The 55,485-nt window shown below is 42.2% G+C and carries 61 protein-coding genes, 1 pseudogene, 1 riboswitch and 1 other annotated feature (1 of these 64 cut by a window edge); of the genes and pseudogenes, 36 read left to right on the top strand and 26 right to left on the bottom strand.

What is annotated here, in order from left to right; genetic code table 11:
- Positions 1–47: 47 nt before the first annotated feature.
- Both PSI22_RS21465 and PSI22_RS06490 read right to left on the bottom strand, forming a co-directional pair.
- A complete protein-coding gene (locus PSI22_RS21465; RefSeq protein WP_370689007.1) occupies positions 48–281 on the bottom strand; it encodes a darcynin family protein in 234 nt (77 codons plus the stop codon).
- 16 nt (positions 282–297) lie between these two features.
- Positions 298–414 carry a darcynin family protein gene (locus tag PSI22_RS06490; protein WP_273579054.1) on the bottom strand — a complete coding sequence of 39 codons (117 nt, stop codon included), beginning with the start codon at positions 412–414 and terminating at the stop codon, positions 298–300.
- Positions 415–492: 78 nt separating this feature from the next.
- On the opposite strand from PSI22_RS06490, the gene PSI22_RS06485 reads away from it, so the two are divergent.
- Positions 493–1,110, top strand: coding sequence for a TetR/AcrR family transcriptional regulator (locus tag PSI22_RS06485; RefSeq protein WP_273579053.1), 618 nt, complete (start codon positions 493–495; stop codon positions 1,108–1,110).
- Positions 1,111–1,230: 120 nt separating this feature from the next.
- Here the strand turns inward: PSI22_RS06485 and PSI22_RS06480 are convergent.
- A pseudogene (locus PSI22_RS06480) lies at positions 1,231–1,428 on the bottom strand (ISKra4 family transposase); the annotation flags it as partial.
- Between the two features lie 101 nt (positions 1,429–1,529).
- On the opposite strand from PSI22_RS06480, the gene rlmA reads away from it, so the two are divergent.
- Positions 1,530–2,345: a 23S rRNA (guanine(745)-N(1))-methyltransferase gene (rlmA, locus tag PSI22_RS06475; RefSeq protein ID WP_273579052.1), complete on the top strand. Its 816-nt coding sequence runs from the start codon at positions 1,530–1,532 to the stop codon at positions 2,343–2,345.
- 56 nt (positions 2,346–2,401) lie between these two features.
- Here the strand turns inward: rlmA and mntP are convergent, their stop codons facing one another.
- From mntP to pabB, 8 genes are all read right to left on the bottom strand, one after another.
- Complete coding sequence (gene mntP / locus PSI22_RS06470) at positions 2,402–2,986, bottom strand: manganese efflux pump MntP (RefSeq protein WP_273579051.1); 585 nt, start codon at positions 2,984–2,986, stop codon at positions 2,402–2,404.
- A gap of 6 nt (positions 2,987–2,992) precedes the next feature.
- Positions 2,993–3,194: riboswitch (yybP-ykoY riboswitch) on the bottom strand.
- A 156-nt stretch (positions 3,195–3,350) separates the two neighbouring features.
- Complete coding sequence (locus tag PSI22_RS06465) at positions 3,351–3,809, bottom strand: DUF986 family protein (RefSeq protein WP_273579050.1); 459 nt, start codon at positions 3,807–3,809, stop codon at positions 3,351–3,353.
- A gap of 118 nt (positions 3,810–3,927) precedes the next feature.
- The gene (locus PSI22_RS06460) at positions 3,928–4,776 is read right to left on the bottom strand and encodes a PTS mannose transporter subunit IID (RefSeq protein ID WP_273579049.1); all 849 of its coding nucleotides are present in this window, start codon (positions 4,774–4,776) and stop codon (positions 3,928–3,930) included.
- Positions 4,777–4,789: 13 nt separating this feature from the next.
- Positions 4,790–5,590: a PTS mannose/fructose/sorbose transporter subunit IIC gene (locus tag PSI22_RS06455; RefSeq protein WP_038206631.1), complete on the bottom strand. Its 801-nt coding sequence runs from the start codon at positions 5,588–5,590 to the stop codon at positions 4,790–4,792.
- A gap of 85 nt (positions 5,591–5,675) precedes the next feature.
- Positions 5,676–6,647, bottom strand: coding sequence for a PTS mannose transporter subunit IIAB (gene manX, locus PSI22_RS06450; protein ID WP_273579048.1), 972 nt, complete (start codon positions 6,645–6,647; stop codon positions 5,676–5,678).
- A 541-nt stretch (positions 6,648–7,188) separates the two neighbouring features.
- Positions 7,189–8,553, bottom strand: a complete 1,365-nt coding sequence (locus PSI22_RS06445; protein WP_038196443.1) for an L-serine ammonia-lyase — start codon at positions 8,551–8,553, stop codon at positions 7,189–7,191.
- Positions 8,554–8,723: 170 nt separating this feature from the next.
- Positions 8,724–9,293 carry a CoA pyrophosphatase gene (locus PSI22_RS06440; protein WP_273579047.1) on the bottom strand — a complete coding sequence of 190 codons (570 nt, stop codon included), beginning with the start codon at positions 9,291–9,293 and terminating at the stop codon, positions 8,724–8,726.
- On the bottom strand, positions 9,290–10,660 hold the full coding sequence (pabB, locus tag PSI22_RS06435) for an aminodeoxychorismate synthase component 1 (protein ID WP_273579046.1): 1,371 nt from the start codon (positions 10,658–10,660) through the stop codon (positions 9,290–9,292). Before pabB ends, PSI22_RS06440 begins: the two co-directional genes overlap by 4 nt.
- 166 nt (positions 10,661–10,826) lie before the next feature.
- Between pabB and PSI22_RS06430 the strand changes: the two genes are divergently transcribed.
- The 3 genes from PSI22_RS06430 (at position 10,827) to pip (ending at position 12,518) form a co-directional block, all read left to right on the top strand.
- Positions 10,827–11,009, top strand: a complete 183-nt coding sequence (locus PSI22_RS06430) for a YoaH family protein (protein ID WP_273579045.1) — start codon at positions 10,827–10,829, stop codon at positions 11,007–11,009.
- A 101-nt stretch (positions 11,010–11,110) separates the two neighbouring features.
- On the top strand, positions 11,111–11,485 hold the full coding sequence (yebF, locus tag PSI22_RS06425; RefSeq protein WP_273579044.1) for a protein YebF: 375 nt from the start codon (positions 11,111–11,113) through the stop codon (positions 11,483–11,485).
- A 79-nt stretch (positions 11,486–11,564) separates the two neighbouring features.
- Positions 11,565–12,518: a prolyl aminopeptidase gene (gene pip / locus PSI22_RS06420; RefSeq protein WP_273579043.1), complete on the top strand. Its 954-nt coding sequence runs from the start codon at positions 11,565–11,567 to the stop codon at positions 12,516–12,518.
- Between the two features lie 48 nt (positions 12,519–12,566).
- Here pip and PSI22_RS06415 read toward each other — a convergent pair whose 3' ends face one another.
- Entirely contained in the window at positions 12,567–12,797 is a 231-nt protein-coding gene (locus tag PSI22_RS06415) for a DNA polymerase III subunit theta (protein WP_038188777.1), read from the bottom strand.
- A 334-nt stretch (positions 12,798–13,131) separates the two neighbouring features.
- Here PSI22_RS06415 and ftnA point away from each other — a divergent pair, with 334 nt between their 5' ends.
- From ftnA to htpX, 8 genes are all read left to right on the top strand, one after another.
- Positions 13,132–13,635 carry a non-heme ferritin gene (gene ftnA, locus PSI22_RS06410; protein WP_273579042.1) on the top strand — a complete coding sequence of 168 codons (504 nt, stop codon included), beginning with the start codon at positions 13,132–13,134 and terminating at the stop codon, positions 13,633–13,635.
- Between the two features lie 224 nt (positions 13,636–13,859).
- Positions 13,860–14,246 (top strand): CopC domain-containing protein YobA, encoded by a 387-nt coding sequence (gene yobA, locus PSI22_RS06405; protein WP_273579041.1) that lies wholly within the window; start codon positions 13,860–13,862, stop codon positions 14,244–14,246.
- A complete protein-coding gene (gene copD / locus PSI22_RS06400) occupies positions 14,246–15,190 on the top strand; it encodes a copper homeostasis membrane protein CopD (protein WP_273579040.1) in 945 nt (314 codons plus the stop codon). The genes yobA and copD overlap by 1 nt, the downstream gene beginning before the upstream one ends.
- Positions 15,191–15,276: 86 nt before the next feature.
- The gene (locus tag PSI22_RS06395; RefSeq protein ID WP_273579039.1) at positions 15,277–15,630 is read left to right on the top strand and encodes a YebY family protein; all 354 of its coding nucleotides are present in this window, start codon (positions 15,277–15,279) and stop codon (positions 15,628–15,630) included.
- A gap of 590 nt (positions 15,631–16,220) precedes the next feature.
- Positions 16,221–16,718, top strand: a complete 498-nt coding sequence (gene msrC / locus PSI22_RS06390; RefSeq protein WP_273579038.1) for a free L-methionine (R)-S-oxide reductase MsrC — start codon at positions 16,221–16,223, stop codon at positions 16,716–16,718.
- Between the two features lie 95 nt (positions 16,719–16,813).
- Positions 16,814–17,536, top strand: coding sequence for an RNA chaperone ProQ (proQ, locus tag PSI22_RS06385; RefSeq protein WP_273579037.1), 723 nt, complete (start codon positions 16,814–16,816; stop codon positions 17,534–17,536).
- Between the two features lie 19 nt (positions 17,537–17,555).
- Complete coding sequence (gene prc, locus PSI22_RS06380; protein ID WP_273579036.1) at positions 17,556–19,628, top strand: carboxy terminal-processing peptidase; 2,073 nt, start codon at positions 17,556–17,558, stop codon at positions 19,626–19,628.
- Between the two features lie 180 nt (positions 19,629–19,808).
- Positions 19,809–20,693 carry a protease HtpX gene (gene htpX / locus PSI22_RS06375; RefSeq protein ID WP_273579035.1) on the top strand — a complete coding sequence of 295 codons (885 nt, stop codon included), beginning with the start codon at positions 19,809–19,811 and terminating at the stop codon, positions 20,691–20,693.
- Positions 20,694–20,855: 162 nt separating this feature from the next.
- On the opposite strand, the gene PSI22_RS06370 is transcribed toward htpX, so the two are convergent.
- From PSI22_RS06370 to hxpB, 3 genes are all read right to left on the bottom strand, one after another.
- Positions 20,856–22,247 carry an L-cystine transporter gene (locus PSI22_RS06370; protein WP_273579034.1) on the bottom strand — a complete coding sequence of 464 codons (1,392 nt, stop codon included), beginning with the start codon at positions 22,245–22,247 and terminating at the stop codon, positions 20,856–20,858.
- 354 nt (positions 22,248–22,601) lie between these two features.
- A complete protein-coding gene (locus PSI22_RS06365; RefSeq protein ID WP_273579033.1) occupies positions 22,602–23,183 on the bottom strand; it encodes a metal-dependent hydrolase in 582 nt (193 codons plus the stop codon).
- A 238-nt stretch (positions 23,184–23,421) separates the two neighbouring features.
- Positions 23,422–24,087: a hexitol phosphatase HxpB gene (hxpB, locus tag PSI22_RS06360; protein WP_273579032.1), complete on the bottom strand. Its 666-nt coding sequence runs from the start codon at positions 24,085–24,087 to the stop codon at positions 23,422–23,424.
- Positions 24,088–24,295: 208 nt separating this feature from the next.
- Here hxpB and PSI22_RS06355 point away from each other — a divergent pair, with 208 nt between their 5' ends.
- Complete coding sequence (locus tag PSI22_RS06355; protein WP_273579031.1) at positions 24,296–24,835, top strand: YniB family protein; 540 nt, start codon at positions 24,296–24,298, stop codon at positions 24,833–24,835.
- A gap of 340 nt (positions 24,836–25,175) precedes the next feature.
- Here the strand turns inward: PSI22_RS06355 and PSI22_RS06350 are convergent, their stop codons facing one another.
- From PSI22_RS06350 to PSI22_RS06330, 5 genes are all read right to left on the bottom strand, one after another.
- A complete protein-coding gene (locus PSI22_RS06350) occupies positions 25,176–26,039 on the bottom strand; it encodes a fructosamine kinase family protein (RefSeq protein ID WP_273579030.1) in 864 nt (287 codons plus the stop codon).
- A 154-nt stretch (positions 26,040–26,193) separates the two neighbouring features.
- Positions 26,194–27,069 carry a metal ABC transporter permease gene (locus PSI22_RS06345; protein WP_273579029.1) on the bottom strand — a complete coding sequence of 292 codons (876 nt, stop codon included), beginning with the start codon at positions 27,067–27,069 and terminating at the stop codon, positions 26,194–26,196.
- The gene (locus PSI22_RS06340; protein ID WP_273579028.1) at positions 27,066–27,941 is read right to left on the bottom strand and encodes a metal ABC transporter permease; all 876 of its coding nucleotides are present in this window, start codon (positions 27,939–27,941) and stop codon (positions 27,066–27,068) included. Before PSI22_RS06340 ends, PSI22_RS06345 begins: the two co-directional genes overlap by 4 nt.
- Positions 27,938–28,849, bottom strand: coding sequence for a manganese/iron ABC transporter ATP-binding protein (locus PSI22_RS06335; protein ID WP_273579027.1), 912 nt, complete (start codon positions 28,847–28,849; stop codon positions 27,938–27,940). Before PSI22_RS06335 ends, PSI22_RS06340 begins: the two co-directional genes overlap by 4 nt.
- Entirely contained in the window at positions 28,846–29,760 is a 915-nt protein-coding gene (locus tag PSI22_RS06330; protein WP_273579026.1) for a metal ABC transporter substrate-binding protein, read from the bottom strand. The genes PSI22_RS06335 and PSI22_RS06330 overlap by 4 nt, the downstream gene beginning before the upstream one ends.
- A 295-nt stretch (positions 29,761–30,055) precedes the next feature.
- Here PSI22_RS06330 and PSI22_RS06325 point away from each other — a divergent pair, with 295 nt between their 5' ends.
- The 20 genes from PSI22_RS06325 (at position 30,056) to lplA (ending at position 49,559) form a co-directional block, all read left to right on the top strand.
- Complete coding sequence (locus PSI22_RS06325; RefSeq protein WP_273579025.1) at positions 30,056–30,739, top strand: transglycosylase SLT domain-containing protein; 684 nt, start codon at positions 30,056–30,058, stop codon at positions 30,737–30,739.
- A gap of 516 nt (positions 30,740–31,255) precedes the next feature.
- A complete protein-coding gene (gene thrS, locus PSI22_RS06320) occupies positions 31,256–33,184 on the top strand; it encodes a threonine--tRNA ligase (RefSeq protein ID WP_273579024.1) in 1,929 nt (642 codons plus the stop codon).
- A 3-nt stretch (positions 33,185–33,187) separates the two neighbouring features.
- Positions 33,188–33,727, top strand: a complete 540-nt coding sequence (gene infC / locus PSI22_RS06315) for a translation initiation factor IF-3 (protein WP_273579060.1) — start codon at positions 33,188–33,190, stop codon at positions 33,725–33,727.
- A 95-nt stretch (positions 33,728–33,822) separates the two neighbouring features.
- Entirely contained in the window at positions 33,823–34,020 is a 198-nt protein-coding gene (rpmI, locus tag PSI22_RS06310) for a 50S ribosomal protein L35 (protein ID WP_006118955.1), read from the top strand.
- A 43-nt stretch (positions 34,021–34,063) separates the two neighbouring features.
- Positions 34,064–34,420 carry a 50S ribosomal protein L20 gene (gene rplT, locus PSI22_RS06305; RefSeq protein WP_010847342.1) on the top strand — a complete coding sequence of 119 codons (357 nt, stop codon included), beginning with the start codon at positions 34,064–34,066 and terminating at the stop codon, positions 34,418–34,420.
- 83 nt (positions 34,421–34,503) lie between these two features.
- Complete coding sequence (pheM, locus tag PSI22_RS21460) at positions 34,504–34,566, top strand: pheST operon leader peptide PheM (protein ID WP_143827731.1); 63 nt, start codon at positions 34,504–34,506, stop codon at positions 34,564–34,566.
- Positions 34,518–34,640, top strand: a sequence feature (Phe leader region). Its footprint overlaps the gene before it by 49 nt.
- A gap of 79 nt (positions 34,641–34,719) precedes the next feature.
- Positions 34,720–35,703, top strand: a complete 984-nt coding sequence (gene pheS, locus PSI22_RS06300; protein WP_038206268.1) for a phenylalanine--tRNA ligase subunit alpha — start codon at positions 34,720–34,722, stop codon at positions 35,701–35,703.
- Positions 35,704–35,717: 14 nt separating this feature from the next.
- Positions 35,718–38,105 (top strand): phenylalanine--tRNA ligase subunit beta, encoded by a 2,388-nt coding sequence (gene pheT / locus PSI22_RS06295; RefSeq protein WP_273579023.1) that lies wholly within the window; start codon positions 35,718–35,720, stop codon positions 38,103–38,105.
- 4 nt (positions 38,106–38,109) lie between these two features.
- A complete protein-coding gene (gene ihfA, locus PSI22_RS06290; protein ID WP_012988967.1) occupies positions 38,110–38,406 on the top strand; it encodes an integration host factor subunit alpha in 297 nt (98 codons plus the stop codon).
- Positions 38,407–38,501: 95 nt separating this feature from the next.
- Complete coding sequence (btuC, locus tag PSI22_RS06285) at positions 38,502–39,497, top strand: vitamin B12 ABC transporter permease BtuC (RefSeq protein ID WP_273579022.1); 996 nt, start codon at positions 38,502–38,504, stop codon at positions 39,495–39,497.
- A gap of 33 nt (positions 39,498–39,530) precedes the next feature.
- Positions 39,531–40,298: a vitamin B12 ABC transporter ATP-binding protein BtuD gene (gene btuD, locus PSI22_RS06280; RefSeq protein ID WP_273579021.1), complete on the top strand. Its 768-nt coding sequence runs from the start codon at positions 39,531–39,533 to the stop codon at positions 40,296–40,298.
- Positions 40,299–40,453: 155 nt separating this feature from the next.
- Positions 40,454–41,611 carry a UDP-4-amino-4-deoxy-L-arabinose aminotransferase gene (gene arnB, locus PSI22_RS06275; protein WP_273579020.1) on the top strand — a complete coding sequence of 386 codons (1,158 nt, stop codon included), beginning with the start codon at positions 40,454–40,456 and terminating at the stop codon, positions 41,609–41,611.
- Positions 41,598–42,578 (top strand): undecaprenyl-phosphate 4-deoxy-4-formamido-L-arabinose transferase, encoded by a 981-nt coding sequence (gene arnC / locus PSI22_RS06270; RefSeq protein ID WP_273579059.1) that lies wholly within the window; start codon positions 41,598–41,600, stop codon positions 42,576–42,578. The genes arnB and arnC overlap by 14 nt, the downstream gene beginning before the upstream one ends.
- Positions 42,578–44,563: a bifunctional UDP-4-amino-4-deoxy-L-arabinose formyltransferase/UDP-glucuronic acid oxidase ArnA gene (arnA, locus tag PSI22_RS06265; RefSeq protein WP_273579019.1), complete on the top strand. Its 1,986-nt coding sequence runs from the start codon at positions 42,578–42,580 to the stop codon at positions 44,561–44,563. The genes arnC and arnA overlap by 1 nt, the downstream gene beginning before the upstream one ends.
- A 20-nt stretch (positions 44,564–44,583) precedes the next feature.
- A complete protein-coding gene (gene arnD / locus PSI22_RS06260) occupies positions 44,584–45,477 on the top strand; it encodes a 4-deoxy-4-formamido-L-arabinose-phosphoundecaprenol deformylase (RefSeq protein WP_273579018.1) in 894 nt (297 codons plus the stop codon).
- A gap of 7 nt (positions 45,478–45,484) precedes the next feature.
- On the top strand, positions 45,485–47,146 hold the full coding sequence (gene arnT, locus PSI22_RS06255) for a lipid IV(A) 4-amino-4-deoxy-L-arabinosyltransferase (RefSeq protein ID WP_273579017.1): 1,662 nt from the start codon (positions 45,485–45,487) through the stop codon (positions 47,144–47,146).
- A complete protein-coding gene (gene arnE, locus PSI22_RS06250) occupies positions 47,143–47,493 on the top strand; it encodes a 4-amino-4-deoxy-L-arabinose-phosphoundecaprenol flippase subunit ArnE (RefSeq protein ID WP_273579016.1) in 351 nt (116 codons plus the stop codon). The genes arnT and arnE overlap by 4 nt, the downstream gene beginning before the upstream one ends.
- A complete protein-coding gene (gene arnF, locus PSI22_RS06245) occupies positions 47,490–47,885 on the top strand; it encodes a 4-amino-4-deoxy-L-arabinose-phosphoundecaprenol flippase subunit ArnF (RefSeq protein ID WP_273579015.1) in 396 nt (131 codons plus the stop codon). The genes arnE and arnF overlap by 4 nt, the downstream gene beginning before the upstream one ends.
- A 110-nt stretch (positions 47,886–47,995) precedes the next feature.
- On the top strand, positions 47,996–48,481 hold the full coding sequence (locus PSI22_RS06240; protein ID WP_273579014.1) for a C40 family peptidase: 486 nt from the start codon (positions 47,996–47,998) through the stop codon (positions 48,479–48,481).
- A gap of 61 nt (positions 48,482–48,542) precedes the next feature.
- Positions 48,543–49,559 (top strand): lipoate--protein ligase, encoded by a 1,017-nt coding sequence (lplA, locus tag PSI22_RS06235; protein WP_273579013.1) that lies wholly within the window; start codon positions 48,543–48,545, stop codon positions 49,557–49,559.
- Between the two features lie 147 nt (positions 49,560–49,706).
- Here the strand turns inward: lplA and PSI22_RS06230 are convergent, their stop codons facing one another.
- Positions 49,707–50,069 carry a helix-turn-helix domain-containing protein gene (locus tag PSI22_RS06230; RefSeq protein ID WP_012988949.1) on the bottom strand — a complete coding sequence of 121 codons (363 nt, stop codon included), beginning with the start codon at positions 50,067–50,069 and terminating at the stop codon, positions 49,707–49,709.
- 248 nt (positions 50,070–50,317) lie between these two features.
- Here PSI22_RS06230 and PSI22_RS06225 point away from each other — a divergent pair, with 248 nt between their 5' ends.
- Both PSI22_RS06225 and PSI22_RS06220 read left to right on the top strand, forming a co-directional pair.
- Entirely contained in the window at positions 50,318–50,485 is a 168-nt protein-coding gene (locus PSI22_RS06225) for a hypothetical protein (protein ID WP_273579012.1), read from the top strand.
- A 456-nt stretch (positions 50,486–50,941) separates the two neighbouring features.
- Positions 50,942–51,439 carry a hypothetical protein gene (locus PSI22_RS06220; protein ID WP_273579011.1) on the top strand — a complete coding sequence of 166 codons (498 nt, stop codon included), beginning with the start codon at positions 50,942–50,944 and terminating at the stop codon, positions 51,437–51,439.
- A gap of 186 nt (positions 51,440–51,625) precedes the next feature.
- Here the strand turns inward: PSI22_RS06220 and PSI22_RS06215 are convergent, their stop codons facing one another.
- The 5 genes from PSI22_RS06215 to PSI22_RS06195 all read right to left on the bottom strand — a co-directional run.
- Complete coding sequence (locus PSI22_RS06215) at positions 51,626–52,420, bottom strand: heme ABC transporter ATP-binding protein (protein ID WP_273579010.1); 795 nt, start codon at positions 52,418–52,420, stop codon at positions 51,626–51,628.
- Positions 52,420–53,421 carry a FecCD family ABC transporter permease gene (locus tag PSI22_RS06210; protein WP_273579009.1) on the bottom strand — a complete coding sequence of 334 codons (1,002 nt, stop codon included), beginning with the start codon at positions 53,419–53,421 and terminating at the stop codon, positions 52,420–52,422. The genes PSI22_RS06215 and PSI22_RS06210 overlap by 1 nt, the downstream gene beginning before the upstream one ends.
- Positions 53,418–54,236: a heme/hemin ABC transporter substrate-binding protein gene (locus PSI22_RS06205; RefSeq protein WP_273579008.1), complete on the bottom strand. Its 819-nt coding sequence runs from the start codon at positions 54,234–54,236 to the stop codon at positions 53,418–53,420. Before PSI22_RS06205 ends, PSI22_RS06210 begins: the two co-directional genes overlap by 4 nt.
- A complete protein-coding gene (locus tag PSI22_RS06200) occupies positions 54,233–55,306 on the bottom strand; it encodes a hemin-degrading factor (RefSeq protein ID WP_273579007.1) in 1,074 nt (357 codons plus the stop codon). The genes PSI22_RS06205 and PSI22_RS06200 overlap by 4 nt, the downstream gene beginning before the upstream one ends.
- 75 nt (positions 55,307–55,381) lie before the next feature.
- Positions 55,382–55,485, bottom strand: partial view of a TonB-dependent hemoglobin/transferrin/lactoferrin family receptor gene (locus PSI22_RS06195; protein ID WP_273579006.1) — the final stretch only. Its footprint extends 1,957 nt past the window's final position; only the last 104 of its 2,061 coding nucleotides appear in the window; its start codon lies beyond the right edge, outside the window — the gene reads right to left on this strand; the stop codon is at positions 55,382–55,384.

Genomic DNA, 55,485 nt, shown 5'->3' with positions numbered 1-55,485 from the left:
TACAGGCTACTTGTAGCCTGTATTGGTACTTACACGGATTTTTACTGTTAAGCTGAGACGACATCGCGCCCATAGTTTTTAGCGTAAGCATTTTCGACCCCCGTAAGGATTTCAACGATATCAAAGTACCGATCCCATAACGGTGTTTCACGCAACTCTTCAACGAGCAGTTGATAGCTTTCATGATCTTTGGCATCCCATACCCAGATGTCTGTGACTCGTGTTGAATAAAACTCGACGTCATAAAAACGCAGCGAAACACCGGCGGCATGTTTTTTGATGATGGGGGTAAAGATTTCAGCAAAGTGTTTGAAGCGTTAAGCGTTGGTCGATAGAGAAACTCAGCCACTCAGGGGTTGTTTTGACCAGCATGAATACGGTTAAAGCGGGGGTAAAATGTTGTGATTGAGACATGATTGTCGTTCCTTGCATTCGTTGTTGAGGCCTCTATAATGTGAGCTATTACTTATTTTCACAACTCGCATTCCCCCCATGACAACGTTATCAAACCAAGAGCGACCAAGACTACGAAAACAGCCGAAACAAGCGCGCTCTCTCGCGATGGTTGAAGCGATTATTGAGGCCACTGCTCGCATTTTGGAGCGGCATAGTCACGAAGGTTTCTCAACAAATGCCGTTGCAGAACTGGCTGGCGTGAGTATCGGTTCCCTGTATCAGTACTTTCCATGCAAAGATGCGCTGATGGGGGCGCTAATCGTGCGTGAGTCAGCACGACTTATCACCGAAGCACAAAAGGCGGTAACAAAGACGAGTGGGCGTGCCGGGATTTCTGCCTTTATTAAGTCCTGTGTCGATCACCAACTGCGCCGCCCTGATTTGGCGCGGTTGCTTGATTTTGAAGAGGCACGTTTGCCTTTTGATAGTGGTGTGCAGTGGGCGAATACACAGTTGCGCAGCATCATCACTGAACTGCTGATAACCCCCGATATTCCTCCCCAAGCTGATATCCAGGTTGCTATGCGAGACGTGATGGCAATAATCAAAGGTATGGTTGATACCGCAGGTGAATACGGTGAATCTGCCAAATCAGGGCTTACGGAAAGGGTTGAACGTGCTGTATTTGGTTATTTGTCTTCCAGCCCACATTAACTGCAAATGAAATTTTCCCCCTAAAATGGCTTATTGGATTGTATGGGTGTACCTAAAGAAGACACTGCAATGAGACACTTCCTGCGTCTTACAAGGAGAGCGTAAAAAAGTTTGGGGCACTTATGCAGCAACAGCTTCTGTCAAATAGCGATCCGTTTCTTCACATAATTTTATTCCCGGATACTCATGCTCAAATCGGGCTTTTAAATCATCATTGAGTACCGCTGTCCGCGTCTGGAGTAAGTCATGTGCGCCTTGTTGACTCCATTGCATTTGCTGCTTTTTCACCCTGCGTTTAGCGATGACTTCATTGAAAGACAATAAATTTAGAACTTGGAATAGTCAATCCAGTATCACCCGCAGTCCTATAAAAAACATGTTATAGTAAGCCTCTAAATTTCCCTATTCATCGGAATATTATGTCTTATCAATGCCCTCTATGTCATTCACCATTATTGTTCATACATCATCAATGGCGCTGTGAAAACAATCATCAGTTTGATTGTGCGAAAGAAGGCTATGTTAATTTGCTGCCAGTTCAACATAAGCGCTCAAAAGAGCCGGGCGACAGTGTTGAAATGATGCAGGCGAGAAGGGCGTTTTTACATTCTGGCCACTATCAGGAATTACAACAGAAAACTATTCAGTTGTTTGACAAGTATTTGCCAGAAAGTGCCGGAACGTTATTGGATATTGGTTGTGGTGAAGGCTATTATACGGCAGCGGTACAGGCACAGTTGAATCTCCATCGGGATATGACGGTATATGGTCTGGATGTAGCGAAAATAGCGGTTCGTTATGGGGCTAAACGCTATCCAAACGTCAATTTCTGTGTAGCATCCAGCCACCGCCTGCCATTTGCTGACGGTTCACTTGACGGAATTCTGCGGATTTATGCGCCTTGCAAAGCGACTGAATTAGCTCGTGTTGTAAAACCGCATGGCATTGTTTTGACGGTTACACCTGGCCCACGTCATTTGTATCAGCTAAAGGAATTGATTTATCAGGAAGTAAATTTACATCCTGAAAACAAGGAACAGTGGGAGGGATTTGAATTAATTTCGACAGAAATGCTGGCCTATGCAATGCCATTGGATGGAGAGCAAGCCCATAATTTATTGCAAATGACCCCTTTTGCCTGGCGGGCATCAGAACAGGTTAAAACTAATTTGATGACTGAAAAACTGTTTAATTGTGAAGCTGATTTTATGCTAAAAGTTTATCGGCGTACTTGATAATGATAGTTTAATTCGGAATGGATATGGAAAAAATATCTATTCCGGAAAGATAATTATGCTGCATACATAAATAATTTAAGATGCTCGAATAATATATTGAACCCAATGATGATTAATATCAGGCCGCCAATCAGTTCTGCTCGTTTGCCTAATAACGGTCCAATATAACGTCCGATTAACATTCCTAATGTAGCCATAATCATGGTTATTATTCCAATTGTCATGGCGGTATGCAAAATATCGACCTGTAAGAAGGCAAGACCGACACCAATCACCATAGCATCGAGACTCGTTGCAATTGCAGTGATAACTAATGTCATTGAACTATGGCGGCGAGGAGTAGATTCAATGGTAGTTTGAACATTATTTTTCAAACTTTCAATAATCATCCGACAACCAAGCATGAACAGCAGTGAAAATGCAATCCAGTGATCCCATTCCATAATATATTGGCTGGCATAAAGTCCCAAAAACCAACCGATTAAAGGCGTGCAGGCTTCAACCAAACCAAAGATAATACCTGTACGGATCGCCTCACGGAAACGTGGGCGGTGAAGAACGGCACCTTTTCCTACTGCGGCAGCGAAAGCATCCATGGATAGCGCGAATGCGAGAATGAGTGTTGCGTAGAGATTCATCGACATAGCCTCGGCTGGGTGATTCCATATACACACAACCCACACCCAACCAATGGTGGTGTCATGTGTCTATGGTCTTGCCAACCGATTTAGAGCTTATTTTTATTAGGCCCTTCAGGCATTCGTACCACGTTTTGTTGCAAACGAGTATGTTGATACGAATTTTCCAAAAATGTTTTGGAACAGGCTACTCCCCAATGACTGGAAGTGACAATACCAGATTTAAAATAAAAGGCAAAAAATATTTGGTTATATATTAAAAAATTTTATTGATAATGGTTATCATTATCTGTCGTAATTGAAAAATGAAGCTAATATTAATTATTCGCCTCATTTAAAATATGGATATTGATGAGGTATGATATTATCTATTGTTGACAAGGAATTGATAGATTTTTTCTAAATCATCCAGTTTGCTTACAGTAATATATATATTAGCTTTTTCAAAGTTTATCATTAAAATACCGTCTTCAGATAGATTCATTGTGCTTATTTTTTTATATTGAAAAAAACGATTAGCGTAATAAAATCCTTGTTTTTTGAAAATAAGTTTAGGTGAACGAATATAACCTAAATATATTGTAACCAAGATGATAAATAACAGTAAATAGGTGGTGAATTGATTGCCATGTACGATAACATTATTATAAATGACGATGGAAATCAGAACGATAAATATTAAGGCATCGATCCGATGTTTTCTTTTTAATTTTATATTTAATAACGTTTTGCCTTTGAGCTGATTAATAATAAATTCATCATAAATCGCAAAAGCGAACATTAATAAAACCAGAATTATCAATATGATATCATTCAAACTCATTTTAAATCCCTAATTTTTTATATAGCTAATGGGTTTTTTATAATATGTTTGTTCTTGCAATAAAGAAGTGGGGGAGGAAAACCTCCCCAAATACGAAAGTAACGTAGAGAAATCAAACTTAACCGAGGAAACCAAAACGGAAGCCCACGATTCCCAGAACGAAAAAGCCCATGATGATCCACAGTGGATTGACTTTTTTCCGCAGCAGCCACATACAGCCGAAGGTCAGCAATAGCGGCATCAAGCCAGGCATTAACTGGTCAAGGATAGTTTGAACTGTGGTGACTTTTATTACGCCAGTGGTAGGATCGGGTACTTCAGAAACTACCAGCGGAATATTCACTTTAGTCCATTTATTGACTAGCGCTCCCATGACAAACAGGCCAAGAATTGACGCTCCTTCTGTCATTTTTTGCAAGAAGCCGCCGCCCATATCCTTAACGATATCCAAGCCTTTTTTATAGCCGTAAGCCACACCAAGGTAGCGGGTGAGCAATCGCACTAAGTTAAACAGGAAGAAAAATAGAATTGGCCCCAGCGGGCTACCGCTCATGGCAATTCCGGCACCAAGGGCGGCGAAGACTGGACGCACGGTTCCCCAGAAAATCGGATCGCCCACGCCAGCCAGTGGCCCCATCAAGCCGACTTTGATCCCGTTAATGGCACCGTCATCAATATCAGCACCATTGGCACGCTGTTCTTCCATTGCCATGGTGACACCAAGGATAGGTGCTGCCACATAAGGATGGGTGTTGAAGAATTCCAGATGGCGTTTTATGGCTTGTTTTCGTTCCTCAGTATTTTCAGGATAGAGGCGACGAATAACTGGCACCATTGAGAAGCAAAAACCCAATGCCTGCATACGTTCAAAGTTCCATGAACCCTGACATAGATTAGAGCGGAGAAAAACACCACGGATATCACTTTTCGTCAGCTTTTTCTGACCTGTGTTTGTTGTATCTGACATGTTGTTCATCCTCTTAATCTAATTCGTTATCAAGGTCATTTGAAGTATTGCCTGCAGAAGCGGCTGTCTGTGATTGGTTATATTTAGGGCTAAGTTGGATATACAGGATAGCCATAACAACGCCAATCACACCCAATGCAACAAGGTTGAAATCAGTAAAGGCCGCTGTGACGAAACCGAGGTAGAAGAAGGGCATCAAGTAGCCAGCGCGCATCATATTAATCACCATTGCGTAACCGACAACGACGATCATGCCCCCTGCGATATTCAAGCCGCTGGTCACAACTTGTGGAATCGCGTTCAGCATGCTCTGAACTTCAGACGTACCGACTGACAATGCCACGACCAGTGCAGGCAGGGCGATACGCATTGCCTGAAGCATTAACGCAGAAATGTGAAGGGCGCTGATTGCACGGAGATTACCGTTTTCTGCGGCTTTGTCCGCCGCGTGCTGGAAGCCAACGGTCAGAGTACGGACGATAATGGTCAATACTTGTCCTGCCGCAGCCAGAGGAATAGCCAGTGCGATACCTGCACCAACGTCTTGCCCGCCAGCGATAACCAGAATGGTTGAAATGATGGAGGCTAATGCTGCATCGGGGGCGACTGCCGCACCGATATTCATCCAGCCAAGAGCAATCATCTCGAGTGTACCGCCGATGATGATGCCGGTTTTCATATCACCCAGTACTAAGCCGACTAATGTACAGGCAACCAGCGGACGGTGGAATTGAAATTCATCAAGAATAGAATCCATGCCTGCAATACAGGCAACGATGAATATCAACAAAAGTTGAACAACGGTAATTTCCATTGTTTTTCTCCTGTAACCAAATGGAATTTGGTTAGAATTTCGTTATTGAGTAATGGTTAGTAAAATAGCATCTGTCTTTTGTTTTTTAAGCTTTTTTAAGCAGATCAATCATATTCAAGCGGGTATCACTGGAAACTTTGCGAGCTTCAAGTTCTATACCGCGGGAATTTAATTTCTCGAAAGCTTCAATGTCAGCGCTATCAACCGAAATAGCGTTATTGATCTGAGTTTTGCCCTGACGAAAAGCCATACCACCGATATTGATGGATTCAAGCGAAACACCGCCTTCGACAATCCGCAGTACATCTGTAGGATTTGTGAACAGCAGCATGACACGCTCACCCGCATATTTGGGGTTGTTGTAAACACGAACGCATTTAGCAACGTCTATCACATGAGCGCTGACGCCAGGAGGCGCGACTTGCTTCAACAAAGTGGAGCGGATGGTATCTTGTGCCACATCATCGCTGACCACAATGATGCGTTTAACATTGGTTTCTTTTGTCCAGCGAGTTGCAACTTGACCATGAATAAGGCGGTCATCGATGCGCGCAAGGGCAATTTTCATGTGTCCGCCACCAGAAACGGTAGGTGATGAAGCGGGAGCAATGGTTGGTGCTGCGGGTTTGATTGGTTCAGGTTTTTGGGTTTCTTCAGCTTGTTCTGTTTTAAGGGCGCGGATACCTTCTCTTCCTGTTTCCAGTGCCACAGAAACCAGCTCTTCCATTGATGGATCATCGTCGCGGCACATGAAGGCTTCAACCAGCATGGGGACGTTTACGCCAGTGACAATTTCGTAGTTGCTTTTGTCAACCACGATACGGTTGGCTGCATTGAATGGGCTACCACCCCAGGTATCCACGAAAAATAAGACACCTTGCTCTGTATTAAGTGATTCCAGTTTCTGGTTGTATTTGTCGAACAATGTATCGGCATTTTCACCGGGTACGAAGTCAATATAAGAAACGTTTTCCTGTTCTCCAATCAACATCTCTGCGGTATGAAGCAGTTGCTCTGCCGCAGCCCCATGTGTGCCAATCATAATGGCTATACTCACTTGTTTTTCCCCTTTCTGTAGCAATTGAACTCAGGTCTACTGCAAGCTTACTCTCAATATTTCTAATGTATTGCGCCTCCTATTAATTAATATGATAGTTGCAAACATCATGTCCTATTGAGAATCTATCTCAAATATTTCATTTCTCATGGTTTTATATTTTGTTACATAAGAAAATATATCGTTAGATTATCATTTGAAGCATTTAAGAAAATTGCTATCAGTCAGAAAAATTAAGATGGACTGTTTTGATAGACGAAAACAAGATTTTCGTTTTAATTTTCATTTTATTATGATTTTTTATTCTTTATATTTTCATTTTAGTGGTTTATTGAACTGTTTCCGGTAACATTTTATTAATGTTTGTATAAAAAAAATGTGATGTTTTAGGGGGAAAAGAGAAAATAATGTACTTAAGTGATCCGTTTCAGCCAAAAAATATCCCTGCCATGTGGCAGGGATATTTTTCTAGATAAGGCGTATATACTAATAATGGATAACAAATACCGCTCATCAGGGTGTTGATGAACGGCATCTGTGATTAGTCACACTGAACTTTAATCGCCAAACCACCGCGTGATGTTTCACGGTATTTCGCGTTCATGTCTTTACCTGTTTCGTACATAGTTTCAATGACTTTATCTAGCGAAACACGGGGTTCGCTGGTACGGCGAAGTGCCATGCGAGATGCATTGATGGCTTTGACTGAAGCAATCGCATTACGTTCGATACATGGAACCTGCACCTGCCCAGCAACCGGGTCACAAGTCAGACCGAGGTTATGCTCCATACCAATTTCTGCCGCAATGCAAACTTGCTCAGGGCTCGCACCCAATAATTCAGCAAGACCTGCCGCTGCCATTGAACAGGCAACCCCAACTTCGCCCTGACAGCCTACTTCTGCACCAGAAATAGACGCGTTCATCTTATACAGGATGCCGATTGCACCAGAGGCAAGGAAATAGCGGATATAAAGATCTGGCGTAACTGGCTCAATACAGTGGTTGTAATAAGCCAATACCGCTGGCACGATCCCACATGCACCATTGGTTGGCGCTGTTACAACTCGGCCACCCGCCGCATTTTCTTCATTGACCGCCAATGCAAACATATTGATCAAATCAACCACGTTCATTGGGTCATTGGAGAAATTATTTGATGATGTCAGCATACGGTGCAGAGCTGCGGCACGGCGAGGCACTCGCAGTGGGCCTGGCAATAGGCCTTCCGTGTTCAGACCACGGTCAATACAGGCTTGCATGGTATTCCATACATCGGCAAAGTATTCGCCAATTTCTTCTCTACTATGCAAATCCAGCTCGTTTTTCATCATCAAGCCAGAAACAGACAGACCTGTTTTGCTACAATTCATCAGCAGGTCAGCAGCAGAGCTGAATGGATAAGAAACTGGTTTGGTATCTTGAGAGGGTTTGCCAAAATGTTCTTCATCAACAATAAACCCACCACCGATGGAGTAGTAAGTTTTGCTGTAAATTTTTTCGTCACCTGCGAATGCATGAATCTGCATACCGTTTTCATGTAGTGACAGATTATCGCTGCGGAAGTTCATACCTCCGTCACGAGGAAAATCGACTTCATGTAAACCATTTGCCAGTGGCAAACGTTGAGTTTGCTCAACATCACGAATAAAACCAGGAATTGAATCAATATCAACAGTCGCGGGCATGTTACCTGCCAGCCCCATGATGATGGCGATATCCGTATGGTGACCTTTCCCAGTTAATGAAAGTGAGCCGTAAACATCAACAGCTACACGCGTGATAGAGGACATTACTCCTTGGTTTACAAGATCATCGACAAATTGTTTTCCTGCTTTCATAGGACCAACAGTATGAGAGCTGGATGGGCCGATACCCACCTTAAACATGTCGAAAACGCTAATCACGCCAGACTCCTTTAAGAAGAAAGAGATATAGTTATTTATATTAAAGCGCGCTACTTTACTGTTATTTAGTAGCGTTGATAAAGGAGTTTACAGTTTTTTTTTAATTATAATAGCAATTGATATGAATGTGGCTAAGAAACGCACATTTTGGTGATGCTTTGCGATTATTGTTAGACCGATCTTTGAACTTGTTGTGCCAGCCGATAAATAATAGCCGCAGTTAATCCCCAAATCATTTGTTCACGATACCAATAAAAATAGACTCGGTGCTGTCGATTGCGGCTTTTTATATCTAAATATTGGTAGTGGGGAAGAGAGAGAGCATCAAAAAGTGGAATTTCAAAAATTCTTGCCACTTCTGTTGGATTTGTCCGAAAAGAAAGAGAGGGAGAGACTAACCCGACAACGGGAGTCACACGATAGCCCCCACTGCTGTCTAAGGGGGCTAGCTGCCCCAATACTTGTACTTTGTGATGTGGAATGCTGACTTCTTCTTCTGCTTCACGCAAAGCGGTGGCAATCAGAGAATGATCTTCGGGATCGGCGGCTCCACCAGGAAAAGCGATCTGACCGGCATGTGAGCGCAGGTTTTTAGCGCGCTGGGTTAATAAAAGCGTTGGCTCTGGCTTACAGATAATCGGCAGCAATACAGCAGCATTTCGCTGGTTGTTCGCCAAATCTGCTGGCTGCGTAGGAAGTTGCAATTGAAACCGATGAATGAAGTCAGAAAGCGATGTCATGGTATATGGAGTTCCCCTAATTGAGGTAAGATGCGCCCCAGTTTATCAAATGTTTCCTGATATTCTTTTTCAGCAATGCTATCTGCGACGATTCCACCACCTGCCCAACAGTAAATTTTTCCCTTTTCTGTCAGTAAGGTACGTATGGTGATATTGCTGTCCATTGTACCGCAGAAACTAATATAGCCAATAGCACCGCAATATCCATGCCGACGATGAGGTTCCAACTCTTCAATGATTTCCATAGCACGAATTTTGGGTGCGCCAGTGATTGAACCACCTGGAAAACAGGCTCGGAGTAGATCGGTGGCATGATATTCATCAGGTAATGTTGCTGTAATGGTACTGACCAGATGGTGCACAGCGGGAAAGGGCTCAACGACAAATAATTCAGGAACCTTGACTGAGCCTGGTGTTGCAACCCGTCCGATGTCATTTCTCAATAAGTCAACAATCATCAGATTTTCAGCGCGATCTTTGCGGGAGTTGGCCAATTTTTTGGCTTGTAAATGATCTTCTTCCGGATCTTGCAATCGTGGTAATGTTCCCTTAATGGGGCGTGTCTGGATTTGCTTATCTTCCAGTAATAAAAAACGTTCAGGCGAAACGCTGATAATGCAGTTTTCAGGCAAACGGATAAAAGCAGAAAAGGGAGCACGATTACTATCATTGAGTTGGGTGAAGGCCTGCCACTCATCACCTTGATAGCTGGCATGAAAGCGCTGTGACAGATTGACTTGATAGCAGTCTCCATCACGCAGATAGCGATGAATCCGGGTAATTTTTTCGTGGTATTGCTGCGCAGTCATATTGGATTGCCATTGACTGCTCAGGGAGAAATTTGTTTCCCGGTTTTTTTGCTGTGATTCTAGCCATGCCAGACGATTATCGAGATTGTGATAACCCAGTAATGTTGCTTTCTGTTGGTGATGATCGATGATCAGAGCCCAGTCGTAAATCCCAACGGCCATATCCGGAAAATCCAGTTCATTGGCAGCAATGGCGGGTAATTTTTCAATCTTGCGGCCAAGATCATATCCCCATAGACCTAATGCCCCCCCCTGAAAAGGGTAATCAGGATCGAATTGCGGAGTAATATTGCGAATATGCAGATGCTTTTTCAACAACAAGAATGGATCTTCCTGAGAGAGTGAAACTTCACCATTACAGTTGATTTCTGTTGATTCGCTCCGTGTGATAAGCGTTGTTACTGGTTCGGCAACTAAAATATCAAATCGGTTATGGGGATGTTCAGCCGTTCCAGAATGTAACAACATTGCCCAAGGTGATACTGAGAGAGGGGCAAAATATCGGGTGGCAAGATCAGGAGAATAAGGTAACAGCCGTTTTTGTAATGCAATCTTCATGATGTAACCAGTGTTGGCGTTGGGTAATTCGAAAAAATAACTTATTAACTGCTGGAGATTATCACAGAATCTCACCCCTGACTTGAGATAAAAGCGTCTATTAAAACCTATTGGGTATATAATCCCGTTTGTCATTAATTGTGAACGTATATTTGAGGTTATGTTTATGTTTTCAGGTATGCCGGCATTATCCCATGAAGAACAGCAAGTTGCAGTAGAAAGGATCCATCAGTTCATTTCAGAAGGTATGAGCAGTGGGGAAGCTATTGCTATTGTTGCTCGAGAGTTGAGGGAGAAACATCAGGGCAAGGAGCAGATCCATGTTTTATTTGAGGATGACGAAAAATAACCGCCACGCATTTTTAACAAAACTCACATAATTACTTTCTATTACATGTTAGTTTACCCCAACATTTAATCCATATTATTTGGGTGGTAATAGGAGGTAATATGAAGGCAAACCAATTTATTCATCGTATTGGGTTATTGGGAACAGGCATTCTGCTTTCCGTTTCATTGACTACTGCATCAGCCGCTGAAAATGATCACATGGCGAAGTTTGTTTCTTGCAAAAACTTAACCAAAGACCAAATAGCAGCACAGGTCAAGCAAGATTTCTTACAAAATCGTATTCATCACTGGGATAAAGACAGGAAACAATTAGGAACTTCAAAACCCATTGCATGGGTAAATGTCAATGATATGACTGGTGATAGAAATACGTTACAGGTTCCGCTTATTGTTCGTGGCTCCCAAAGAGACAAAAGTTACAATGTCACAATTGATTGTCAAAAAGATACAATCAATTATAGTGAGGTAAAGTAAATAGCTTGTCATGATAACTTTAAATGTATTCGGGATACTGGGAGTGTATCCCGTTTTATTTAACCAGTGAGAGGTCTTTATGGCGGAACTACGAAAACTTTATCCGGCTTATGACGCGTACCAAACGGGATATTTGGATACCGGAGATGGACATCAGGTTTACTGGGAACTGTGCGGCAATCCAAAAGGTAAACCAGCGGTATTCATTCACGGAGGCCCTGGTGGAGGGATCGCAAATTATCATCGACAGTTATTTGATCCTGAGTGCTATCATGTCATGTTGTTTGATCAACGTGGTTGTGGGCGCTCCAAACCCCATGCCAGTCTTGAAAACAATACAACATGGCACTTAATTGATGATATTGAGCGCCTGCGTAATTTGATGGGGGTTGATAGCTGGCTGGTTTTTGGCGGTTCATGGGGGACAACTTTATCTTTGGCTTATGCTCAGAAACATCCGAGTCGTGTATCAGAGCTGGTGTTAAGGGGTATTTTTCTACTTCGTACCCAAGAATTGCATTGGTATTATCAGGACGGTGCTTCCCGGTTTTTCCCAGATAAATGGGAACGCTTGATATCTATCCTTTCTGAAGAAGAACGCGAAGATGTAATGGAAGCTTACCGTAAACGCCTGATGAGTGATGATCCAGAAGTACAGTTGAAAGCTGCCCGTTTATGGAGTCTTTGGGAAGGTGAGACAGTAACATTATTGCCTTCTGAAAATGCAGATTCATTCTCAGAAGATAAATTTGCCCTGGCATTTGCTCGTATTGAAAATCACTACTTCGTCAATAACGGTTTTATGGATAATACACAGCAGTTATTGGACCATATTGATCTTATCAGGCATGTTCCTGCTGCGATCATTCATGGACGTTATGATATGGTGTGTCAGTTACAGAACGCATGGGATCTGGCAAAAGCATGGCCGGAAGCGGAGTTGCATATTGTAGAAGGTGCTGGTCATTCCTTTGACGAAGCAGGCATTTTACACCAGTTGATCAAGGCGACTGATAAGTTTGCTGGAAAATAGCTGAGATAACCACCCACTTAAGTGGTGGTTATCTTCTTCGTCCCATCCTTAACGGCTTCTGGGTTCATAAGGTAAGCGTGAAAAATACCTTGATTGCTGGCGGTAATGATTTAATCTCTGCCGGAAATATTCTCGCAGGTGCTGTGGTTGAGATTGTTCAACCGTGTCAGGAATGACAGGCATGTTATAGCGTTCTTTAAATGCAACTCCTGATGCCGCTAAATCAACATTGACCTTATCCATTTCATCTTTAGATAACTTGGCTAAGTTATGAACCATCATATCCTCTCTAAAAAATAACACTCATTTTTACGGGATAAAATTAATCGAGTCCTCTTTATTTAGCAAGTTGTTTAATTGTGGTAAAAATAACCAGCTAAACATTAATAATATCAATTATCATTTTTATTAGTCATTTATTTTTTCAAATAGATATTTAATTAAATAAAAGTGATTCTTATTTTCTTATATTTAATGAGATTTATTCTTATTGTTTTATTTTAAATAAATACTTAATTATCAATTAGTTGAGTATTTTTATTTTATTTTTGTTTTATTGATTTTTAATAGGCATAATATGCGGAATTTAATAAATTACTAGGAGTATGGGTTGATGTTAAAACAAGAAATGGTTAAGAAATTAAATGAGCAATTAAATCTGGAGTTTTATTCTGCCAACCTATACTTGCAAATGAGTGCATGGTGCAGTGACAAAGGATATGAAGGTGCGGCGGCATTTCTGAGATCGCATTCACAGGAAGAAATGCAGCACATGCAGCGCCTGTTTGATTATTTGGGTGACACGGGAGCAATGCCTGTTCTCGGTGCTGTTCAGGCTCCTCCAGTTGAATTTAACTCGATCTCTGATGTATTCAATCAGACCTATGAGCATGAAAAACTGATCACAGAAGAGATCAACAAGCTGGCTCATGTAGCGATGATGACACAGGATTACTCTACTTTTAACTTCCTACAGTGGTATGTTGCTGAACAACATGAAGAAGAAAAACTGTTCAAATCCATTCTGGATAAATTGGGTATGGTAGGTGAAAGTGGCAAGTCACTGTTCTTGCTGGATAAAGATCTGAAAGGATTGTCTGTACCAGCACATGCCTGATAGATAAGCAAAATAAGCTCATCTGGCTTTTTTACCGTAATTTCTGCTTTTTCGTTTGTTTTTGTGGCAGGAATTACGGTTCTTTTCATTTTTGTCCTCATTTTTGCGTAGTGGTTCACAGGTCATGACTTTGGCCGCAGATTATCGCAGATTAAACCTGTTTTTTGATATAGAATCCCTATTTAGGTATGAAAATTCACCTGTATATTAAAGGGTTATCTATTATGTCCATTCTTAGCATCCGTTCATTCTGGGCTAAATTATCTGCTCTGGTGGTTCTATTTGTCGGAATGTCTTGTCAACAGGCTTTGGCTCATGCGCATTTGAAAGACCAGACGCCAGCAGAAAACACAATAGTTGAAGCAGCTCCACAAGCTATAACTCTGAGCTTTTCAGAGCGCATTGAGCTTGGGTTCAGTAAAGTAAAACTGATTGGCCCAGAAAAGAAAACCGTTAAAACGGGTAAGCTAGAACTTGATCCTGACACTAAGACCAAATTAATTCTGCCAGTTGAAGATAAACTTGTCGCGGGAGAATATAGCGTCGACTGGAGCGTGCTCTCTGTCGATGGTCATAAAACAAAAGGCGCTTATAACTTTACTGTAAGATAATGATTTCGCTTGAGGCGTTATACGTACTCTGCCGTTTCTTTCATTTTGTGGTAGTCATGCTGATGTTTGGCCTTAGCTTGTTTACTGCCATGCTTGCCTCAGGCCGTTTTTCGGTACTGATGAGAGAACGGTTAAGAGTCGGAGTTTCAATCAGCACTGTGCTGGCCTTAATAACTTCAATAGCCTGGTTTATCATACAGACAGGATTAATGGGAGATGGCTGGCATGATGTTTATCAGTTCGATATTTGGCTAACCGTGCTGGGAACTGCTTTTGGTCAAGTGTGGAAATGGCAGCTATTGGTTGCAGCACTTGCTGTTGCGTGTTTGTTCTTTTTTCATACTAAAACTAGAAATTTCTTATTGTTGGGCTGCTCTGTTATTTTGCTGTCAAGTCATGCTTTCATTGGTCATGCTGCAATGCATGAGGGGAATATCGGGTTGTTACTTCAGGCTAACCAGATTGTTCATTTACTAAGTGCTGGTTATTGGTTTGGTGGCCTGTGGCCTTTTTTGCTGTGTTTGCAATTCTTAAGGCTGAAGAATACATTGAATTCTAACTTATATCGTGATGGTACATATAGCGGTTATATAGCAGACAAGCTATCTGGTGAAAGCGTAGCTGCAATGCGGAAATTTTCGAATTATGGGCATTTTGCCGTTTTTATGGTGATCATCACGGGTATTGTGAGCAGCATCATTTTAATCCCAGACTGGCCAGTTTTCAGTACCACCATTTCTGAGTATCAATCAATGCTGTGGTTGAAAATTGCCTTGGTTGCTGGCATGGTGCTTCTGGCGCTGATCAATCGTTATATTTTGGTACCCAGGTTAAATCAGAAAAGGCGCTATGAATGGTTGACCATGAATAGCTGGTTGGAGATTATTCTGGGAACATCTGTACTGTTATGCATAGCCATCTTTGCAACGGAACCTCCCGTATGATTCCTGAGTGATAAATGTTGATTTGGCTATATAAACACGAAAGTGATCGGTAGAATCAGGCGCATATGTCTATCAGAGGAATGATAATGAAACGAGTATATTGGGTTTTAGCTTTTTTGTTTTTCTCTTTTCAGAGCATTGCCGCACCAATACAAACTGTCAGTAAATTGCAGTTCGGGAAACAATGGGCCTTTACCCGTGAAGAAGTTATGCTTGATTGCCGCTCGGATGGGGCACTATTTGTGATTAACCCCAGTACATTAATGCAGTACCCATTGAATGATCGTGCAACACAGCTTATGGAATCCAATAAAGTTATTGCTACATCGTTAAGTAAGATCCTTTTAGATGATCCTGAGCATTCCAATCAAAAAATGAGTATTGAGCCATTTCAAAAAGCGGCATTAGCTTTATGTGATAATACACGTGACAAAAAATAACTATAAGTTGACACTGCTAGTGTGAAGCGCAACCTAGTCACAGTCTATGAGGGACAAAACTTGGTAAATCATTGCATGTCAGCTACGCTTTAAGTGGTAGGTTGTTCTACGTCTCAATGGTAGTTTTTAGCGCAAGGCTCTTTGATAGAGCCATTTTCCATAGGCCGAGTAGAGGAGTACACTCGGCCTTTTTTTGTTTTTTACCATATGGCGATGGCGCAGGAGATTTTACTTTTTTCAATAAATTGTTTTTTCTCCTGATATATATAATAAGTGAATGGAGATCAAACAACCCTCAGTATATTGATAAGGTGTTTTATTATAATAATATGAACAAGGACACGGATCTGACTGCAAGTCAGGCGAGTTTTTAATATAAGTTGTGATATTTCCCTGAATTTTATAAATGAATACGGGTAAAAATAATTAAAGAAAATTCTAATTCAGGGATACAAGCGGTATTCTAGAAGGATGCCTGCCATGATGACAGGCTATTGTTCAAAATAGTTTATAGATAGCAGGGCAGTAACTTTGATGTTAATATTTTGTCTTAATAACATTAATTAATTTGGTCGTTATAATAGGGGCGTATGGATAAGCATAAATTTTATCAGGAGCTATCAGATAGCTTGATGGCTCTATTGTCAGGTGAATATGATTTAATCGCTTCTCTTGCCAATACAAGTGCATTGTTAAGTGATTGTTTGGATGATGTTAATTGGGTCGGCTTTTATTTGGTGGATGGTAATACTCTAGTTTTAGGGCCATTTCAAGGTAAGATCGCTTGTGTTCGTATTCCTATAGGAAAAGGGGTATGTGGAACTGCTGCGGCAAAAAATAGCATTCAGCGTATTTCTGATGTACATGCTTTTCCCGGTCATATAGCTTGTGATGCCACCAGTAACGCTGAAATTGTCCTTCCTTTGGAAATTAATGGGCAAATTATTGGCGTATTGGATATCGACAGCACTGTTTTTGAACGGTTTGATGAAAATGATGAACATGGCTTGAAAGCGCTTGTTATCAGGCTTTGTAAGCATTTGGGGCAATGCGTCGTGCCAAAATATCTACAACAGAACGTAACTTAACATACGTATAACGTGGCATTTATCAGTAACGCTATTATAATGTCGCCTGTTCATGCCTGCGCTGGTTGGCAAAACCGTTGTAATCAGGAAATTTCATGGAAACTGAACCTAAGTTGAATAGTAGTAAAGAAGTCATTGCTTTCTTGGCGGAGCGCTTTCCTCTCTGTTTCGCAGCAGAAGGTGAAGCACGTCCTTTAAAGATCGGGATCTTTCAGGATATCGTTGAACGTATTCAGGGTGAAGAATGTTTAAGTAAAACACAGCTTCGTTCTGCTTTGCGCTTGTATACATCCAGTTGGCGTTACCTTTATGGTGTTAAAGAAGGTGCCCAGCGTGTTGACCTTGATGGTAATGCGTGTGGTGAGCTGGAAGTTGAGCACATTGAACATGCGCGTCAGCAACTGGCAGAAGCGAAAGCGCGAGTACAGGCTCAACGGGCTGAACAACGTGCCAAGAAACGTGAAACCGAAAACGCATCTGACAAAAAAAGCGAACATCCTGTGAATAAAAAGACGGCACCTCGTCGTCAAGCATCAGGTGATGGTGAAAAACGTTCATCTCGTTCGCAAAATCGTCTGCAACAATCACGTAAACCAGCAGATAACGTTACAAGAAAAATTGCACAACCAAAAATTTCACAACCTGAGTTAACCTCAGTCACAGACGTATCCTCTTTGAAAGTCGGGCAGACAATCAAAGTAAATGTAGGTAAAAGTTTAATGGATGCTTCTGTGCTCGAAATTGCAAAAGATGGTGTAAGAGTGCAACTACCTACTGGTCTGGCAATGATTGTACGCGCAGAACACTTAAAGTTCTGATACGGAGGCCAACTTGGGCATGAACAAACTCATTAATTTGGCTTTCGTTTTAGGTCTATCATTTTCTGGTATAGGGTATGCAAATACTGCTAATGTCATCAGTAGCAGTACTGTTAACGGGAACAATGCGCCTGTTATTGCCCTCAGTCAATTGCCAGATTTAAAACCGGAACAACAACATTCAACCGTGAGTAAGCGGATTGTTTCTCGCTTTTTGCGTTCTCACTACCGCCATTTTTATCTGGATGCTGCTTTTTCAGGGAAAGTCTTTGATCGCTACCTGAACGCATTAGATTATGGCCATAATGTTTTTCTTGCATCAGATATTGCACAGTTTGCTGAACAGAAAGGGCTTTTAGGTAAAGCGCTTGAAAATGGTGATTTAAGGCTGCCTTATGCTCTGTTTAACTTGATGCAGAAGCGCCGTTTCGAACGCTATCAATATGTTCTTTCTCGCTTGGAACAGCCTGTTAATTTAGATGGCAATGATACGTTTGAAACCGAACGTACTAAGGCTCCGTGGCCGACCAGCGTTGAAGAATTAAATAAACTCTGGGATGCCAAGATTAAATTTGATTGGATAAATCTCAAACTGTCTGGTAAAGATGATAAAGAAATCAAGGAAATACTTACCAAACGTTATCGAACTCATCTAAAACGTCTTAATCAAAGTAAGAGTGAGGACGTTTTTCAAATTATCATGATGGCTTTTGCGCGTGAAATAGACCCTCATACTAGCTATCTTTCACCTAGCAACACAGAGCAATTCAATTCAGAAATGAGCCTTTCTCTTGAAGGAATTGGAGCTGTCTTACAATATGATGATGAGTATATCGCTATTCGTTCACTGGTTGGGGGAGGCCCCGCAGCGAAGAGCAATTTACTGAAAGATGGGGACAAAATTATTGGGGTCGGGCAAGCCGGAAAGCCAATCGTAGATGTTGTCGGATGGCGTCTGGAAGATGTTGTGACTCTGATAAAAGGGCCGAAAGGAAGTAAAGTTCGCCTTGAAATCATACCCAGCACGAAAGGAGCTAAAAATCATATCGTCACGTTAACTCGTGAGAATATTCGCCTTGAAGATAATGCAGTTAAGATGTCAGTGAAAACGGTAGGAAAAGAAAAAATTGGCATCCTTGATATACCGAGTTTCTATGTTGGCCTGACTAACGATGTGAAAATACAGCTGCAAAAATTGACCAAACAGGGCGTTTCTTCAATTGTCATTGATTTACGGTCCAATGGTGGTGGAGCGTTAACTGAAGCTGTATCGCTGTCTGGTTTGTTTATTTCTACTGGTCCGATTGTGCAAATCCGGGATAATACCGGTAGAATAAAACAAGACTCAGATACTGATGAAGCGATATATTATAAAGGTCCTCTAGTCGTTTTAGTTGATGGCAGGAGTGCTTCAGCATCTGAAATTTTTGCTGCTGTTATGCAAGATTACGGCCGGGGCTTAATTGTTGGTGATCCTACTTTTGGTAAAGGTACTGTTCAGAATCACCGTTCTCTAAATCGTATTTATGATCAGATGTTAAAACCTGACTGGCCAGAGATTGGTTCAGTGCAATATACTGTTCAGAAATTTTATCGGGTGAATGGTGGCAGTACTCAGCTTAAAGGTGTAACTCCTGATATCCTCATGCCAACAGCGGAAGAGCCTGCTGATATAGGTGAAAGCCAAGAGGACAATGCGTTACCGTGGGATAGTATTCAGCCAGCATCTTATCCTTTCTCAAAGGTTATTTCAGCGTCGGTGCCGTTACTGGCTCAATTGCATAACCAGCGTATTGCCAATGCTCCTGAGTTTAAATATATCAAGCAAGATATTGCTTATTACAAATTAATAAAAGCTCGTAATGGCGTTTACTCTCTGAATTATGCTCAGAGAGAGAAAGAGAATAAGGAGTATGAATCAATCAAGTTGAATCGTATTAATGAGCGCTTTAAACGAGAGGGTAAAAAATCGCTCAAGTCACTTGATGATTTACCGAAAGATTACAAAGGGCCAGATCCCTACTTGGATGAATCGGTACAAATTGCTCTAGATTTGGCACATCAACCAGCCGAAATGACTCTGACGAAGTAATTTTAAAATTCGTTACAGATAAAAGGCCGACTTGATAGTCGGCCTTTTTTGTAACACTGTAAAGTTATGTTGATTCTATCGCTTAACATCTTAAAAAAATTGAATAATATGGGCTGAATCCCCATATTTATGGTTTAGCTCTTAGTTGAACTATTTGATAATTAAAGGAAACAAATTTATATGATGCGAATAGCCTTGTTCCTTCTCACTAACCTCGCGGTCATGGTGGTGTTTGGGATAATACTTTCACTCACAGGAGTTCAGCGAAGTAGTGTAGCTGGCCTCATGATTATGGCTGGTTTGTTTGGTTTTGGTGGTGCGTTTATTTCTCTGTTAATGTCGAAATGGATGGCATTGCGTTCTGTTGGTGGTCAGGTCATCGAAAATCCTTCCAATGAAATGGAATTGTGGTTGATGGAGACTGTTCGCCGTCAGTCAGATCAGGTTGGTATTACTATGCCACAGGTTGCTATTTACGATGCTCCTGATATTAATGCATTTGCGACAGGTGCACGTCGTAACGCTTCGTTAGTTGCTGTCAGTACTGGGTTGCTGAACAATATGAGTCGTGATGAAGCTGAAGCTGTTATTGCTCATGAGATCAGCCATATCGCTAATGGTGATATGGTAACGATGACGTTGTTACAAGGAATTGTGAACACATTCGTTATTTTTATCTCGCGTATCATTGCACAGGCGGCTTCAAGTTTCCTATCCAGCAATAATAATGAGAATGAAAGTAGCAGCAACGGTAACCCAATTGTTTATATGGTGCTTTCAATGGTGCTGGAGATTGTATTCGGTATTCTGGCAAGCATTATTACCATGTGGTTCTCCCGTTACCGTGAATTTCACGCAGATGCAGGATCAGCGAAACTGGTTGGGCGTGAAAAAATGATTGCTGCGTTGCAACGTCTTAAAACCAGCTATGAGCCTCAAGAAGAGGGCCGTATGATGGCATTCTGTATTAATGGTAAGTCTAAGAGCTTCAGTGAATTATTCTTATCTCATCCCCCATTAGATAAGCGTATTGAAGCCCTTCGCAGTGGTGAATATATAAAGTAATGCCATAGTCGCTTGCTCTGTTATGGCCTGAAGTAAATATTCAGTAAACATAAAGCCGGGATTCATCATGAATTCCGGCTTTTTTATCGCTCTTTTGAGCATAAAAAAATGTCCCCTTTGCTTATTGAGATACAAAGGGGACGGGATTTTATCTGGTGCAGATTAGGACTGACTTAATCCTATCTCTTCATCTTGCTCTAATATTTCTTTGTTAGTTTTACCCATCAATTGACTAGTGATTGTGCCAGCTGTCATTGCACCATTGACGTTTAATGCTGTGCGGCCCATATCGATAATAGGTTCAACAGAAATCAGCAGTGCGACTAAAGTCACGGGTAGCCCCATAGCAGGTAAAACAATCAGTGCTGCGAATGTTGCACCTCCACCAACACCAGCGACACCTGCAGAGCTGATTGTCACAATACCGACGAGAGTCGCAATCCACAGGGGATCGAAAGGGTCAATACCAACGGTTGGGGCAACCATTACTGCTAACATGGCTGGATAAATACCGGCACAGCCATTTTGACCGATAGTCGCACCAAAAGAGGCAGAAAAACTGGCAATGGATTCTGGTACACCAAGGCGACGGGTTTGTGTTTCAACATTCAACGGAATACTGGCAGCACTTGAACGGCTGGTAAATGCAAACGTCAGAGCCGGGCCGGCTTTCTTGAAGAATTTGATCGGGTTGATGCCAGTCAGTGCCAAAAGCCCTCCATGTACGACAAACATCAAACCAAGGGCAATATAGGAAGCAACGACAAAATTGCCCAGTTGTGCGATATCGTGAATGTTGGAGCTGGCAACGACTTTAGTCATCAGAGCCATAACGCCGTATGGTGTTAGGCGCATAACCAGCCTGACGAGTTTCATTGCCCATGCTTGCAGGGTATCAATGGCAATAAGAGCTCGCTCACCACGTTCATGGTCATCTTTAAGCATTTGTAATGCAGCGATACCCAGAAACGCGGCAAAAATCACAACACCGATAATTGAGGTAGGGCTTGCTCCAGTAAGGTCAGCAAATGGATTTTTAGGAATAAAAGAGAGGATAAGCTGTGGCACACCCAGATCTGAAACTTTGCCAATATAATTTGTTTCAATAGCAGACAGGCGCGCCGTTTCTTGTGTGCCTTGAATTAATCCTGCAGCAGTCAGACCAAACACATTGGCGATAATGATGCCGATTAAAGCTGAAATTGCAGTGGTGAACAACAAGGTTCCAATTGTCAGGAAACTGATTTTCCCTAAAGCAGACGCTTTATGTAAACGTGCGACTGCACTCAGAATAGAAGCGAAGACTAATGGCATAATAACCATTTGCAGTAACTGCACGTAGCCATTGCCGACGATATTGAACCATTTAATTGATTCTTTCACGATGACATTGTGTGCACCATAAATGACGTTCAATGCCAGCCCAAAAATAACACCTACGACTAGGGCAACAACAACTTTTTTGGACAGGCTCCACTTATTGGAGCTCGCTTTTGCTAATACTATAAGTAGTGCTATAAAAATCAGCACATTAATGACGAGTGGTAAATTCATCCCTAGCCTCCAAAATTTCTAACTATATGATTTTTTTGTATGGTATTTAATCGCGCTAGGTTATAACGGAACGTTATACCATTTAATAGATAAGAAAACATGGTATCAGCATAAGAAAAGTCTTACTTATAATTAAATGGAATTAAATATAATGATTTCTTACTATCTAGTGCAATTGGTTATATAGCCTTATGTTATTACATTTGATTTTCGTCTGATTTTTGCTGATTGGCGATATAACTTGCGGAGTTACAGATAGTGATTAAAGTGCAGGAAACAAAAATTATTTATGTTTTAGAGAATGACCCCATTGAGGAAATGGGGTCACGAACTGATAAGGATATATTTAATCCGCTACTTATATAGGCTCTGCAACTTGTCAATTTGCAACTTATCGATTTGTAATTTATCAAAATAGTGGTGGATAAACGAAAAATCAATGTGATGTGGAAGGAGAATGGCAATGACGACCACCAGCACAGCAATAAATCGCTCCGCTTTTTTGCGTTCCTTTCCTCTAAGAATAGGGATACAAAAACGTATTCTCAGTGGCCATAAGAGTGGAATACCTGCGGGTGTAAGCATATCAGCAATCAGATGGCTGATATAACCCACAATCATTGCATGAAAAAAGTCAGTTGGAATGGGCCAACCAGACGGTATTTCAGCCTGGAAGAGAATAATTCCTACCACCAGAGCCAGTAAGCTGTGAGTAAATCCGCGATGCCCGCATAGTCGTGCAATAGGAATTGATATAAAACGGAATAATCTACCTAACGTTGAACTGGGATGATCAATATCAGGTAACAATGAGGCCAGAAGCACTCCAGGAAGCATATGAAGCCAGTCTCCCTGTGCTATTTCTGGTGTAATTTCTAGCTGGTGAGCCAATACGAGGCTGGCAACTGAAAAGAGGAGATGCCCTTCTGCTGTCATAACGATTTATATTAATTATTTATGCTGATTGCTGTTTATACATACAGTGGGGCAGTATAGAGGGTTTTTCACAAGTATGATAGGGGGTAAATAAGATAAATCTGTTATTTATTAATATATGGCACTAAGATTTAATTGGTTTTTACCTAGAGCAGCTAAGATGAAGTACACTATGATGAATATTTGCGCTGCCGTGTAGGGAAAATACAAATCAAAAAATGGCAGCGCAGAACAACTATCAAGTAATGTTTTCTATGGTTAATTCTTCCAGTGAATTTAACTTATTATCAGCCAATGACCAGCGGGGGTCATCAAAATGGTGGAAGGCAGGAATCACAATAGAGCGCATTCTTGCTGCTTTGGCTGCTACCATACCGTTGAATGAATCTTCCAGTGTAAGGCAATTAATAGGGTTAACCCCAAGTTGGCTAGCTGCCTGCAGATACACTTCAGGATGTGGTTTACTGTATGGTAAATTTGCAGCAGAAACTACAACATTGAAGTAATGTCTCAAGTTAAACAATTCAAGTACTTGCTCGAGCATATTATGGGGGGACGCAGAAGCCAGACCGACTTTAAGGCCATGTTTATGACAGAGGTTTAAAGCGTATTCGACACCGGGAAGCAGGGGACGGTTTTCTTTGACTAACCGGATAACGTGGTTGATGATGCGCTGTTCAACTTCCTTTTTTGAGGTGCCTTGCCAAGGTGATAACTGATACCATAGTTCAACCACCTTATCGATGCGTAATCCCAGTGTATCAGGCAATTTATTCGCCAAAGATAAGTCCAGTCCCAATTCACCAAATACGGTTTTTTCTCCTTGCTCCCAGTAAGGCTCTGAATCAATAAGCAGGCCATCCATATCAAAAATGGCGGCTTCTATAGGTAAATGAAATGACATCTTATATCTCTCCTTGATGGTGATAGCGATTAAAGATTTATAATTGTAGCAAGCTCTATGTTTTAAATCTCGTTATGAACAGATAACAAAGAAAGGCATAGTTTTCTAGGAAAAATGAGAGTCATACATTACAAATGAGGTTAAAGTTAGTCTCTTATCAGCTATCATTGAGTAAAAATAAAATGATTTATGCTAATGAGGAATGTTAATGACGTACCAACAAGCTGGATATGTTGCTATTGCGAAACGGATCTTGGGCTGGGTTATTTTTGTACCCGCTTTTTTGTCAACTTTTGTCTCAGTGATCAATCTGGCATGGCAACATGGTGTGAAAGGAAGTGGAATTTATGCAGTATTGAATGATTTTTTAAGAATGATGACAGAGATGATCAAATTCAATACATCATTTTTGGATTTTTTCTGGAAGCATTCACCAATACCTGATCGTATGGTGATGATTACAGGTACAAATGTTAGTTTCCTTGTGATCTATTTTCTTATGTTCGTCGGGTTGGCAATGAGTGCATCAGGCTTAAGAATGTATCGCCAATTTAAATTCATCAAGGAACATATCGAAGATCAAATGATCCTTGAAAATGCTAAGGAAAGTGGAATAACCAAGGAGCAGTTGGAAGCCAAGATTAAATTTCCTCTTCATTCGTTATTCAGTCAAATTTTTATCCTTTATATATCACCAATAATTATTGGTGCGATTGCTTATTTTTTATCAAAACTATTGGGTTGGTAATGTAAAAATAAAAATAATAGCTGCGGAAGCATTTATCTTCTCTTCGCAGCTTATTAAAATATTCAGTGGCTTAATCGGCATTAGTAGTGTTTTTTTACCTTTGTTCTATCTAATAAGCATTTATTTCTTAATATAATAAATTTTTCTTTTTTATTTTATCTATCAGGTGAAAACTAATTAAGCATAGTTAATGTATTTAGTGTGTCGTGAATTTTGTTTTATCGTCATTGTTAATTTGTTTAATATACAGATAATTAACTCCGATTTTTGGCAATGGTGTTAGATCAGAGTTAATAATAATGATTGTTATTTTCATTGATTAAGTAGATAGCGGTAATTGCTATTCAGATAATATATTATCAATCATATTTTGCACCATGATGAAGTTTTCCCCTCCAAAAAGGTTGCAGCGATTCAGTAAGTAGTAAAGTTGATAAAGTGGTTGTCGCTCAATAAAACTTTGTGGTAATGGCCAAATACTTTGGTAACCATCAAAAATTTGTAGGGGTAGCTCTGGACAAAGAGGCAGCATGGCAAGGTCACATTCACGATCTCCCCAATAGCAGGCGGGATCAAATGCTGCGGCAGAGTTGCTATTTAATGATGCACAATTTGTTGGCCATAAATCGCCATGTAGGAGAGAAGGCTGAGGTTGGTGAGATTGTAGCTTGTCACTGATTATTTGGACAATAAGCTCGATGTTGCCAAACACCATTCCCCTATCTGCCGCGAGTTGTAATTGCCAGCCAATCCGTTTTTCTGCGTAAAATTGATTCCAGCGCTTTTGCCATCCATTAGGCTGTATGGTGGTCGCGAGCATGTTATCAAAATCAAAACCAAATTTAGGTTGTTCACTCCATTGGTGCAGTTTCGCGAGTTGTTGGCCAAAGTAGTACGCACTATAGGCATTAAATGGCTTTATAGGTAAATATTCCAGCAAAAGAAAACTATGGTCGCGATCGTACCCAACGCCGTAAATTTCAGGGACACGGATAGTTTTGCTGTGGGCCAGCAATTCCAGTTGTTCTGCTTCTGCTTTAAAAACAGGTAACATTTCTTTCAAATTGGATTTGATAAAAATATGCTGTTCGCCGTACTGAACACACCAAGAACGGTGAATATCCCCTCCTGCTAATTCCGTTTTATTGTGAATTTCAGCGCTACCAAAATGCTCACTTAATAGACGGTTCACTGCTTGCCACATGATTCACCTCATTAAGTTGACAATTGCTATGCTCATATTACAGACAGATGCAACAATTGAACAGGTTAAAAAGTGATTTAAATAGCACTCAATAGAGAATCATATCCAAAATTAGATATGGCTCTCTACTTTATTAATTTGATTCACCTGAAATTTATGATGATGGAGATGGGATATCTTTGGTACGCTTCTTGCTCATTTTCTTTCTAGCTAATTTTATTTGGTCATAAATAAGTGCTGTTATGAAGAAAATAGCTTGAATAATGACGATACAAGGCCCTGTTTCACCATCGATGTGAAAGCTGATTATTGTACCGAGCACACTGGATGACACAGAAGCAATCATTGCAACAATAAGCATGCGATCAAAACTCCGGCAGAGCATAAATGCAATAATGCCGGGAGATATCAGCATGGCAATAACCAGAATAATGCCAACGGCTTGCAGCGATGCGACAATAGTTAAGGCCAGCAGGGACAATAAGCCATAATGGATAAGTTTCACGGGTAGACCGACAACGCGTGCCTGATTGGGATCGAAACAGTAGAGCATAAAATCTTTGCGTTTCAGCAACACAATTGCCAGTGTTACGCTAGCAATACATAGCGTCTGGATCAATTCATGCTGGGTAATGCCAAGTATGCTACCAAATAGAATATGCGTCAGATGCTGATCGGTATCTATGCGAGTAAACAGGACTAAACCCAATGCAAACATGCCGGAGAATACAATACCCATGACTGTATCCTCTTTGATCCGGCTGTGTTCTTTCAGATATCCAGTAGCGAATGCGCAAAATATCCCTGAAAGAAAAGCACCTATTGCGAGTGGTATTCCAGCGACAAATGCTAATACGATACCAGGTAAGACAGCATGGGAAATGGCATCCCCCATCAGTGACCAGCCCTTTAATACTAGATAGCAGGAAAGTACCGCGCAGACTGCCCCCACTATGACAGCAGCGAAAATAGCTCTCTGCATAAAATCATGCATGAAGGGTTCAGTAATGAATTCAATCAATGTACTCATGAGCGTCTTCCTTGAGTTAATGCTAAAGATTCTTTTTTCGCTCGTCTGCGGGACGCTAACATGCCATGTTTGGGGGCAAAGAAGAAAGCCAGTAGGAAAATCACAGTTTGTAGCGTGACAATCACTCCCCCTGTTGCGCCATTGAGGAAGTAACTCAAGTAAGCACCGATAGCACTCGTTAATGATCCGATGGTGACAGCAATGATAAGCAGGTGTTTAAACCGATCTGTCAATAAATAGGCTGTGGCACCAGGAGTAACTACCATTGCGATGACTAGAATGGCGCCGACTGTTTGCAATGCAGCAACAGTACAGGCACTGAGTAAGGTGAAGAAAATGATTTTTAACCGCAGAGGTGATAAACCGATAGAACGTGCATGGGTTTCATCGAAGAAAACAACTAAAAGATCTTTCCAGAGCAGCATCAAGATAATAAAGGAGACAGCAATAATGATTTCGACTTGCAAAACATCTTCATCAGAAATGCCTAAAATATTGCCGAGAATAATGGTTTGTACATTAACGGAAGTGGGGTTTAAGGAAACAATTAATAACCCGACAGCGAAAAAAGTGGAGAATATAAAACCGATCACCGCATCTTCACGTAACCGCGTGATATGACGAACCAGAGTCATTGATAATGCCGCGAGCATACCAGTAAAAAAGGCTCCACCTGCATAAGGCAAACCGAGAGCATATGCGCCTGCTACGCCCGGTACAACAGAATGGGAAAGGGCGTCTCCCATCAGCGACCAACCTTTCAGCATCAGATAGGCAGATAAAAAAGCACAGACTGCACCTACGATGGCACTTACCCACATGGCTTTCACCATATAGTTGTAATTGAATGGTTGTATCAGCAACTCCATCATGGCTGGTTTTCCTTCTGCTTTTGGCTTTGTCGTGGTGGGACATGACGGTCATAGCCATAGAAGATAGCAGCCCGCTCATCATCGGTAATGACAGTCAGTGAGCGCGGATCATCATCATCATGAAGCTCTGAGCCAGAAAGGTTGATATGGCGTAAGACACCACCGAATGTTGTCTCCAGATTTTTTTGGGTGAAAGTGGTTTCAGTTGGGCCACTAGCCAGAACAGTGCGATTGATCAAGATAACATGGTCACAAAATTCAGGCACACTGCCGAGGTTATGCGTTGATACCAAAACTAGATGCCCTTCATCACGTAAGTCACGGAGTAAATCGACAATGGCATTTTCTGTTTTAACGTCTACACCAGTAAAAGGCTCATCTAACAGTAGCACTTTTCCTTCCTGTGCTAGTGCACGTGCTAAAAATGTCCGTTTTTTCTGCCCACCGGAAAGCTCACCGATTTGTCGATTTCGTAGTTCATTCAGCCCGACGCGTTCAAGCGCTTTATCCACGATTTGATGGTCACGTTTACTGGGTCTGCGCAAAAATCCCATTTTTCCATAGCGGCCCATCATCACAACATCGGAAACTAAAACTGGAAAATTCCAGTCTACATCCTCAGTCTGTGGAACATATGCAATGATATTTTGTTTTAACGCAGTCTTGATGGTTTGTGCATTGAGGGTGACTTTTCCGTAAGAGGGAGTAACTAACCCCATGATTGTTTTGAATAATGTGGATTTTCCGCTGCCATTCATACCTACCAGCGCACAAATTGTGCCGCCGGTAATATCGAAACTGGCGTCATATATGGCGGTGTGCCCATTGTTGTAAGTGACGGTAGCATCATCAACAATTAAATGGGGATGCTCAAATAATGATTGATTGTTTAACGATGAATGACTCATTGATTAAATCCTTTCGCGATGGTGTCCACAGTGGTGTTCAGCAGGTCAATATAAGTGGGCACTGGACCTTTTGGGGTAGAAAGAGAATCGACATAGAGGATTCCACCGTAGTGAGCCCCGGTTTCTTTGCTGACTTGTTTTGCTGGTTTATCCGAAACGGTACTTTCACTGAAAACTACAGGGATCTTCTGTGCCCTTACGGTATCAATAACACGGCGAACTTGTTGCGGAGAACCTTGTTCTTCAGCATTGATTGGCCATAAGTACACTTCCTTGAAACCATAATCCTGTGTGAGATAGCTGAAAGCCCCTTCACTGGTTACCAGCCAGCGTTGATTTTCTGGAATACGGGAAAGCCGTTCCCTGAGTGGTGCATCCAGTTTGGTCATTTTTTCTGCGTAAATTTTCGCATTGCGATTATAAACCTCTGCATTCGCTGGATCATATTTAACGAAAGACTTGCGGATATTTTCAATATAAATCAGGGCGTTTTTGGGAGACATCCAGGCATGAGGATTGGGATTTTTATTGTAAGGTCCTTCACGAATCGGCAGCGGAGTTATACCTTCAGTAATGACAGCCGTAGGGATGCCTTTCATGTTTTCAAAGAAACGTTCAAACCAGCGTTCAAGATTCAAGCCATTCCAGAGGATAAGATCTGCACGCTGTGCTTTAATGATATCTTTTGGCGTAGGCTGGTAATCGTGAATCTCTGCGCCGGGTTTTGTGATGGATTCAACGATGGCTGCATCACCTGCGATATTTTGGGCCATATCCTGAATAATGGTAAAGGTAGTTACAACCCTGAATTTTTTATCTGCATAGGCTTGCTGGCTGAATAGGGTGAGCGTGAATAATGCGATAATCATACTGAATATCGGGAAAGCAGAAATTGAACGCCTTTTGTTCATTTTGGCAAACCTTACTTGTTATACATGTAATTATTGATAATGATTATCAATATCATTTATTTAAAGTCAAGGCTATATTGCACAAAATTAATGATAGTTTGATAGATATTCCTTAACTTTCTTGTTGCTGAGATATTGGCAAAGAAGGTGATGTGAACAAAAAATTAGCCTATTGTCTAGGCTTACGAAATATAAATGGCTCAATTTATTTTGATAAGTTGTATAAAAGTATTTTGGGCTTATTAGTAAAATTATATATGATTTATAAAGTTAATTTTGGTTTGGGGAAGACAGCGTGAAATTAAGACTCGGTTATATTGTGCTGGCAATGCTATTGACGGGGTGTGCAGACCAAGAAATTCATCAGTCAGGAGTTGATAAGCAGCTAACAGCAAAACGTCTTCTCGGTAACAATAACGTTGTTTCTAGTTCCCGTAAGTTTATGGCTAGATCTGAATCAACACCATTTGATCGTTTTATTGAGCAGGCTGCAAGACGTTATGGTGTTGATGAAACTCTTATTAAAGCGATTATTCGGGTGGAATCTGGTTTTCGTCCAGAAGTCGTCAGTAAATCCAATGCTGTTGGTCTAATGCAAATCAAGGCATCTACAGCAGGGCGAGATGCTTACCGAATAAAAGGAAAGTCGGGGCAGCCAACTATGCGTGAGTTGAAAGATCCAGAAACCAACATTGATCTTGGAACCGCCTACATTAGCATTCTGAAAAAGCAGCATCTGGAAGGTATCACTAATCCTGAAACGATGTACTATGCGATGATAGTCGCTTATGTCAATGGTGCAGGAGCATTATTGCGTACATTTGATTCAAACAAGACTTTGGCAATCAATAAAATTAATCGAATGACGCCAAATGAGTTTTATCAATATGTTCAGAATAATCACCCCGCACCACAGGCTCCTCGTTATTTATGGAAAGTAAAAAATGCCTACCGCGATTTGGATATCATTGATAATTGATACTGGTTAATCAATAGATTACACGGTAATTTTTTATTGTATGTTTTCGCTCAATCATTTGCGCAGGGAAATTCCCAAGATTTAGTTAATGAAAAAGAGCACGATATAGAACGTGGAATGTATGGTAAGAAAAGTTTAAAAAATCATCCAATATCAATGCAGATATCCTCAGACTTATAAGAGAAAACGTTGTGTATTAGATATCAGGTTGAATCCAGATGGCGTATATTTCAACAGCATTTTACTTAATTTTGTACCGTAATAATTATTAGATATTTTAGGTAGTTCAAGATGGCTGAATATCACGTTAAGCTATTTTAACACTTACTCTGTGTGATAGTATGGTGAATGAGTTAGGGCAAATGTACTGGGTACTTTAAAAAACTATGTACTTAATTGAGTACACATCTTGCGGAGTGAAGCAAGAGTTTGTTCTTAACGTGTTGAATTTCTAAATTAAAATATTTCATACAAGTGATCTTTCGTGTGGGTCACCACTGTAGATAAGGATTTTAAATGCCTGTAATTACTCTTCCTGACGGTAGTCAACGTCAATTTGAGCATGCCGTTTCTGTAATGGATGTAGCTCGCGATATCGGTGCGGGCTTGGCAAAAGCGTGTATTGCTGGCCGTGTTAATGGCGAATTGGTGGATGCATGTGAATTAATTGAAACCGATGCTAACCTTGCAATTATTACCAGCAAAGATGAAGACGGTCTGGAAATTATTCGCCACTCATGTGCACATTTACTAGGTCATGCAGTTAAGCAGCTATGGCCTGATACGAAAATGGCAATCGGTCCTGTGATTGACAATGGTTTCTACTACGATGTTGATTTAGATCGCTCTTTGACGCAGGAAGATATCGAGCTGCTTGAGAAACGCATGCTGGAGCTTGCCAAGACAGATTATGACGTCATCAAGAAAAAAGTCAGTTGGCAGGAAGCGCGTGATGCATTCGCAGCTCGTGGCGAAGAATATAAGATCCAGATTCTGGATGAAAATATTAGCCGTGATGACCATCCGGGTCTGTATCACCATGAAGAATATATGGATATGTGCCGTGGGCCACACGTCCCTAATATGCGTTTTTGCCATCACTTCAAATTGCAGAAAATAGCGGGCGCATACTGGCGTGGCAATAGCGACAACAAAATGTTGCAGCGTATTTACGGTACTGCATGGGCAGACAAAAAACAACTCAATGCCTACTTGCAACGCTTAGAAGAAGCTTCAAAACGCGATCACCGTAAAATCGGCAAACAGCTCGATCTGTACCACATGCAGGAAGAAGCGCCGGGCATGGCATTCTGGCATAATGATGGCTGGACAATTTTCCGTGAACTGGAAACATTTGCCCGCGTCAAGCTGAAAGAGTACCATTATCAGGAAGTGAAAGGCCCATTCATGATGGATCGTATCCTGTGGGAAAAAACAGGTCACTGGGAAAACTACAAAGAACATATGTTCACCACATCATCGGAAAACCGTGAATATTGCGTGAAGCCGATGAACTGCCCAGGACATGTCCAGATTTTTAATCAGGGTCTGAAATCTTATCGTGACCTGCCGTTGCGTATGGCTGAATTTGGTAGCTGCCATCGTAATGAACCGTCAGGGGCATTGCATGGATTGATGCGTGTGCGCGGCTTTACTCAGGATGATGCACATATCTTCTGTACTGAAGACCAAATTCATCAAGAAGTCAGTAGCTGCATCAAAATGATTTATGACGTGTATAATACGTTTGGTTTCGAGAAGATTGTTGTCAAATTATCGACTCGCCCAGAAAAACGTATTGGCACTGACAAACAGTGGGATGAAGCGGAAGCTGATCTTGCTGAAGCACTGAAACAAAGCGGTATTGAATTTGAATATCAGCCGGGTGAAGGTGCTTTTTATGGCCCTAAGATCGAATTTACTCTATATGATTGTTTGGATCGTGCGTGGCAATGTGGTACTGTGCAGCTCGATTTTTCATTGCCAGCGCGTTTGAATGCGTCATATGTCGGTGAAAATAACGAACGTAAGGTTCCTGTAATGATCCACCGTGCTGTTCTAGGCTCTCTGGAACGGTTCATTGGTATCCTGACCGAAGAATATGCTGGGTTCTTCCCAACATGGTTGGCACCTCAACAGGTTGTCGTCATGAATATTACTGACGGTCAGGCAGATTATGTACAGGAATTGGTTAAAAAACTTCAAGATGCTGGCATTCGTGCAAAAGCAGACTTGAGAAATGAGAAGATTGGTTTTAAAATTCGCGAACACACTCTGCGTCGAGTGCCTTACATGCTTGTTTGCGGCGATAAAGAGGTCGAGTCAGGAAAAACTTCTGTTCGTACCCGCCGTGGCAAGGATTTAGGTAGCATTAATGTCAGTGAGTTTACAGAAAAACTACTGACAGAAATACGCAGTCGCAATCTTCATCAATTGGAGGAATAAGGTATTAAAGGCGGAAAAAGAATTCAACCGGCGCGCCCAAATCGCATTAATGAAGAGATTCGCGCCTCTGAAGTTCGTTTAACAGGATTAGATGGCGAACAGATTGGTATTGTCAGTCTGAGAGAAGCTCTTGAGAAAGCTGAGGAAGCTGGTGTTGATTTAGTTGAAATCAGCCCAAATGCCGAACCGCCGGTTTGTCGTATCATGGACTACGGCAAGTTCCTCTATGAGAAGAGTAAATCAGTCAAAGAACAGAAAAAGAAACAAAAGGTTATTCAGGTTAAGGAAATCAAATTCCGTCCTGGTACAGATGAAGGCGACTATCAGGTCAAACTACGCAACCTGATTCGTTTTCTGGAAGATGGCGATAAAGCTAAAATCACCCTGCGTTTCCGTGGGCGTGAAATGGCGCATCAGCAGATTGGTATCGAAATGCTTAACCGCATTCGTGAAGATCTGAGTGAACTGGCTGTGGTCGAATCCTTCCCATCGAAGATCGAAGGCCGCCAGATGATCATGGTGCTCGCTCCTAAGAAGAAATAGTCAGGCAGTCAAGTAATGGGCTCCAGTCAGTTTTTGGTTGGAGTCTATTCGCCTTACTAATTCGTTGTAATCAACAATGCGAAGTGGAAATTAAAATGCCAAAGATTAAAACAGTACGCGGCGCGGCTAAACGCTTCAAGAAAACTGCCAGTGGTGGTTTCAAGCGTAAGCACGCTAACCTTCGTCACATCCTGACTAAAAAATCAACTAAGCGTAAGCGTCACTTACGTCCAAAAGGCATGGTCTCCAAAGGAGATTTGGGCCTGGTTGTTGCTTGTTTGCCATACGCATAAGCAAATTTTTTAGATTAGAATTCAGAGACGATAGGAGAAGTATATGGCTCGCGTAAAACGTGGTGTTATTGCCCGTGCACGTCACAAGAAAATTTTAAAACAAGCGAAAGGTTACTACGGTGCCCGTTCGCGCGTTTACCGTGTTGCTTTCCAGGCAGTTATCAAAGCTGGTCAATACGCTTACCGTGACCGCCGTCAGCGTAAACGTCAATTCCGCCAATTGTGGATTGCACGTATCAACGCTGCTGCACGTCAGAACGGAATGTCTTACAGCCGTTTCATCAATGGCCTGAAAAAGGCTTCGATTGAAATCGACCGTAAGATTCTGGCTGACATCGCTGTATTCGACAAAGTAGCATTTGCTGCTCTGGTTGAAAAAGCGAAGGGCGCTCTGGCATAAGTCAGGTTAGAAGAGGGAGCTTGCTCCCTCTTTTACTTTCCCCCAAAATATGGCTTACTATTGATTGGGTTAATAAGGATATAATGGAGAGAATGGCAATGATGAAATTAGCTTTTTTTCGTTTCTTTTTTTACTTTAGCGCCTGAAATCGGGGGGCTTTGCGCGTAAGAAAAGAAACGAAAAACAGCGCTTGAGCCTCCAGTGTGGAGGCTTTTTTATTTTTATGACCTCACTAATAGCTATTTGGGGCATAGTCGATAACAACTAAAGGGCCATCTGGCCGAAGGAAGAGGAAAACGATGTCACATCTTACTGAGCTGGTTGCAAAGGCAAAAGCAGCCGTAGAGGAAGCCCAGGATGTTGCCGCGTTGGATTTGGTGCGAGTTGAATACCTGGGAAAAAAAGGCCATTTAACCCTCCAGATGTCATCGCTGCGTGACTTACCAGCCGACGAACGTCCAGCGGCAGGGGCTGTTATTAATCAGGCAAAACAGGAAGTGCAGGAAGCATTGAATGCTCGTAAGGCAAAATTGGAAGCTGATGTTCTGAATGCACGTTTGGCAGCAGAAAAAATCGATATTTCATTGCCTGGCCGTCGTATGGAAAATGGTGGATTACATCCTGTTACCCGCACGATTGAACGTATTGAAACTTTCTTTGGCGAATTGGGTTTTTCTGTTGAATCTGGCCCAGAAATCGAAGATGACTATCATAACTTCGATGCCCTGAATATTCCGGCACATCACCCTGCTCGTGCTGATCATGATACATTCTGGTTTGATGCAACGCGCCTGCTGCGTACACAAACTTCAGGAGTACAGATCCGTACTATGAAAGAACGCCAGCCGCCGATCCGCATCATTGCACCAGGTCGTGTATACCGCAATGATTATGACCAGACACATACTCCAATGTTCCATCAGGCAGAAGGGCTGATTGTTGATAAAAATATCAGCTTTACTAACCTGAAGGGGACATTGCATGACTTTTTGAATAACTTTTTCGAAGAAGAGATGCAGGTTCGTTTCCGTCCTTCCTATTTCCCATTTACGGAACCTTCCGCAGAAGTCGATGTGATGGGTAAAAATGGTAAGTGGCTGGAAGTATTGGGTTGCGGCATGGTGCATCCAAATGTATTGCGCAGTGTTGGCATTGACCCTGAAGTCTATTCTGGTTTTGCTTTTGGCATGGGAATGGAACGCTTAACTATGTTGCGTTACGGCGTCACAGATTTACGTGCTTTCTTCGAAAACGACTTGCGTTTCCTCAAACAATTTAAATAAGGCAGGAATATCTCATGAAATTCAGTGAACTCTGGTTACGCGAGTGGACTAACCCTGCCATCAGCAGTGAAGTATTGTCTGATCAAATCACCATGGCAGGTTTAGAAGTTGATGGTGTTGAAAAAGTGGCAGGTCAATTCCACGGTGTTGTTGTGGGTGAAGTCGTTGAATGTGGCCAACATCCAAACGCAGATAAATTGCGTGTCACAAAAGTTAATGTAGGTGGCGATCGCCTGCTGGATATTGTTTGTGGTGCACCAAATTGCCGCCAGGGGCTGCGTGTCGCTGTTGCCACAGTGGGCGCTGTGCTGCCGGGTGATTTCAAGATTAAGGCCGCGAAATTGCGCGGAGAGCCATCAGAAGGGATGCTCTGTTCTTTCTCTGAACTGGGTATTGCAGATGATCATGATGGCATTATTGAACTGCCTGCGGATGCACCGATTGGTACTGATCTGCGCGATTATATCAAATTGAATGATAGCATCATTGAAATCAGCATTACACCTAACCGTGCAGATTGTCTAAGCATCATGGGAGTTGCTCGTGACGTTGCTGTTATCAATAAACTGTCAATGACAGAGCCACAGATCGAGTCTGTAAAACTAACTACAGAAGCTACATTCCCTATCCGTGTCGACGCACCAGAAGCCTGCCCACGCTACTTGGGACGCGTTATCAAGAATGTAAACGTCAAGGCTACAACACCACTGTGGATGCGTGAAAAACTGCGTCGTGGTGGTATTCGTTCTATTGACCCAATTGTTGATGTTACTAATTATGTACTGTTAGAGTTGGGACAACCGCTGCATGCATTCGATTTGGAACGCTTAAGTGGCTCAATTACTGTTCGTCTGGCTGAGCAGGATGAAAAATTAACACTGCTAGATGGTAACGAAATAGAACTTTCTGCTGATACACTCGTTATTGCTGATGAAAAGCAAGCGCTTGCAATGGCAGGAATTTTTGGCGGTCAATATTCTGGTGTGAATGCTGAAACACAGCATATTTTACTGGAGTGTGCTTTCTTTGCACCATTAGCGATTACAGGCCGTGCTCGTCGTTATGGCCTGCATACTGATGCTTCCCATCGTTTTGAGCGTGGCGTAGATCCACAACTTCAGCATAAAGCGATGGAATATGCCACCCAATTGCTGATTGCCATTTGTGGTGGGGAAGCCGGAGAGATCATTGATGTTACCAGTGGATCCTATTTGCCAAAATCGGCGGCTATTACTCTAAATCGCAAGAAATTGGATCGCCTGATTGGTCATCATATCGTTGATGACGAAGTTACGGATATTCTGACACGTTTAGGCTGTCAGGTGACAGTTCAGAGCGATAGTTGGCAGGCTGTTGTACCTAGCTGGCGTTTTGATATGCAGATTGAAGAAGATCTGGTTGAAGAAATTGCACGTATTTACGGTTACAATAACATCCCAGACGTGCCTGTGCGCGCTGATCTTGTGATGACTGCACACCGTGAAGCTCATCTGCCATTGAAACGTGTCAAAACGATGCTGGTGGACAAAGGCTATCAAGAAGCGATTACCTACAGTTTTGTTGATCCAAAGATTCAGCAATATTTGCATCCACAGGAAGAAGCATTAATCCTGCCAAATCCGATTTCGGCTGACATGTCGGCTATGCGTTTGTCATTGTTGACAGGATTATTGACCACTGTTGTTTATAACCAGAACCGTCAGCAGAATCGTGTCCGCTTATTTGAAACTGGCTTGCGTTTTGTGCCTGATGAAAATGCTGAACATGGTATTCGTCAGGAATTGATGCTTGGTGGCGTGATAGCAGGAAATCGTTTCGAAGAGCACTGGTTGATTGAAAAACAAGCAGTTGACTTCTTTGATCTTAAGGGTGATTTAGAATCCGTTTTAGAATTGACTGGTATGCTATCAAGCATTTCATTTAGGGCGGAGGAACATCCTGCTTTACACCCTGGACAAAGCGCTGGGATTTATCTGGAAAATAATTATATTGGTTATATAGGTGTTGTTCATCCAGAATTGGAGCGCAAATTTGACTTAAATGGTCGCACCGTGATATTCGAATTATTGTGGACCAGTCTGGTGGACCGCGTGATTCCTGAAATGAAGGAAGTTTCTCGCTTCCCATCTAATCGCCGTGATATCGCCATAGTTGTGCCTGAAAATGTAGCCGCAGAAGATGTTCTCACTGAATGTAAGAAAGTTGGCGTAAATCATATAGTTGGCATAAACTTATTTGACGTGTATTGTGGTAAAGGTGTCGCGGAAGGCCACAAGAGCCTTGCTATTAGCTTAATCTTGCAGGATACCGTGCGTACACTGGAAGAAGAAGAAATTGCTGCGACCGTCAACAAATGCGTTGCTGCATTAGAACAGCGATTCAAAGCATCCTTGAGGGACTGAACTTATGGCGCTTACTAAAGCTGAAATGTCAGAAAATCTGTTTGAGAAACTGGGTATTAGCAAACGTGACGCTAAGGATCTAGTGGAAATATTCTTTGAAGAAGTGCGTCATTCTTTAGAGAATGGGGAGCAGGTTAAATTATCTGGATTTGGCAACTTTGATTTACGAGACAAGAATCAACGTCCAGGTCGTAATCCGAAGACAGGCGAAGATATTCCAATTACGGCCCGTCGTGTTGTTACGTTTCGCCCAGGTCAAAAGTTGAAAAATCGGGTGGAAAAAGCTTTACCAAAAGAATAAACACATAAAAAAGGCCGCATTATTGTGCGGTCTTTTCTTACCTTTAATATCCCGTTGTATACAATGGGATACATTTCTTTTTTCTGGTGCCGCCAATGCACTCTGTTTATGAATTAATCACTCTCCAGAAAAAACGTGACTATCGTGTGATAGCACTCCTATCTATTTTATTTATTATGTTATTTATTTTGTCATTGTGTGCAGGAGAATTATGGTTCTGGCCTGATCAATGGCTGTCTGACTCGGCCCGATTGTTTATCTGGCAATTGAGATTGCCCAGAGCGATTGCGGTGATGGTGGTTGGTGCGAGTTTGGCTGTGTCTGGCGCCGTCATGCAGGCGTTATTTGAAAACCCGCTGGCAGAGCCGGGATTATTGGGGATCAGCAATGGTGCTGGAGTCGTTGTGGTATGTCTGATCCTTGTCTTTCATGGTATTGCTCCATTGTGGTTATTAAGTGTTGGTGCGGTTCTCGGGGCTTTTGCCATGACTGCTATTTTGTTGGGCTTTTCCAGAAAACACCAAGTGACGAATACGCGGTTACTATTGATTGGCGTTGCCTTCGGAGTGATATTTGGCGCTATGATGACATGGATGGTTTACTTCAGTACCAGTCTGGATCTACGTCAGTTGATGTATTGGATGATGGGTAGTTTCAGCGGTATTGACTGGCGTCAGAAGTGGCTGGTTATTGCACTGGTTCCAGCTGTTTTCTGGCTGAGTCGACAAGGGAAAGTCCTTAATTATTTATCGCTTGGTGAGTTACAGGCTCAGCAATTGGGAATATCGCATAATAAGTGGCGTAGTTTATTTGTATCGGCGGTTGGATTGTTGGTTGGTTTGAGCGTTGCTTTGGCGGGGACGATTAGTTTCATTGGCTTGGTGATTCCCCATATCTTAAGATTGATTGGTCTGACGGATCATAAGACCTTACTTCCAGCTTGTGCATTGGCGGGAAGTAGTGGCTTATTATTGGCAGATCTATTTTCCCGCCTGTCATTATCTCATGCAGAAGTGCCGATTGGTGTGGTCACTGTAACCTTGGGAGCACCAATTTTTATATGGTTACTATTAAAAACACATCATAGATAAATATATTCGATGAATGTTCATGGGAGAAATAAAATGACCGGCCAACCGATTTTAGAACTGAATAATGTTACGGTTGGCAAGAGGCTGGCCGCATTATCTGAATCTGTTATGGCAAGAGAACAAATTCATCTGGTCGGATTGAATGGTTCAGGGAAAAGCACGCTGCTTTCAGCGATTGCAGGAATTTTACCTTACAGTGGCAAGATTCATCTGAACGGCAGAAACCTGTGTGATTATCGGCAGCACGAGTTAGCGAAATACCGGGCATGGTTTTCTCAATCAGTTTCTGTTCCTATCATGCCAGTTTACCAGTATCTGGATATGTATCGCCCTGATTCAGCGCCATTGGATCAGAGTGAAAGTGTGTTATATGAACTTTGTCGGCAGCTAAAACTCACTTCATTACTGTCTTCGTCAATTGGGCAGTTATCAGGAGGTGAATGGCAGCGTGTCAGATTGGCAGGGGTCTTTTTGCAGATATGGCCAGAACTGAATCCGAACGGAAAATTACTACTCCTTGATGAACCGACAAACAACCTCGATATTACTCAGCAAGCAGTTTTAGATCAGTTAATCAAACAATTTTGTTCATTGGGTGGCTCGGTCTTAATGAGCAGCCATGATCTTAATCACACTTATGAACAAGCTACCAGTGTATGGTTATTGTCGTATGGAAAATTGTTAGTATCTGGAATACCACAAAATGTTATGACCAATCAAAATTTATCAGAAATTTTTGAAGTAAATATTAGACATATCCAAAATACCAGCTATAAATTATGGAGGGTCGATCATTTTTAATTTCCGTTAGTAAAAATCACCTTAATTGATTGTTTTTAATCTCTTTTTGGTATCACGATTGTCCCTGATTTTGTCTATCCGTTGATGTTTCGTTGAACAAACATCATTTAAAATTTTTGGGAATTATAAAACGAATCAGGCTACACAAAGCGATTATGGATAATTTTCTGCCATTCTCTCGTCCAGCAATTGGACATGAAGAGATAGAAGCAATAGAACAGGTTTTACGTTCAGGTTGGATTACGACAGGGCCACAAAACCACCAGTTAGAGCAAGATTTTTCTCGTATATTTGGTTGCAGACACGCGATTGCATTATGTTCTGCTACGGCGGGGATGCATTTGGTTCTGCTGGCATTAGGCATTGGTCCAGGTGATGAAGTTATCACCCCTTCCCAGACTTGGGTTTCCACCATCAACATGATTTGTCTTCTGGGCGCAGAGCCTGTTATGGTCGATGTTGACCGTGATACGCTGATGGTAAGTGCGGAAACAGTCAGAAAAGCGATTACACCAAACACTAAAGCTATTATTCCTGTCCATTATGCAGGAGCACCTTGTGATCTTGATGCCCTGCGTACTGTTGCTAACGAAGCTAATATCCCTCTGATTGAAGATGCTGCTCATGCTGTAGGAACCCGTTATAAAAATGAATGGGTGGGCGAGCGAGGAACGGCAATCTTTTCTTTTCATGCCATTAAAAACATGACATGTGCTGAAGGTGGCATGTTCGTTACGGATAATGACGAGCTTGCACACCGGGTTCGCTGCCTAAAATTTCATGGATTGGCTGTTGATGCATTTGATCGGCAGATTCAGGGCAGGAAACCTCAGGCAGAAGTCATTGAGCCCGGTTTTAAATATAACTTATCAGACATCCATGCGGCGATGGCAGTTGTACAGTTAGGCAAACTGAAATCCATGAATGCCCGTCGCGGGGAGTTAGTCGCTCGGTATACTGCCGCATTGAACCATTCACCGTTACAAATGTTGAGTGTTCCTGAATATGAACACGGGCATACCCATCATCTATTTATGGTGCGTGTTGACCAAGATGTCTGTGGTATTGATCGCGATACTTTCATGGCACGTTTAAAAGAAAGAGATATTGGTACAGGCTTGCATTTCAGGGCTGCACATACACAAAAATATTATCGGGAACGTTATCCGATGCTGTCTTTGCCTGCATCGGAGTGGAACTCGGCAACACTTTGCTCGTTGCCGCTTTTTCCAGACATGAATAATGACGATGTAGATCGTGTTGTGAATGCAATCACTGAAATTCTTTCGGAGCATAGAAATAGTGACATTTGAAAAAATTAAGAAAGCCTCGGTTGTTATTCCGGTTTATAACGAAGAAGAAAGTCTACCCCAATTATTGGAAAGGACGATCGCTGCGTGCCAACAACTTGAGCAGAAATATGAATTAATTCTGGTGGATGATGGTAGCCGTGACAGCTCTGCCGATATTTTAACGCAGGCAGCTGAAATTCCCGAAAATCATGTCATTGCTATTTTGCTTAACCGTAATTATGGGCAACATTCTGCAATCATGGCGGGGTTCCATCAGGCGGATGGTGATCTTGTCATCACACTTGATGCAGACTTGCAAAATCCGCCAGAAGAAATCCCCCGTCTGGTGAAAACGGCAGAAGAAGGGTATGACGTTGTGGGAACTCGCCGTGCCAATCGTCAGGATTCTTGGTTCCGTAAAACTGCGTCCAAAATAATCAACGCGATGATAACTAAGGCTACAGGCCGTTCGATGGGTGATTACGGTTGCATGCTGCGCGCTTATCGCCGTCATATCGTACATGCGATGCTGCAATGCCATGAACGCAGTACATTTATTCCCATTCTCGCTAACACATTTGCCCGTAGAACGACTGAAATTGATGTAACTCATGCAGAACGTGAATTTGGGGATTCTAAGTACAATTTCATGAAGCTGATCAATCTGATGTATGACCTGTTGACTTGCCTGACAACTGCGCCGCTGCGGTTATTGAGTGTTGTGGGAAGCATTATTGCTGTGACAGGTTTTCTGCTGGCGGTATTACTGATCGCTTTGCGCCTCATTTTCGGATCAATATGGGCTGCTGAAGGTGTATTTACTCTATTTGCCATCCTTTTCATGTTCATTGGTGCACAATTCGTTGCGATGGGATTGCTCGGCGAATACGTTGGCCGAATATATAACGATGTTCGTGCCCGCCCGCGTTATTTTATTCAAAAAGTAGTCGGAGTTAGAAAGATCAACGACAATCAGGAAAAAAGCTAATGAAAGCAGTAATTTTTGCCTATCATGATATTGGTTGTGTCGGACTTAATGCGCTGATTAAAGCTGGCTTTGACATTCAGGCCGTATTTACACACACTGATGACCCGAATGAAAACCATTTTTTCTCTTCTGTTGCACGCCTTGGTGCCGATTTGGGATTGCCTGTATTTGCGCCAGAAAATGTCAATCATCCGCTTTGGATTGAGCGCATCCGCGAGATGAAGCCGGATGTTATCTTTTCTTTTTATTATCGCAATATGCTCAGTCAGGATCTTTTATCTTTAGCAGAAAAAGGTGCATTTAACCTGCACGGTTCATTATTGCCGAAATACCGTGGTTGCGCTCCCGTTAACTGGGCGGTGTTAAATGGTGAGACCGAGACAGGCGTGACACTGCATAAAATGGTGATAAAGCCGGATGCAGGAGATATCGTTGCGCAGCAGGCTGTACTGATTGGTGAAACCGATACCTCACTGGACGTGCATGGCAAAATCCGCGAGGCCGCCGTTGAATTACTGGATAGTATCTTACCTCAAATAAAATCAAGTCATTATTTGTCCATCCCACAGGACGAAAATCAGGCCACTTATTTTGGTCGTCGTACGGCTGAAGATGGCGAAATTGATTGGCATAAATCTGCTAAAGAGATTAATAACCTGGTTAGGGCGGTAACTGAGCCCTATCCTGGGGCATTTACGTTCCTTGGCGAGCGTAAAATTACGGTTTGGCGTTCGCGTCCACTCACTCAGGTTCATGACAAACTTCCAGGAACGGTGCTTTCTACTGCTCCATTTGTCATTGCCTGTGGAGAAGGTGCACTGGAAATTACCAGTGGCCAGGGCGAATCCGGTCTTTATGTTCAAGGAAGCCGACTGGTGCTAGAAATGGGCATTGTGACAGGTGTTCGAGTCGGATCGAAAGCAACCGCACAAATCAGTCGTCGTAAGCGTGTGCTGATTCTGGGAGTTAATGGATTTATCGGCAATCACTTGACGGAACGTTTGTTAAACGATGGCAAGTATGACATCTATGGAATGGATATTGGGTCTTCTGCCATTGAGCGGTTTATTGGCAATCCACGTTTTCATTTTATTGAAGGGGATGTCAGTATCCATACAGAATGGATTGAATATCACATCAAAAAATGTGATGTCATTCTTCCATTAGTAGCGATTGCAACACCGATTGAATATACCCGTAATCCACTCCGTGTCTTTGAACTGGATTTTGAAGAGAACCTGAAAATTGTTCGCTATTGTGTGAAATACAATAAACGAATTATTTTCCCGTCAACATCTGAAGTCTATGGCATGTGTGACGACAAGGAATTTGATGAAGATACTTCACGCCTGATTGTCGGGCCAATCAATAAACAACGCTGGATCTATTCAGTATCCAAACAGCTACTTGACCGGGTTATTTGGGCATACGGTGTAAAAGAAGGTTTGAAATTCACTTTATTCCGTCCATTTAACTGGATGGGGCCAAGATTGGATAACCTGAATTCGGCGCGTATTGGTAGCTCAAGGGCGATCACTCAGTTGATTTTGAATCTGGTAGAAGGCTCACCTATCAAACTGGTTGATGGAGGAGAGCAGAAACGTTGTTTCACTGATATCAATGACGGAATTGAAGCTCTGTTCAGAATCATCGAAAACCGTGATGGGCTGTGTGATGGGCAAATTATTAATATTGGTAACCCAACCAACGAGGCCAGCATTCGCCAACTGGCTGAAATGTTGTTGGAGAGCTTTGAAGAACATGAATTGCGCGGAAATTTCCCTCCGTTTGCTGGATTCAAAAAGATCGAAAGCAGTAGCTACTATGGTCAGGGCTATCAAGATGTTGAACATCGCAAACCCAGCATCAAGAATGCGGAGCGTCTGCTGGGATGGAAACCAACCATTGATATGAAACAAACCATTGATGAAACACTAGATTTCTTCCTGCGTGGGGAAATTGAAGAATTAACAAGGGAAGATTAGAAACGGTTGGAAATAATGTGATGAAGAAAGTTGGTTTGAGAATTGATGTGGATACTTATCGAGGCACAAAGGAAGGTGTACCGCAATTGCTTGAAATTTTGCAGCGACACCACATTCAGGCCAGCTTTTTCTTTAGTGTAGGGCCCGATAACATGGGGCGCCATTTGTGGCGCCTACTGCGACCAAAATTTCTTTGGAAAATGTTGAGATCAAATGCCGCTTCCCTTTATGGTTTGGATATCTTGCTGGCGGGTACGGCGTGGCCAGGGAAGAAGATCGCAAAAGATTTAGGGTATTTGATGAAACAGGCAATGGAGGCTGGTCATGAAGTTGGTCTGCATGCATGGGATCATCAAGGCTGGCAAGCCAAAGTAGAGCGCTGGTCAGAGGCTGAATTAGCAGAGCAGGTGCAGCTAGGTATTGATGCATTGAAAAAAGCAACAGGGCAAGCGATTACGTGCTCGGCAGTTGCAGGATGGCGGGCGGATGAACGTGTACTGACGGTTAAACAGCGATTTGGTTTTGATTACAATAGTGATTGTCGTGGAACACACCCATTCAGGCCACTATTACCCGATGGAACCATTGGCACTGTGCAAATCCCTGTCACATTACCGACCTATGATGAAGTTGTTGGAACACAGGTCAGCGATGCAGATTTCAATCGCTTTATCCTTGACGAAATTAAAAATGATCTTGGTGTTTCTGTTTATACTATTCATACAGAAGTTGAGGGCATGTCGAAGTCTTCACAGTTTGAAACCTTACTGAATATGCTCCATCAGCAAGATATTCAGTTTTGTAAATTAAGTCATTTGCTGCCTGAAAATAGAGAAACGCTTCCTGTTGGGAAAATTGTCCGTTCAGATTTTCCTGGTCGTGAAGGCTGGTTAGGTTGTCAACAAAAGGTATAACGCAAACATGTTGAATAGTTGGGCAAGTAGAGCGGGAGCCTTTTTGATGGCTCTTTTTTTTGTTCTTACCTATTTATTACCCCTGAATGGTCGCCTTTTGTGGCAGCCGGATGAAACTCGATATGCTGAAATCAGCCGGGAAATGTTACAACGTGGAGATTGGATCGTTCCTTATTTCTTTGATATTCGCTATTTTGAAAAACCGGTAGCAGGTTATTGGTTCAATAATATTAGCCAATGGATTTTTGGAGACAACAACTTCGCCGTTCGCTTTGGCTCAGTGTTCAGTACCTTACTCAGCGCATTTCTTCTTTATCGATTAGCGATGATGATGTGGCAAAATCGTCAGATTGCCTTTGTCTCCAGTCTGATTTACATCTCCATGTTTATTGTTTTTTCCATTGGCTCTTATAGCGTCCTTGATCCCATGTTCTCTTTATGGGTCACTGCGGGGATTGTAAGCTGCTATTGGGCACTTAAAGCTGATAATAACCGCGAGCGAATGTTGGCATGGTCTGCCTTAGGGCTGGCTTGTGGCATGGGGTTTATGACTAAAGGCTTTTTAGCATTAGCCTTGCCCGTCATTTCCATGATACCTATCACGATATACCAGAAACGTTTTTGGGAAATGGTTCGCTTTGGGCCACTTGCTGTTATTTTCGCTATTTTGATCAGTTTGCCGTGGGTGATTGCGATTGCCCTGCGGGAACCTGATTACTGGCATTATTTTTTCTGGGTAGAGCATATACAACGTTTTGCATCAGATCAGGCACAGCATATCGCACCGATGTGGTATTACCTGCCAATACTGGTGTTAGGTGTGCTTCCTTGGCTTGGATTATTGCCTGGTTCCTTGATGAAAAGCTGGGAAGAGAAAAAAAGCCATCCAGAAATGTTTTTCTTGCTTTGTTGGTTCATCATTCCATTTGTCTTCTTTAGTATTGCAAAAGGAAAATTGCCGACTTACGTTTTGCCATTTATCGGGCCTTTGGCACTAATGATGGCAAAATACAGTATTGATTGTGTCAGTAATGGCAACATGAAAGCGCTGAAAATGAATGGGCTGGTGAATGTTCTCTTTGGCATTATCGCGATATTGGTGTTACTCGTTATGCAGACACTCTTAAATCGCCCTTTTTATCAACCCAGCGAATGGCCAAAATGGGTATTGGGAACGGTGGCTTTTGGCGCCTGGGGAATTATTGGTTACCTGTGTTTCATTCATAATGGCAAACGTTGGATGTGGGCAGCCGCCTGTTCATTGGTACTCAGTTTGACATTTGGTAGCGCATTGCCCAACAGGACGATCGATTCTAAACTGCCTCAGAGTTTCATTAGGCAAAATGTGCAAGAGTTGGCTGACAGTAAATATATTTTATCTGAGGCAGTGGGTTTGGGAGCCGCGGTAGCATGGGAGTTAAAACGCAGTGACATTTACATGTTTGATCGCACAGGCGAGTTAGAGTACGGTCTTGCCTATCCTGACAGCCAATACCGATATGTCGCGCAAGAAAAATTCCCTGCGTGGCTGGAGAAAGCGCGTAAAGAAGGTCAAGTAGCGATTGTTTTCCTATTGTCTTCAAAAGGAGGTCTTCCTGAGTTGCCTAAACCTGATCTTGTGCGCCGTAGTGACCGTTTTGTTCTTGTGATTTATAAAAAGCAATCATGACCAGCAATTTAGCATTATTGATCTTAGTTAGCCTGCTGACCTGTGCCGGACAGCTATGCCAGAAACAAGCCGTCACTTGTTGGCAGAAAACAGATACCCCTCATAAGGGGGTATCTGTGGCGATCTGGCTGACGGGTGCTATTCTTTTGTTGGGGATAGGGATGATATTCTGGCTGCGACTGCTGCAATATTTGCCATTGAGTATTGCATATCCCATGCTTAGTATTAATTTTGTCGTAGTAACTCTGGTCGGGCAATTCCTGTATCAGGAAAACGTGGGGCTAAAACACTGGATAGGCGTTTTTGCGATTATGTTCGGAATTTTATTGATGAGTCTAAATCAATGAGAGGTTATCTTTGGGGGTTAGCGAGTGTGCTGCTGGTCACGGTGGCGCAATTATTGTTGAAATGGGGAGTTGTTCGGTTACCTGAGCTTTCGTTATCAACATACTGGTTGGATATAGATTGGTTTTGGGCACATCACAATCCTTTGTTGATGGTCATGGCAGGATTGGCAGGTTATGCATTATCCATGTTATGTTGGCTTTTTGCTCTGCAATATCTGCCATTGAATAAAGCTTATCCGATGATCAGTTTGAGCTACGTTTTTGTTTATTTAATGGCAGCTTTATTGCCTTGGTTTAATGAAACCCTATCATGGTTGAAAACGGCTGGAGTTCTTTTTATTTTATTGGGGGTCTGGATGATTAGCCGACCAGATGCCAAACGATCTCATTAATTGCCCGCCTACAGTATAATTGGTGGTACTGTATGAGGGATAAACTTGTTTTTTCATGCCCCGCCAGATAAAGTTCGTTCGTTTTTACGTTATTTCTGAGGGGCAAACTAATGAGAGTAACATTAGGGCATTTGTGCTTATTATTGAGTTTTTTCTTAATTGGTTGTACCAATCCTGTCTCTAAATCCAATTTACCTCCATTGCGGACAACACTTTCTGATCCAATTATGGTAATTGCTCAGCTAAAAGAGCAGCTTAATCAATGGCACGGTACGCCTTATCGATATGGTGGAATAGATCAGCGTGGTGTTGATTGCTCTGGCTTTGTTTACCGTACATTTCACGATCGTTTTAATATTCACCTTCCGCGCACAACAAGCGAACAAACCAAATTAGGCACTCGGATTAATAAAGATGATTTGATGCCGGGCGATCTGGTATTTTTCAAGACGGGCAGTGGCGAGAATGGTTTGCATGTAGGTATTTATGATATCAACGATGAGTTCATTCATGCATCGACCAGTAAAGGCGTTATACGCTCTTCCCTTGATAATGTGTATTGGCGACGTGTTTTTTGGCAAGCCCGTAGGATGTAACCCCGCAAATCCGGTAGTGCTTTATGATATCTTAAAGCTCTGTTTTTTGTCGGAGACAAATATGTCTACATTACGCCTGTTGTTGTCTGATTCCCATGATCCTTGGTTTAATCTTGCTGTTGAAGAGTGTATTTTCCGACAGATGTCACCAGACCAGCGCGTCTTGTTTTTATGGCGTAACGCTAATACGGTAGTGGTAGGACGAGCTCAAAATCCGTGGAAAGAGTGCAATACACGGAGAATGGAGCAGGATGAAGTAAAACTGGCTCGGCGCAGTAGTGGTGGTGGTGCTGTTTTTCATGATCTGGGTAATACTTGTTTTACCTTTATGGCAGGTAAACCAGAATATAATAAAACTGTTTCCACTCAAATCATTCTGGAAGGATTAAAAAAAGCGGGCATTCATGCGATGGTTTCTGGTCGTAATGACTTAGTTTTATCATCCCCTGAAGGTGAGCGTAAAATTTCAGGCTCGGCGTATCGCGAAACCAAAGACAGAGGTTTTCATCATGGTACGTTGTTGATTAATACAGATCTGAACCGCCTTGCCGATTATCTTAATCCTGATCCTAAAAAATTACAGGCGAAAGGTATAACTTCTGTTCGTTCCAGAGTGACGAATTTGTCGGAATTATTACCTGATATCACACATGAAAAAGTGTGTGGTGGAATTACCGAAGCGTTTTTTGAATATTTCGGTGAAGTAGTCAAATCAGAACTCATTTCTCCGCAGGCTTTACCTGATTTACCGGGATTTACTGACGTTTTTGCCAAGCAGAGTAGTTGGGAGTGGAATTTTGGTCAGGCACCGGCGTTCAGTCATACATTGGATACTCGTTTCCATTGGGGAGGCATTGAACTACATGTCGATATTGAACACGGCACTATTGGTCGCTGCCAGATTTTTACTGATAGCTTGGAGCCTGCGCCATTTGAGTTATTGGCTGAAAAGCTCGTTGGTGTACTGTATCAACCACAGGCAGTTGGGCAAGTGCTTCAACAAATCAGAGAACAATATCCCTTGCTGGATGAAGAATTACAGCAGTTGTATCATTGGTTGGTTAACGAATTGAAATGAGTAAATGGCCCGACATGGCATGGAGGCAAAAAAATGGTCAACGACAGGGAAGTTGACCATAAAAGGGTGACACTTACTATAAATAGGGTTTAGAAATTTGGCTTTGAAACACTATTTGGGCTATTTTTTTATTACACTGCATCTTTATTATTCGCAATGTAAGAAAGTCTTAAACTCGGGTAACTGCCCACTTGCCCTGAATTTAGCGGGTGTCGTATTAAAATGTTTCTTAAATATTCGGGTAAATGTAGCCTGAGAACTAAAACCATATTGCAAAGCAATATCAAGAATCGGCAAGCTATCTTCATGCAAAGACTTTGCTGCTTCATGGAGACGACGTCTACGCACATATTGACCCAGTGTACAGCCTTTCAGTTCCTTAAAAATTCGCTGTAAATGCCATTTTGAATAGCCACTTTTATGTGCAATGGCATCTATTTTGATACCTTCAGTACGTTGAAGCTGGCTTTCTAGCCATCTGACAATATCGTTGATGACACTTTCTAACATATTTACCTCCCACATAGGTGGGCCTTTTGCTGAAAAGATACCGATAAATAAATAATAACTTACGTTATTGTGTGGGACATTTTAAGAGTTTCTTTTGAATCGTATACGCAAAATGTGCGATTTCAATTTAATCAGCATTATGTGTTATTCATTTTTTCTTTTATTAATTAATGGTGCGCATCAGATGTTCATTTGTTTTCAAGCACAGTGATATTATAGCCGCGTTATTAATTATAAATGAGGCTGTAATGCAATCGAGTTTGCTTAAGCGAGCGATGGTCGATTTGTCAATCGCCAGTTCCAAGTTTTTAACTGTCAGGCTGGATCATTTTCTGTTGTTTCTGGTGAGAGTGTACTTGGTCGTCGTTAGGCGGCTGAATATCTATATTGTGATACGGGATGGATTGAGGACTTAGGCCGGGCAATCTGAAAGTTTTCCTTGAAGGAGATATAAGCGCTAATATTAATATAACAGCTAGTTTTTATTGGTCTAATGTTGCAAATGATTTTTATTGATAATAAAATAATAAAATAATAAAAGGTGATATTTTTAAATGTTTTATAGATAAAAACTAACTTTAATACATTGATTTTATAAATTTCTTCTCAGAGTCGGAATTGTAATCCATCTATTTTACTTCTTTCCTACCCTGCGCAAGAGAGCAATGGAAATACATTAAAACCGCTTACTCACCTGTTTATCTTTGATGTATAGCAGTAAAAATAATTCTTTATAATCTAAGGCTGATAGAATCACGATAGCTCGTATGCTATTAGTAACTATTATCTCAGTACTCCATTAACGGTGAAGCAATAACGAATCAAAAATATTGACGAAATATTTTTAGTAATTTCATCATAAGGAGCACGACATGAAGATTATCAATATATTATTTTGTGCGGCTTTATATTGTTTGTTGATATCCCCAGTCCGGGCAGATGAGAAAATGGTTAATGCAGAAAAACAACAGATTCTTTCTGCTGACTATAATATGGAATTTAAAAATTACTCTTCTTCTGTAAATGATCTCGTGATAGCCAAACGAAGCACCGACTGTATGTATGATAGTGGTGTAGATCAGATAAGGATTGAGCCTGGCAACCAGCAAAGTACCCACTTACAAGACAACGATAATTTATTTAGCGCTTGCACACTTAGGCCTAAATGGGTTGAGTGGGCGGTTTCTAGTGGCTCGATGAATTGTGCTTTGAGATTTGAGCGTGGGTTTGATGGAGGATGGTATACGGTGATTAAAGGGTGTCCGGATATAGTCAAGAGCGCTACTTGTGGAGATGCAGACTGCAATCAGAATAACGTTTACGGAAGCTCATCGTATATGGATATAAGTGTGGAATTGCTTATTCAGTAAATTTAGATGTTTTCTGTGTTACTCCATGCACGAAAAGGGGATAACCTTCCCCTTTAACTTATTGATAACCTCAAAATCCACTAATGGTGGAAGCTGGATATGGCTGCATACGTAGACCCTCGTTGTTTAGGCAAATTTTGTGAATACCAACAAAATTTGCCTCTTCCGTAGGGTTGCTGAGACTTGTTATTGTCGGAGATAAACTTGCGGCTGGTAGGTTTCAGGGTGCTGAGTAACCCCTAAATCAGCCCGATACCACTGTTTAAGAATATCATCACGCAGTACATCCAGCGGGGAGCCAGACGCCACCAGTTTTCCTTTGTGTAACAGGATAATTTTGTCTGCGTAGAGCGCCGCCAGATTTAAATCATGTAGTACACAGCAAACAGCAAGAGGACGTTGGCGTGTCAGGCGATGTACCAGCCGTAATGTGTGTTGTTGGTGGTAAAGATCCAATGCTGATGTGGGCTCATCCAGAAATAGACAAGATTCTGTTGGCTCTGGATGCCAAAGCTGTGCCAGTACTCTTGCCAGTTGAACCCGCTGTTGTTCCCCTCCGGATAACTGCTGATAATTTCGATGTCTCAGCTCTTCACATTCTGTCAGCATAATCGCTTCATCAATGGCAGTTTTTCTGTGGGTGTTTTCATGTGGCACACGCCCCATGGCAATGATTTCTTCCACACTGAAGGGAAAAGAAAGAGAACTGTATTGCCGCATAACGGCACGAATACGTGCAAGTTGCTGGGTTGGCCAGCGGGAGATTGGGGCGCCTTTTAACAAGCACTCGCCTGAATTGGACGGAATATAGCCTGTTAATAAGCGTAACAGTGTAGATTTCCCGGCCCCGTTGGGGCCAATAATTGCAACAATTTCCCCTTTCTGAATGGAAAGTGAAATATCGTTGATAATCTGACGATGCCCAATGAAATAGTTTAGATTTCTGGCTTCAAGTAAATTTTCCGACATTACCGACTCCATTATAAACGGCCTCCTGATGGTTTAAGAATCAACCATAAAAAATAGGGAGCACCGATTAAACCAGTGATAAGTCCTACTGGTATTTCTGCAGGGGAAACTAATGTTCTAGCCAGTGTATCAGCACTTAACAGCAGACATGCTCCGCCCAGCACTGAAATTGGCAGAAGCCAGGTATGATCACCGCCAAACCGTAGTCTGACAAGGTGTGGAATCACTAGACCGATAAAACCAATGACACCGCTCAAAGCGACAGCACATCCAATCAGTAGGGCACTCAGTAATAATAATTGATACTTAGTGCGCTGGACATTAATACCTAGATAGTGAGCTTCTTCATCGCCTAATTGAAGCAGATTGAGTTTTCGTGATTGACTGAATGCCAGTATACAAACAGGAATAATGAGAGATGCGGCGATAATCAGTGTTGGCCATTCAATTTGGCTCAATGAACCCATCATCCAAATCGAAAATTGGCGTAATTGCTGATCGTTACTGACATAGCTCAACACACCGATAAACGACATACAAAGGGCATTGATGGCAATACCGGCAAGTAATAATTTTGATAGATTACCGTGGTTATATTTATTTAACGAAAATATCAGGAATGAAACTAGCAAACTGCCGACAAAAGCCGCAATAATATGACCATATAACGCGATACTGGCAGGTAGCGTAAAAGGCAGAACAATCACCATTGCTACGGTAAGTGCAGCACCACTACTGATCCCTAATAAGCCAGGATCTGCAAGGGGGTTGCGGAACAACCCCTGCATCACGGCACCGGACACAGCCAGCGCACCGCCAACCAAAATAGCCAGCAGAATGCGCGGTAAGCGGATATTTAACCAAATCTGCCACTGTGGGTCATCCAATGAGGATTCCCACAGGGTTTTAAAAGAAAGTGGCAATGCCCCCATATTGGCTGAGCTGATTGCTAACAAGAATAGCAACAAGCCGAGAGCCATCAAGCCGAAACTGGGGGAGTGGGAACGACTCATTGCACTTTCTCCGCCGCCTCGCGGACTTGTTTCATGACGGTTGGAGTTTGGATGCCAAATCCAAGCAGACCCATTTCATCCACAATAATAACCTGCTTTTTCTTGCCCGCCGGAGTGAAATTTAATCCCGGAAGCTGCCAGAGTTTATCCATACCACCCAGCGTTTTCAGCCCCTCTGTACTGACTAGCAGCAAATCAGGCTGGCTGGCAATGACACCTTCTTGAGATAGGGGACGATATCCTTTAAATCCCTGCATGGCATTCTGTGCACCGATACTACGGATAATCTGGTCTGCGGCTGTCTGTTGACCGGCTGCCATTGGCATGATCCCGCCGTGGCTCATGACAAAGATCACCTTAGTGGGAATATTTGACGTGTTGATTTCGGCCAACTGTTGTCGATATTGGGAGGTCAGCGTTTCACCGCGTTTTTCCTGATTGACCGCCTTCGCGACGGTCAAGATTTTTTCAGGAACGGCTTCTAACGAGGCTTCGCTGGTCACTTTAATAACTTTTACACCGGAATCTTCGACTTGCTTAAGTGCTAGAGACGGTTGCGCCGATTCACTTGCAATCACCAGTGATGGGCGCATGGATAGGATCCCTTCTGAATTCAGCATTCGCATATATCCCACATCGGGTAGTGAGAGTAATGCTTTAGGGTTTTGGCTGGTACTATCCCTTGCGACAACATGCTGTCCTTCGCCAAGTGCAAAAACAATTTCAGACACATCACCACCAATTGTGACAATGCGCTCAGCAGAGAATGCATTGCCAGAGATGGCAAGCATAAATGTTAGAAGCCACTTTTTCATACTATACAAGTTTCCTTTTCTGATTCCAGTTTAGGCAGTGCGGCAATCTGCTTACGCCAATGTGCCTGTTCAGGCGTACCTTCGGTACGCTGGCCGTACAATTGAGCTATTTGGTTGCCTTCGGCATCAAATAGCTCAAGACTGGTGACAAAACCATCCGTTGTTGGCTTACGTGTTACCCAGCTTTCTACAATAGCACTTTCAATCAGGTGCAAAGTGAAATCACGATTGAAAATGTTGACCCATTTCTGAGGGGAATTTTCTTCCTGATAAGGCATCAGACGTTCCAGTTTGCCCGTGAAAATCTGAATACAGCCACGATTTCCGACAAAGATCATGATTTCATTTTGATCGTTATGCGCGGTTTCAACGATTTGAGTCAGTGATGAATTTTCAACACGGTAGGCCAGATCATTACCGACTGCATTGAAAATTTGCTGACGGTTCAGGTTATGACGGCTCATCATCATAAAGAATTGGTGAACGTTAGTCATAGCACGCCATTCTTCATCCAACTGAGCTTTCAGTTGTTCTGTGACTTCTTTGTGCTCAGACGCTTTTTCAGGTTGAATTTCCAGAGCTGGATTTTCATCGGTCTGATATTTTTCGATCAAGGCTTCCCATGCAGCCATATCGGTATCTTTGGTCGTGTACACTTTATGCAGCGCATCACCTTGGCGGTCAAAGAATTGAATACTGTGACGCATGCCATTTTTGGCTGGTTCAACCAGAGAGAAAACGCTGGCCCAATGGTCGAAGAATAGTCGCAGATCAAGTTCTCGTGGGTTGAGAATCAAACCAACATGTGGGCTGAACTGTGTATTTTCGTAACGGCCTACCTGTTCGTGAACGGCAAAATCATTACGGGTAATGGCTTTAGTTTCGCCGACGGTTACCAGTTCTTGAAGCAGGACAGGAGCATCAACGTTCAAACGTTTTGCGTCGATACCGACACGACTATGCAATAATTCTCCTTCGCTGACATTGAGATAAGCCGCGAGATCACGTGCATATTTAGCTTTGTTATCCGCTTTGGCCTGTAGGTAACGTTCATAAAGTGACTGATTCACAATTGCTGGCTCCTTAAAAACTGCGTTTAAAAATAGTGTGTTAAAAACGGATTAAAAAAACCGGGTTGTTGTTATCTACCACTGGTAGCTGATGAACAGTTTACCGTTGCGACCATCTTGTGGGGCGCCCAATGGAGAGTAATATTCTTTGTCGAACGCGTTCCCAAGTACGACAGAAG

This window comes from Xenorhabdus aichiensis (assembly GCF_028598775.1).
Taxonomy (GTDB): Bacteria; Pseudomonadota; Gammaproteobacteria; order Enterobacterales; family Enterobacteriaceae; genus Xenorhabdus; species Xenorhabdus bovienii.
Note: the sequence above shows the minus strand (reverse complement) of the source record. Positions and strands in the feature narration are given on the sequence as shown.

Bases quoted from the DNA above. Each gene is read 5' to 3' on its own strand.
- thrS (WP_273579024.1), top strand. From the start codon at position 31,256: ATGCCTGTAATTACTCTTCCTGACGGTAGTCAACGTCAATTTGAGCAT.
- PSI22_RS06490 (WP_273579054.1), bottom strand. From the start codon at position 414: ATGTCTCAATCACAACATTTTACCCCCGCTTTAACCGTATTCATGCTG.
- arnE (WP_273579016.1), top strand. From the start codon at position 47,143: ATGACCAGCAATTTAGCATTATTGATCTTAGTTAGCCTGCTGACCTGT.
- pheT (WP_273579023.1), top strand. From the start codon at position 35,718: ATGAAATTCAGTGAACTCTGGTTACGCGAGTGGACTAACCCTGCCATC.
- PSI22_RS06395 (WP_273579039.1), top strand. From the start codon at position 15,277: ATGAAACGAGTATATTGGGTTTTAGCTTTTTTGTTTTTCTCTTTTCAG.
- prc (WP_273579036.1), top strand. From the start codon at position 17,556: ATGAACAAACTCATTAATTTGGCTTTCGTTTTAGGTCTATCATTTTCT.
- pabB (WP_273579046.1), bottom strand. From the start codon at position 10,660: ATGAAGATTGCATTACAAAAACGGCTGTTACCTTATTCTCCTGATCTT.
- PSI22_RS06220 (WP_273579011.1), top strand. From the start codon at position 50,942: ATGAAGATTATCAATATATTATTTTGTGCGGCTTTATATTGTTTGTTG.
- hxpB (WP_273579032.1), bottom strand. From the start codon at position 24,087: ATGTCATTTCATTTACCTATAGAAGCCGCCATTTTTGATATGGATGGC.
- proQ (WP_273579037.1), top strand. From the start codon at position 16,814: ATGGAAACTGAACCTAAGTTGAATAGTAGTAAAGAAGTCATTGCTTTC.
- rpmI (WP_006118955.1), top strand. From the start codon at position 33,823: ATGCCAAAGATTAAAACAGTACGCGGCGCGGCTAAACGCTTCAAGAAA.
- PSI22_RS06355 (WP_273579031.1), top strand. From the start codon at position 24,296: ATGACGTACCAACAAGCTGGATATGTTGCTATTGCGAAACGGATCTTG.
- PSI22_RS06350 (WP_273579030.1), bottom strand. From the start codon at position 26,039: ATGTGGCAAGCAGTGAACCGTCTATTAAGTGAGCATTTTGGTAGCGCT.
- PSI22_RS06330 (WP_273579026.1), bottom strand. From the start codon at position 29,760: ATGAACAAAAGGCGTTCAATTTCTGCTTTCCCGATATTCAGTATGATT.
- PSI22_RS06210 (WP_273579009.1), bottom strand. From the start codon at position 53,421: ATGAGTCGTTCCCACTCCCCCAGTTTCGGCTTGATGGCTCTCGGCTTG.
- ihfA (WP_012988967.1), top strand. From the start codon at position 38,110: ATGGCGCTTACTAAAGCTGAAATGTCAGAAAATCTGTTTGAGAAACTG.
- PSI22_RS06440 (WP_273579047.1), bottom strand. From the start codon at position 9,293: ATGACATCGCTTTCTGACTTCATTCATCGGTTTCAATTGCAACTTCCT.
- rplT (WP_010847342.1), top strand. From the start codon at position 34,064: ATGGCTCGCGTAAAACGTGGTGTTATTGCCCGTGCACGTCACAAGAAA.
- lplA (WP_273579013.1), top strand. From the start codon at position 48,543: ATGTCTACATTACGCCTGTTGTTGTCTGATTCCCATGATCCTTGGTTT.
- PSI22_RS06340 (WP_273579028.1), bottom strand. From the start codon at position 27,941: ATGATGGAGTTGCTGATACAACCATTCAATTACAACTATATGGTGAAA.
- PSI22_RS06455 (WP_038206631.1), bottom strand. From the start codon at position 5,590: ATGGAAATTACCGTTGTTCAACTTTTGTTGATATTCATCGTTGCCTGT.
- pheS (WP_038206268.1), top strand. From the start codon at position 34,720: ATGTCACATCTTACTGAGCTGGTTGCAAAGGCAAAAGCAGCCGTAGAG.
- arnA (WP_273579019.1), top strand. From the start codon at position 42,578: ATGAAAGCAGTAATTTTTGCCTATCATGATATTGGTTGTGTCGGACTT.
- rlmA (WP_273579052.1), top strand. From the start codon at position 1,530: ATGTCTTATCAATGCCCTCTATGTCATTCACCATTATTGTTCATACAT.
- copD (WP_273579040.1), top strand. From the start codon at position 14,246: ATGATTTCGCTTGAGGCGTTATACGTACTCTGCCGTTTCTTTCATTTT.
- PSI22_RS06365 (WP_273579033.1), bottom strand. From the start codon at position 23,183: ATGACAGCAGAAGGGCATCTCCTCTTTTCAGTTGCCAGCCTCGTATTG.
- PSI22_RS06460 (WP_273579049.1), bottom strand. From the start codon at position 4,776: ATGTCAGATACAACAAACACAGGTCAGAAAAAGCTGACGAAAAGTGAT.
- yobA (WP_273579041.1), top strand. From the start codon at position 13,860: ATGTCCATTCTTAGCATCCGTTCATTCTGGGCTAAATTATCTGCTCTG.
- htpX (WP_273579035.1), top strand. From the start codon at position 19,809: ATGATGCGAATAGCCTTGTTCCTTCTCACTAACCTCGCGGTCATGGTG.
- ftnA (WP_273579042.1), top strand. From the start codon at position 13,132: ATGTTAAAACAAGAAATGGTTAAGAAATTAAATGAGCAATTAAATCTG.
- PSI22_RS06225 (WP_273579012.1), top strand. From the start codon at position 50,318: ATGCAATCGAGTTTGCTTAAGCGAGCGATGGTCGATTTGTCAATCGCC.
- PSI22_RS06230 (WP_012988949.1), bottom strand. From the start codon at position 50,069: ATGTTAGAAAGTGTCATCAACGATATTGTCAGATGGCTAGAAAGCCAG.
- PSI22_RS06205 (WP_273579008.1), bottom strand. From the start codon at position 54,236: ATGAAAAAGTGGCTTCTAACATTTATGCTTGCCATCTCTGGCAATGCA.
- arnD (WP_273579018.1), top strand. From the start codon at position 44,584: ATGAAGAAAGTTGGTTTGAGAATTGATGTGGATACTTATCGAGGCACA.
- arnT (WP_273579017.1), top strand. From the start codon at position 45,485: ATGTTGAATAGTTGGGCAAGTAGAGCGGGAGCCTTTTTGATGGCTCTT.
- PSI22_RS06240 (WP_273579014.1), top strand. From the start codon at position 47,996: ATGAGAGTAACATTAGGGCATTTGTGCTTATTATTGAGTTTTTTCTTA.
- btuD (WP_273579021.1), top strand. From the start codon at position 39,531: ATGACCGGCCAACCGATTTTAGAACTGAATAATGTTACGGTTGGCAAG.
- btuC (WP_273579022.1), top strand. From the start codon at position 38,502: ATGCACTCTGTTTATGAATTAATCACTCTCCAGAAAAAACGTGACTAT.
- PSI22_RS06215 (WP_273579010.1), bottom strand. From the start codon at position 52,420: ATGGAGTCGGTAATGTCGGAAAATTTACTTGAAGCCAGAAATCTAAAC.
- PSI22_RS06430 (WP_273579045.1), top strand. From the start codon at position 10,827: ATGTTTTCAGGTATGCCGGCATTATCCCATGAAGAACAGCAAGTTGCA.
- PSI22_RS06465 (WP_273579050.1), bottom strand. From the start codon at position 3,809: ATGAGTTTGAATGATATCATATTGATAATTCTGGTTTTATTAATGTTC.
- arnB (WP_273579020.1), top strand. From the start codon at position 40,454: ATGGATAATTTTCTGCCATTCTCTCGTCCAGCAATTGGACATGAAGAG.
- yebF (WP_273579044.1), top strand. From the start codon at position 11,111: ATGAAGGCAAACCAATTTATTCATCGTATTGGGTTATTGGGAACAGGC.
- PSI22_RS06415 (WP_038188777.1), bottom strand. From the start codon at position 12,797: ATGGTTCATAACTTAGCCAAGTTATCTAAAGATGAAATGGATAAGGTC.
- pip (WP_273579043.1), top strand. From the start codon at position 11,565: ATGGCGGAACTACGAAAACTTTATCCGGCTTATGACGCGTACCAAACG.
- PSI22_RS06370 (WP_273579034.1), bottom strand. From the start codon at position 22,247: ATGAATTTACCACTCGTCATTAATGTGCTGATTTTTATAGCACTACTT.
- arnF (WP_273579015.1), top strand. From the start codon at position 47,490: ATGAGAGGTTATCTTTGGGGGTTAGCGAGTGTGCTGCTGGTCACGGTG.
- PSI22_RS06345 (WP_273579029.1), bottom strand. From the start codon at position 27,069: ATGAGTACATTGATTGAATTCATTACTGAACCCTTCATGCATGATTTT.
- PSI22_RS06335 (WP_273579027.1), bottom strand. From the start codon at position 28,849: ATGAGTCATTCATCGTTAAACAATCAATCATTATTTGAGCATCCCCAT.
- msrC (WP_273579038.1), top strand. From the start codon at position 16,221: ATGGATAAGCATAAATTTTATCAGGAGCTATCAGATAGCTTGATGGCT.
- mntP (WP_273579051.1), bottom strand. From the start codon at position 2,986: ATGAATCTCTACGCAACACTCATTCTCGCATTCGCGCTATCCATGGAT.
- PSI22_RS06485 (WP_273579053.1), top strand. From the start codon at position 493: ATGACAACGTTATCAAACCAAGAGCGACCAAGACTACGAAAACAGCCG.